We start from the raw sequence: 57,671 nt of genomic DNA on the forward strand, positions 1-57,671 counted from the left end.
CCAGATTGCGTTTGTGTTCTTGACGTGCGTTGTCCGTAATTTGGTTTTGTTCTATAGGTATCACGCTCTCTTCCTGCTTGTCGATCACCTATTAAAGGTGTTCCTTTATCTGTTAAATTATCAACAAAACTACCCAAAGCTAATCCTATAATAGCACCAATCGGACCTCCAAACGACCAACCTAAAGCACCACCAATCCATTTTGCAAAACTCATATATTATTTTTGATTTTCTAAAGCTGTAAATATACTATATGTTAGTTGGATGAAAATGTAATTTGTTACGTTTTGTGCGCAACCATTTGCGTAAAGTGGTATCTTATAGACATAACCAATACCTTAATATTATGAAAATCACTTTTTATATTATAGCTATAATGCTTCTTGCACAAAGTTGTAACGGCGATGACGACGCACAGCAAAACTCAGAACCAACACTTAATACAACATGGTCTTTAATCAATGTTTCTGGTGGTTTTGCAGGTGTTGATGATGATTTTGAATCGGGTATAATTACATGGCATTTTAACAATGAAGCGTCTGAAATTACCGTTATCAATAATGACACAAGTAATGCTATACATAGTGGGTATGCTTCCGGAACTTACACTTATGAAGTCATAACAACTCCTAATGATACCACTTTAGTAATTGGAAATACAGATTTAAAAATTACGACATTAACAAGTTCTCAACTCATTTTAGATGAAGGTATGATTTCTGACGGTTTTCAATATACTTTTAGTAGATAGTCTCAGCTTTTCAACTTTCTTAATACTATTGAAAACCAAAATAGCATCATTTAAACTACGAACTGAAGACTAACGACTGCCTACTATTTTTCATTATCTTTGCAATTCAAAATAAGATTAATTAAAATATAAAAAATATGTATCCAGCAGAATTAGTAAAACCAATGCGTGAGGATTTAACCAAAGTAGGTTTTGAAGAATTACATACATCAGAAGCTGTAGAAAGTGCTATTGCAAAGGAAGGCACAACATTAGTTGTTGTAAATTCTGTTTGTGGTTGTGCTGCAGCAAATGCAAGACCAGGTGCTAGAACAAGTTTAGACAATGCAAAAAAACCAGATCATATCGTTACTGTTTTTGCAGGTGTAGACAAAGAAGCTGTTGATGCAGCGAGAGCACACATGGTTCCTTTTCCTCCAAGCTCGCCATGTATGGCTTTATTTAAAGACGGAGAATTAGTACACATGTTAGAGCGTCACCATATTGAAGGTCGTCCAGCAGAATTAATTGCTGAAAATCTTAAAGATGCTTATAACGAGCATTGCTAAAAGATAAAAAAACGAAGTATTTAAACCACGATTTTTATCGTGGTTTTTTTGTACATAAATTGCATTGATTACCTTTGCCACATGAGAAAACTACTAGCCTATCCGCTTTCGGTTGTATTTTATTTATGCTTTGGGTTAACCTTGGTTGTATTTCATGTAATCCAATGGATTAGCTTTAATGTATTTGGCTATAAAGCACTTAAGATTAGTGTAGATTGGCTACAATTTTTTATTATGCGCTGTCTTAATCTTTTGGGTACCAGAATCTCATTTTACAATCCCTACACTTTAAGTACAGACAGACCCTTAATCATCGTTTCTAATCACCAAAGCATGTACGATATATCACCTATTATGTGGTATCTTCGTAAGCACCATGTAAAGTTTGTTTCTAAGAAAGAATTAGGAAAAGGCATCCCAAGTGTGTCCTACAATTTAAGACATGGCGGATCAGTTTTAATAGACCGAAAAAATCCGAGACAGTCGCTATCTGCAATGATGACCTTTGGAGATTATATTGAAAAAACAAAAAGAGCAGCTGTTATTTTTCCTGAAGGTACGCGAAGTAAGGATGGTATTCCAATACCATTTAAAACCAAAGGTTTAGAAATGCTACTAAAGAAAGTTCCTTCTGCACTTATCGTTCCTGTTACAGTTAATAACTCATGGAAAATGTTACGCTATGGGAATTTCCCAATGGGAATAGGAAATCATATGAAATTTACTGTTCATAAGCCCCTAGAAATTATTAACTTTACAGATAAGGTCGAATTAATTCAGCAAGTTGAACGAACAATTGTTGAAGCTATCGAGAAATAATTATCAAAAACACCATTAAGATGTCGCTAAAAAAATGTAAGATTAGAAGTGATGCAGCATCTCGAAAAAGATGTACAATCGCTGATTGAAAAATATTTAATTCCTGTTGAAAAAATCTGGCAACCTACAGATTTCTTACCAGACCCTACAAAGGATTCATTTTATGAAGAGGTTAGAGAAATTAGAGAATTATCTAAAGAACTACCTTATGATTTTTGGGTCGTTTTAGTTGGTGATATGATTACAGAAGAAGCCTTACCAAGTTACGAATCTTGGCTTATGGATGTTGAAGGTGTCGGCCAAATTGAACGTAACGGCTGGTCTACCTGGTTAAGACATTGGACAGGTGAAGAAAACAGACATGGTGATGTTTTAAATAAATACTTGTACTTATCTGGTCGTGTAAATATGCGCGAGATTGAAAAAACTACGCAGTATTTAATAAGCGATGGTTTTGATATTGGTACAGGCAGAGATCCTTATAAAAACTTTGTATACACAAGCTTTCAAGAGTTAGCGACTTATATTTCTCATAATCGTGTGGCTAAAATAGCCAAACAAAAAGGTAATAAGCAATTGGCTAAAATGTGTAAAATCATTTCAGGAGACGAAATGCGTCACCACCATGCGTATTCTGAGTTTGTTGAGCGCATTTTTGCTGTAGATCCTAATCAGATGATGATGGCTTTTCACGATATGATGAAACGTAAAATTGCGATGCCAGCACATTTCTTAAGAGAATCTGGTGAGAGTATTGGTACGGCTTTTGAAGAATTTTCTAACACCGCACAACGTCTTGGTGTTTATACGTCTAACGATTATGTAGATATCTTACAGAAACTAATTGACCGTTGGGAAATAGGAAAAATGACCGGACTGAATGAGGAAGCCGAAAAAGCAAGAGATTACTTAATGAAACTACCTCCAAGAATGTACCGTTTGTCTGAACGCATGAAGATTCCTGAGAATTCATATCAATTTAAATGGGTAGATCCTGCGTAATAATTTCGTATGACAATTTCTGATGCGCAACTCATTGAAGCTACTATTGATTTCGTTAAAACCGAACTCAAGAATGCTGAAGGTGGCCACGACTGGTTTCATATTGAACGTGTTTACAAAAATAGCTTACTCATTGCGAAGCAAGAAAATGTAGATATCACAATCGTTTCATTAGCAGCTTTACTTCATGATATTGCGGATCCTAAATTTCATAATGGAGATGAAGCTTTAGGCTCTAGAATAGCCAGTACATTTTTATTAAAACACAATGTAGATAGCGAAATTATTGAGCATGTTACTCAGATTATTGATAACATGTCATTTAAAAACTCATTTGATTTAAATACGTCGTTCACCTCTAAAGAAATGGAAGTCGTCCAAGATGCAGATCGTATAGATGCTATTGGAGCTATTGGTATTGCGCGCTGTTTTAATTATGGTGGCTTTAAAGATAGAGCTCTTTATGATCCTGAAATAAAGCCTAATCTTAACATGACTAAGGCAGACTATAAGAACTCAGAAGCACCAACAATTAATCATTTCTACGAAAAACTGTTATTGCTAAAAGATCAGCTAAACACTAAAACAGGACAACGCATTGCTTTAGAACGCCACAAGTATATGGAAGGTTTTCTGAACCAATTTTTTGCCGAATGGGAAGGTGAAAAGTAAAATTTATTAGTTTTCTTTAGCCACCTCTAAAGCAGTTAACTTATATTCAATTTCTGCCATCTCTTGTCCGTAATGAATAATTTCATCTGCAGATAAATTGTTATTAGAGTTTACAGCATCTAAAATATCTTGGCCTTTTTTAGAATAATATACTATTGCAATCTCGATTTTATCATCCATAACTATCACAATTAAATTATTGAACCATTAATTTTAACTGGCCTCTATACTTAGAAGCACTTTTACCTGTAAACTCTTTAAATAGCTTATTAAAGTGCGAAAAGTTATTAAATCCACACTCAAAACTAACGTCTGCTATACTCTTTTGACTTTCAGAAAGCAATTTGGTAGCATGCACAATACGATATTCATTAACCAACTTTGTAAATGTCTTACCTGTTACTTTTTTAAAGTAACGACAAAACGCAGGAACCGTCATATTTACCTTATCGGCAATTTCGTCTAAACTGATATGCTCCTGAAAATTTTGATTTATATGTTTAATAACAACATCAATCTTAGCACTATCTTGTGGTTCAGTTTCAAAGGCAAAACCATCTACATTTAATAATGTGTAATCTTCACATTTAGCTAAACCATGCAACACTTCAAGAAATATTAATATTTTTTTGAAGCCTTCTTTTTCGTTTAACTTTTCAATTTTCTTTCCGAATTTTTGCTTTGTTTTAATCCCAAAAAGAATTCCTTTTTTAGAACGCTCAAACATTTTATTGATATCCTCCATTTCTGGAATATCAAAAAAATGCTCACCTAAAAACTCTGGTTTAAACTGTACTACAGTTTCACTTCCATTAATTGTAAGACGATCTGTAAACCCGTTATGAGGCAAATTAGATCCTAAAAGTAATAATTGACTGTTATTAAAATATGATAAATGATTCCCTATATGGCGTTTACCTTGGCCTTTGTTAACATATACGAGTTCCATTTCTGGGTGAAAGTGCCAAAACGGTTTACTCTCTCCTGTATATACATCGTTCTTTTTAACCTTAAGAGAACTACCAAATTCGGGACTTATTTTTTCTAATGTAGGTTTTCTTGTATTCATAATAGATTTATTACTGCAAAGTTAAGTCTATTTAAAATGAAAACCTATATACAATTACCAATAATATATTCTATTTTAACCACATATAGCATTTGAAGCAGTGATAAGGTTAATTTTACACATAAATACACCAAAATGCTTGTTTTATTGAAGGTTAAGACATTATACATTTGTAGTGTTAAATCATTTGAACTGATTATTAAAAAAATGCGAATTTTGGAATGTCAGTTGTAACCCAAAAAAATGAAACGTTATGAAAACATTATTTAAAAACATTTTAGTATTAGCTGTAATGTTAGGAACATACACAAGCTACGCCAATGCAACATTAGAAGTTTTACCTACTTTTAATAAGGTAAAAAAAGGAAGCTCAATTTCTGTAACTGACGCTTTAGGAAAAGTTGTCTTTAGCGGTCTTATTAATTACGATGGTAATATCAGTCGTCTTTACGATTTTTCACAATTAGAAGATGGTATATATATTATTGAAGTTAATAAAGACTTTGAAATCTACATTAATACTGTAGAAGTTAAAAACAACAATGTTAACTTTTTAAACCATAAAAGCGAAAAGATTTTTAAGCCTGTATTTAGAGTTGAAAAAGATAAAGTATTGATTTCAAAATTAGCTTTAGATGCTTCAGATATGAAAATAGAACTCTATTTTGGTAATGAATTAATACACTCTGAAACCGTAAAAGGAAATGGCGTATTAAATAGGACCTATAAACTAGATCATAATATTAGTGGAGAATATACTGCCATTGTTAGATCTAACGACAGAGTATTCATTAAAAACTTTAAAATCTAGAGTATATTTAAATAGATTTATTTTAAAAGTGAACCTTGATTGGTTCACTTTTTTTTGCTCAAAACAATTTCGCTTATCTACATACTATAGTCTTCGTTTTTATCTTTAATCGTTTTAGTGATAAAAGACAAATAGACACCAGTAATCAAACACTTAAGTCTAACACCTTAAATAAACCTATAGAAAATTAACACCAATATATACTATTTTAACCCGAAAAATCAGCAGCTAAACTCCTAAGGTTAATTTTGCATATAAATATGCCAAAATCGTTGTTTTCTAAAGCCTAATGCTACCCTAAATTTGCAGTGTTGAATCGTTTAAAGCTGGAGTCTGAAAAAATTGCTATGACCCAAATTATAAGTCCAGCTTTTAAACGATTAAAATTAAAAATTATGAAAACAGTATTTAAAAAGATTTTAGTATTAGCCTTAGCATTAGGATCACTAACTAGCTATGCAAACGCAAAAATAGATGTAATACCTTCTTCTAAGATGCTTAGCAAAGGAGATCATATTTCTGTATCAGATGCATCAGGAGTAGTACTTTACAGTGGTAGTATTAATTTCAACGGAAACATACAGAATCTTTATGATTTTTCACAATTACAAGATGGTGTTTACACTGTTGAAGTGAATAAAGATTTCGAAATAAATATTAACTCTATAAAAGTAAAAGCGCATAAAGTTACATTTTTGGAAACTACAAATAAGCAGATTTTTAAGCCTGTATTTAGACTTAATAACGCTCAACTTATTATTTCAAAATTAGCTGTAGATAGTAACGAAATGGATGTAGAATTATATTTCAAAAATGAAATCATCTATTCTGAAACTATTAAAGGTAGTGACGTATTAAACCGTGTTTACAAATTAGACCAAAACCTTAAAGGCGAATACACTGCTATAATCAGAGCAAATGGTCGTGTGTTTGTTGAAAACTTCAAAATTTAGATTATTGTTTATTTATTAGTTTATTTAGTTAAAAGTGGGTTGTAGAGAGCCCACTTTTTTTTGTTTAAAACAGTTTCATTTGCCTATTTTTAAAAGGCTCATGAAGCTTTGTATTTAATACAGGCATCACTTTATTATTAAAGTACTTTAACCTCGCCAATTTCACTAAATCATTAATCTGTTGTGCAATTTGTCCTTCCCCTCGCATTCTCACTCCATACCTACTTTCGTTAAGCGTACCGCCATGGCAATCCTCAATTTGTCGTAATACTTTATCAGCCTTGTCTGGCATTGCTTTTTTTATCCAATCGCTAAAAATTTCTCCAATAGCTCCATTTAATCTTACAATAGTGTGCCCAATACTTAAAGCTCCAGCTTCTGAAACTGCCTTTGCCATTGGCAGAATCTCATGACTATTTATTGAAGGAATTATAGGTGCCAGCATAACGTTTACAGGAATACCCTGTTCGCTCAATTCTTTTACAACCTGAAGTCGTCGTTTTATCGTTGCTGTTCTTGGCTCTAATATTCGTCTAGTATCTTCTGATAGCGATGTTATAGAAACATTTACTGATATTAAATTATCCTCTGCCAAGGCCTTTAAAAGATCTAAATCTCTTAATATTAAAGCGTTTTTAGTAATAATTGCTACTGGATGTTTGTATTTTAAAAAGACTTCTAAACATTGCCTAGTAATTTCAAATTGCTTTTCTGCTGGCTGGTAACAATCGGTATTGCCAGACATTACAATAGTTTGTGCTTTCCAATTTTTCTTTTTTAAATGAGATTCTAACAAGCTTGGTGCATCTTTTTTAACCAAAATGCGACGTTCAAAATCTAAGCCAGCACTATAACCCCAAAATTCATGACTATTACGTGCATAGCAATAAATACAACCATGTTCGCAGCCTTGGTACATATTCATGGAATAAGCCATACCAACATCTGGACTCGTTACTTTATTAACTATGGTCCTAGGAAATACGTTAAGATATTGAGTTTTATTATTGTCCGAGAGTTCACCTTCTTTATGGCAAAACTCTAAGAAATCATCTCGCATTTCGTAAGACAACTCAAAAAACCGATTGTGTGTATTTTGTTGTGCGCCTCTGCCTTTTATAGTTGATTTGGGATGTATCATACCCTAAAATTAGTATGAAAGCTGACTGAGCGTGGCTACAGGTTGTAGTTTTAACTTAATTAACTATGATATCCAAAACCGTATTAGTTTTTGCATCTAACTAAATTACTTTGGTGTTTTACTCAAAACTAGAAATAACAGCTTAAATACCAGAATGCGCATTATCTAGAGCACTGAAAAAGGATGCTAATGCAAGACGACCTATTGAGATCTATTGCCTTTTACTAATAATAAAACTCTGAATTTGTACATGGACAAATCCAGAGTTCAGATTTAAAATAATAGAGACTATTTTGAAAATTATAATAGCTCTAAAAGTTTTTATTTTTTGAGGCTTTAATTGCCAATAGAACAACAATGATTGCTCCCATAACTGGGGCGACAATATTAACTTCCCCTGTTACCAACCAGAATATCAAAGACACCACCATAACGGCCAATAAAGCAGCTAGTGAGATATAGATTACACGTTTCATAAGGACTAATGATTAATTTTGAAGAAAAGCATTTACATTAAAGCGAACCCGGTTACAAATCTTACAAGTTGTATTTAAAAATTGCTCCTGCATTTAATACGCCTCCCGGAGAAATACTGCTGTAAGTTGAAACTATTCTAAGGCCATAATGCAGTTTGTTTTTTAAACCAAATAAGACTTGAACACCTAAATCAATCCCTAATCCATTATCGTCTTCAAGATTCAGCTTCTTATCAAAATTAACGTAAGAAAATCCAAAAATAGATTCAAACTTAGAACTTTCAGATTTTCCGAAATCATAATTTACTTGAAATGCATATTTGTCTAGTTTATACTTTAAGTCTAAATCCTTATTTTCCATTGTTGCATTGGACGCACTTAAAACAAGAGTTATATCAGAATTTAAGTTGTAGCCTAACAAACCTTCAATGTTTAGTCCCACATCCTTTTGCATAAACTGCTCACTTAGATCAAAGCCTAATGTAAATTTAGATTGAGCGAATAGGATAGAATTAAAGAGAAAAAATGCAATAATAAATAATCTTGTTTTCATGGTTTTAAGTTTTAATTGTTTATTTGGATTTATATAAATTATGTTGTTAGTTGAAAACCTTATTTCAAGTATTTTACACAAAAACTAAACACTGTATATTCTGGTTTTAGCAAATTTGTGACGGCACTTTACTTATAGCGGCTTTCTCGATTATATTTCAACTATCTGCTTTTATCAAATATGTAACTATACCCTCGTTTTCGTTTAAAAACATATTGGTTACCACCAAAAATATTTATAGTACTTAAGTTGCAACACATTGTAATTGTGAGTTTAATATAAAAAAAAGAGGTGCTGTTACGGTAAAACCATAATCTATGTTAAAGTCAAAAAATGGTTTAGCTAAAGCATGTTATTTAATACCAATAAGATTTTCTATTTTACTTTGAGTATCATCACAATAACCCTGCTGAAAGCCCGACCACTTTTCTATGAGCTTTCCGTTAGGTGAAAACAGATAATACGTCGGTGTGCTATTTACTCTGTATCTAAAATAAGGAAACCCTTCTGTACCTTCTTTAGTCCACATAAAATCCCATGGACTTGTTTCTGGATTAGAAAAATAATTAAAATGTTCTAATTTATCCTCAGTATAGAATGTTACAATATTTAAACTTTCACTATACTTTTCATTAAGATTCTGTAACATAGGAACTGCTTTTACACTATTGGGACAAGTCGGTGTTGAAAAATCTAATAAAACATAATTTTTACCATCAAATTGTTCAGATAATTTTTTAGTTGATCCGTCTTTACTCAAAGCATCAAAATCTACAAATTGGTCTCCTTTTTTTATTTCAGGATGATCTAAAAATGCTTGAATTGCTATTCCGTTTTTGGTATTTTGAAGGGTTTTACTAAATTTAGAAAACACTCTTTTAAGTTCTTTATCTTTATAATCAGCTTTTTTGTAATATAAAATCTGTAGCCCATAAAATGTATCACTATTATCAGCTATAAATTGTTTTTCGTCTGCTGTTTTTTTTGCAACAATTTTCTTTAGAATTCCTTTTTCACCTAAATACTCGCGTTGTAAACTATCGTTCCATTGCTTCTGTTGCTGCATTTCCAAAACTTTAGTTTTGTAGGTGTTCAGTTCTGTGTCATATTCTGCCACTCGTTTATCATACGCAGCTTTAAGATTATGATGCACAGAGCCTTTTACAGTTAAGTTATTAGGAAAATCATCAATACTGCCTTCTACAGTAACATCTTCATCTGCTATAAAAAGGTAGGTGTATTTCATATTGTTTTCCACAGGTATGTACACAACAAAATTTTGAGGTTCACTTGTTGCTTCACCCGAAAATTCAAAACGGTTGGTTTTAACAAACGCTGTATCTAAAACAGTATTGGTTTCAGCGTTTAGCAACATTACTTTAGTATTATCTTCAAAACCAGAAATATCCCCCTTAATACTAAAGTGTCCTTTACTTAGTTCACTAAAAGAAAAAGAGGATAATAATGTAAAAGCAAGAAAACCTAATATGATGTAATATTTTTTCATAGTTATAGTATTTTATTTTTTGATGTTTTAATTGCTAAAATCACGAACGCAATTGCTCCAAATATTGGTGCAACTAAGTTGAGTTCTCCTGTTATTAGCCAAAATATCAATGATACTAATGCAACGGCCAATAAAGCTATCAATAAGATGTAAATAAATCGTTTCATGTTTTTGAGAATATAGTTTTATTAAGTTTTAGATTTTTTATAAAATAGTATTAGTCCTATAATTGCAACTATTTCTATTAATAGTCCAATTGCTAGTATTACATCAGTGTTATCAATACTGTCGCCAATTTTCAGCATTGCCCCAACAATCACCGTAACTATACCTAAAATAAAAAGGATTATATTTTTCTTAAACATAATTTATAATTTAATTTTTTCTATCGACTCACATTAAATGACAATAACATAACAAATGTTAAATAACACTTTTTTCATTTTCAAAAAAAAATTTAAGGTTATACAATACCAAATATGTTGCAACGTATTGACTTTGTAAATGTAACTTGTAAAAAAGAAGTAATGTTACGGTAAAACCGTACTATATGTTAAAGTAGGCCAAGTTTGCGTACTTCTCTTAAAATATCTTCATCGTTACCTTTGGTAATACCTAAGACATCTTTTATAGTAGATTTGCGTTTTTCTATTGCACTTTGAGAAAGTGCCAGATGCGTAGGTAAGTTTTTTGTTTTTATACCTTGCGCTAAGAGTTCAATGATTTTTCTATTAGTCGTATCTAAAAGCTCTTCTTTAGAGATAAGTGTTTTTTTAGCTTTTATTACACTTTCCGAATAATAAGTATTCCCTTTTGTAATTTCAGAGAAAGCGACAAGTAACTCTTCCCCATCAATATCACTTTTAACCAAAAGTCCATGAGGGTTTACTTTTTTAAGAATATTATATAAAACTATAGCTTCTGTATGTGAAGTAATAATAACAATTTTAGTTTCCGGGAAGTACCTTTGCATTAAACGGGCAACATCCTGACCATTAAATAAATTTTGATCCTCATAAGGCGGAATGCTGTAGTCTATTATGGCTAATGCAAAACGATTTTTATTCTGAGATGTTGTTATAATCTTATATGCTTCTTCACAATTATAACATGCCGTAATATTAAGAAACTCATTGAGATCGCTTAAAGACAAAATACTTTTGTAGCCATCTATTTGGATAGGATGGTCGTCAATAATCAATACTTCCATAAAGTAGTTCTAAAAATAGAAAGGTGTAAAACCAAATATAAAAAAATTAATCAATACTTAACTTTAGATTCAACTTAATCCCTTTTTATAAAAAGTATTAAAACGTTTTGAGTATAGAAATTGAAAGCGTAGTGCCCATATTGTGTTGCGATTCTATTTTTAGTTCCGCGTTGATTTTTTCAGCTCTTTCCTTCATGTTTTTTAGACCAATACCTTTTGATTTGGTAGTATTAGAAAAACCTACACCATTATCTATAAGCTCAATAATGATATGTGTTTCGGTTTGCGCCATCTTTACTATAACCGTATTGGCTTTAGCATGCTTTTTAATGTTATGTAGTCCCTCTTGGAGTATACGGTATACTTCAATTTTAGTCGAATTAGATACAACCTTCCAGTCTATAAGTTCATCAAAATATAAATTGAGTTTTAATTTGGAATCACCAGTAATATTTTCAAACAAACCTGAAATCATTTTAGTAAAATTCACTTGATCTGAAAACAAGCCCTCACTCAGATTATGAGAAATAGCACGTATTTCTTTTTCTACGTCTTGTAAACTTTTTATATAGGGCAAACACTTTTCAACGGTTTCAACATCTTTTCTTTTGTTAAGCACAAATAGATTTAAACGAATACCAGAAAGCTTACCTAAAATACCATCATGCAATTCTTGAGACATTCGTTTTTTTTCAAAATGCTTCCCTTGCTCTATTTTAAATTGCTCTTCTAGCATTAGGTTATACAAGCTCTCATTGGCTTCTAATTCCTTTTGAGCTAGAAGTAATTCTTTGTTTTTAATTTTCTGGCTCTATTGATATAGACCATAATTGATATTACTAAAATGAGTACACTTAATAGTGTTGCAACCCAAAATCCTTTATCGGCTTTGTCTCTTTGTTTTTCAGCAGATTGTTTTTCTTTTATTAAGTTTTCAGTATTAAACTCAATTAAAGCAAACTTTTCTTGTTGGTTGCGTTCGTTTAAGGTAATGCTATCTTGTAAGATTAAATAGGTTTCGTACCATTGTCCTGTTTTTGTTAGACTATCGGTTTGTGCCATTAAATGTATAGCTTTAAGCTCCTCTCCTAATTGTCCATTTTTTTTAGTGGTATGGTATGCCTTTTGTGCAAAATAAAAAGCCGAATCCTTATTTTTTATATCCTTATAATAATTAGCTAAAAGCAACTCTCCCGTACTACGCGACGGCGACTCTACACTGTCGTGAACGCGCAGCGCTTTATTAAAAAGCGGCATCACCTTATTTTTGTTTAACTTATGCCTATTATATGCCCAATTCTCTAATAAATAAGCATAATTAAAAGGGTTCTGCTTGGGGAGTACCCCGATGTTATCGGTTTGTTCAAAATAGGTTTCAGCTTCCCTATATAACCCTTGTTCCATTTTTAAAATGGCAATGTTTAATAATGATTGAGCCTTTAATCTTAATTTATAGGTTTTTTGCTTTTCATTAAAATATTCTGTTATATTAAGTGCTTTATTATGGTAATCAAAAGCTAAATCATATTTTTGGGTTTCAGCAAATAATTTACCCAAAGTGTTATAAACCCCATATTTAGATAAATAATCATTATCACTTTCCAATACTTCTAGTGCTTCAATTACATATTTCTCACTTTTCGTATAATCCTTTACTGACCGTAAGATTATAGATAAATTTAAAAGAGTACTCCTCTGCGTTTTAGTATCTTCAGTAATAGAAAATAAAGTTGAAGCCTTATAACTATAGTAAAAAGCACTATCCTTTTTGTTTAGATGCAAAAAATATTTACCGAGATACATATAGCTCCGAGCAGTAATGAAAGTATCTTGTGCTTTTATGGCTAATTCGTTAGCTATTTTAGCACTTTCATAATAAGAATTATAATCATTTATACTAAAATATCTATTAGCAACTTTTAGAAAATTTCTTCTTTTGGTAGAATCGTTTAAACGTTGGGCAAGGTAATCCTCGATGTGGTTAATAGCCTCTCTTCTGTTATAAATAGTCAACGAATTATTATACGCCACAATAAACAAAGAATCCACCTCTTTAGGTAGAGGTGGTTCTTCGTTAGTATATACGTCTTGTTTGCAAGAAACAAAAACGAATATGGTTAATAAGAAAAATAAATACTTTTTCATTCTCTAAAAATAAAGAAATAGAAATAACAGAGAGGCCCATTATGGTAAAACCGTATATTTTGTTAAATTTTAATTTGTTGCAAGAAAAAACCTCTGTCAATTGACGTTAAATAGTAGTCAATCATCAGAGGTATAATAAATTTAGTTAGGTAAAAGAAGTTACTTCCCAGGAAAATCAGCCTTACGCTTCTCCAAAAACGCTGTAGTTCCTTCAACAAAATCTTCTGTTCCAAAGCATTTTCCAAATTGCTTAATTTCTACTTTGTAACCGTCTTTTCCGTCTTTGTAATTCGCGTTAATGGCTTTTATGGCTTTACTAATGGCAACAGAAGAATTTCGCATTATTTTACTAGCTATCTTCTCGGCTAATGGTAGTAATTCTTCTAGCTCAACAACGTGATTTACTAATCCGTAATTTAATGCTTGGTTGGCATCAATCATACCTGCTGTCATTACCATTTCCATAGCTCTGCCTTTACCTACTAATTGCGGTAAACGTTGCGTACCTCCATAACCAGGAATCACTCCTAGAGACGTTTCTGGCAATCCCATTTTTGCGTTGCTACTTGCCACTCTAAAATGACATGCCATAGCTAGTTCTAAGCCTCCACCAAGTGCAAAACCATTGACTGCCGCAATAACAGGAGTGCTTAAACTTTCCACAAAATCAAATAATAACGCTTGTCCTTGTGCGGCTAGTTTTCCACCTTCTTCGACGCTGAAATCTGCAAATTCACTAATATCTGCACCTGCTACAAATGCTTTTTCACCACTACCTGTGATAATAATGACTTTAGTATTTGCATCAGTATCGGCATCCTCAAAAGCATCATGTAATTCTTGAATGGTATCTTTATTTAAGGCATTTAACTTCTTTGGTCTGTTGATTGTGATGGTTGTAATTCCGTTGGAATATTCTGAAAGTATGTTTTCGTAGTTCATTGAAATATGTTTTCATTCCCATGAAAATGGGAATCTTATTGTTATTTTATCTAAGTTTCTTTACAAAGAGATTTCTGCCTGCGCAGGAAATGTGACTTTAAAAACAGTCCCTTTTCCTAATTGCGTGCTAAAGGTAATACTTCCATTATAAGTTTCTACAATGTTCTTTACCATAGCCAAACCTAAGCCCATTCCGCTAGATTTAGTAGTAAATTTCGGCTCGAATATCTTGTCTTTAGTGTCTTCATCTATCCCAGAGCCATTGTCTTCAATCGTAATATTCACATTGTCTCCTTCGCTAAAAACACGTACTACAATTTTAGGCTTTTCAGCGTCATTAGGAATTGCTTGAATACCATTTTTTACTAAATTAGTAACCACTCTTATTAACTGTGTTCTATCAAATTTAGCAATAATTTCTTCAGTTTCAGAATAGAATTCAATGTACTCTTCGTTAAAAATATCGAGAGCCATTTTTACAATATGTACCACGTTGAGGACTTCACTTTTTTGAGCTGGCATCTTCGCAAAATTTGAAAATGCAGAAGCAATAGAACTCATGGTATCGATTTGCTGAATTAACGTATTGCTGTATTCATCTACTTTTTTGTAAATGTTTTCATCCTCTGGATTAAACTTACGCTGGAAACTTTGCACGGTTAATCGCATGGGCGTTAATGGATTTTTAATCTCGTGAGCCACTTGTTTTGCCATTTCGCGCCAGGCTTGCTCGCGCTCATTTGTTGCTAAAACTACAGCACTAGCTTCGAGCTCATCAATCATGCTATTATAAGAATTGATAAGCGTTCCGATTTCATCACTTGAAGAATCTATCTGAATTTTTGTATTTCGTTTTTCTAATCGTGTTTCATTCATCTTATCACTAATAGTCCGAAGTGATTTGGTTATGAATTTAGATATAAAATAGGCAATAATAATAGCGACTAAAATCAATACTAAATATGCATAAGCCAAACGTTTTAAAAACTCCTTTAGCTCTTTATTAAAAAAATCATCATTTTCTAAATAGGGTAAATTTAAAATGGCCAAAGTCTTAAATTTTTCATCCATGATATAAGTGTACGACGACTGAAAAGTTTGTCCGGCAACATTATTCTTCACCACAAAACGATGTTCTAAAGTGTTAGATAAGGTGTTTAATATTTCAACATCTAAACAGAGATCTGAAGAATCTCTTTGAATGGTTCGTTTTGAACTTTTTAGTAATTGCCCTTCTAAATCATAAAGGTTAATTTGTAAATTATGAATGGCATCAATTTCAAAAATTTCATCTTTAAAAATTAACGGAATATTATCTGTTGTAACAGGATATGTGGTTTCACCGATAACGAAATTAATACTTTGCTTAATCGCTTTTTCTTTACGCTCTAAACGTTCGCTATGGTATTCCCTAGCCTCTTCGCTATATTGATAAATAGTTACTGCAGCGATCAAAACCGAGGCTACAAGTACTAAAAGTATCATGGCTATATTTATTCGGGCTCTTAAGGAAAGGCGTTGCATCATTATTGAAGTGCCCAAGAAAATGGACGTATTTTAATTCTGAAATATAAGTTTTAAATATAACAATAATCAATCCAAAGACACTATGTGTAAATTCCAATTTTAAAAAACTCAAATTCCAATGCGTACCATTTGAGATTTGGATTTTAGATTTTGGAATTCGATTCTATGCTTCCGGATTTTTAGAACGTATATTTTTATACAGCTTAAAACCTAACATCAATAAAACCCCTAAAACCACAATACCTAATACTCCAAAAATCCAGTTTATAGAACTTTTTAGAATGACTAGAAAAACAACAGCAAACAGGATAAAGGTGGCTCCTTCGTTCCAAATTCGCATAAAATTAGACGTAACTTTAACCTCATCTTTTTGAAGTTGTTTAAAATACAAATGGGTTTTAAAATGATAGATGAACAATAGAAGCACAAATAGCAATTTTACATGCATCCAACTTTGTTGCAACCAACTTGGCATTAAAATCAGTAGCCAAACCGCAAAGAGTGTCGCTAAAATTGCAGAAGGCCAAGTGATAATAAACCAAAGGCGTTTTGCCATTAATTTTAACTGTTTCCCTAAAATTTCCTTTTCTGGTGATGTTTTATGGAAGGCTTCAATCTGATACACAAATAATCTTGGAATGTAGAACAAGCCAGCAAACCAAGTAATCACAAAAATGAGATGTAATGATTTTATGTAATTATAATATTCCATGCGATTATATTTTATCTACTAATGTTTTATTAATCTCTCTTTTCAAAAAATAACCAGTAACAAGGGTTGATAACACATCAGAAATCGGAAACGCAATCCAAATCCCTAATTCACCAAAATATACTGGTAAGATATACATTAATGGAATAAAGAAAATAGCTTGTCTCGTTAGTGTTAATAACAATGCCGGCAATGCCTTACCAACTGCCTGAAAATAGGCCGCTCCAATAAGTTGCAAAGCTAATATTGGCACCGCAGCAAAAGCCCATCTCATATTATTAGGGGTTATTCTAATAACATCAGGATCTGATGTAAACCATTTTGTAATAATTTCGGGAAAGAACATTAAACCAATAAATACTATGGTTCCTAAAATAGTAGCATATTTTATGGCTGTATAAATAGATTCCTTTACGCGTTCATATTTTTCTGCACCATAATTAAAACCTGCAATAGGAATAAAACCTTGTGTAATTCCGAAAACCGGAAACAATACAAACATCATCATCCTACCAACAATTGCATAGGCTGTCACTGATGTTTCACCACCAAAGTTGAAGAGCGCATTATTAACTAATAAGAAGGTAACACTTACTACAGCTTGTCGCGCTAAGGTTACAAAACCTAATGATGCAATTTCAGATACAATAGCCTTCTGTAATTTAAAATGCGAAAAGTTGATTTTTAATTCGGAATTATCGGATAAGAAATACCAAAAAATGAACAAAAACGCTACAACATAAGAACCTGTTGTCGCCCATGCGGCTCCTGCCATCCCGTAACCTAAAACATTGATAAATATATAATCTAAAACTAAGTTGCCGACGGAAGGAATAAGCATAGCATACATCGCAAATTTAGGTTTCCCTTCTGCTCTAATAACGTTATTCCCCATCATTACAAACCCTAAGATGGGTACACCGTAGAGAATGATTTCATAATATACTTTTGCAGGTTCAAAGATATTGCCTTTCCCACCAAAAGCAGGAATTAATGTATCCACAAAATAAAGTCCAAACACCGCAAACGTCACCGTAAATAATAGCGTTAACGTCAGCTGATTCCCAAAAGTTTTAAGCGCTTTAATTGTATTATTAGCACCTAAAGCTCTAGAAATCATAGAAGATCCTCCAATACCAATAGCCATACCAAGCGCTGCAATAAAAAACGACACTGGCAGCACTACATTAATTGCGGCAATGGCTGTAGAGCCAATCCAATTTCCAACAAAAATAGTATCGACCAAGATGTTAAGCGACATCACCAAAATACCTATAGATGCTGGTACGGCTTGCCTAATTAGTAATTTGCCTATAGGCTCATTACCTAGATCTTGTGACGACACATTTGCCATTATACGGCTTTGGTTTCAGCGGTTGCCCATTCGTCTACCATTTTAGCCACTACTTCAGCAAAATCGTCACGATCGTTGAGGCAAGGGATGACTGTAAATTCTTTCCCACCCATTTCATGAAAGATTTCTTCACCCTCCATCGCAATTTCTTCCAAGGTTTCTAAACAATCGCTTACAAAAGCAGGCGTTACAATAGCCATTTTTTTGGTACCAGCTTTACCCATTCTTTCAATAGTACGGTCTGTATAGGGCTTCAACCATGGATCAAAACCTAGTCTCGATTGAAACGTCGTAGAATACGTACCATTTTTTAATCCTAATTTTTTAGCCACATTTACAGTGGTAATTTCACATTGATGACGGTAACAAAATTCATGTTGTTTACTACCCATTTTAAAACAGCATTTGCCGTTCATTTGGCAGTTACCATTGGTAATATCACTTTTACGAATATGTCTTTCTGGAACTCCGTGATAACTAAAAAGGATATGCTCATAATCCAAATCATTCAACGTTTCACCAATGCTTTTTGAAAGTACATTGATATAATCTTCACGATTGTAAAATGCTGGGGTTCGTGTAATTTTTAGGTCTGGAAAATGTTCTGCAACCAACTCATCTACTTTTACATCAATCGTTTCCGTTGTTGCCATCGCAAATTGTGGGTATAGCGGAATGGTCTTTATTTCGGTACAGCCTTTATCAACTAATTCTTGCAATCCCTTTTTAATCGTCATGCTGCCATAACGCATGGCCAAAGCCACAGGATAATCTACTTTTTGCTGTACTTTTTCTTGAAGTCGCTCTGAAAGTACAATTAACGGAGAGCCCTCGTCCCACCAAATTTTTTGATAGGCTGCAGCCGATGCTTTAGGTCTGGTATTTAAAATAATACCTTTTACCAAAATAGTACGTGCCACTAATGGCACATCAATAACACGTTCGTCCATTAAAAACTCGCCAAGATACTTCTTAACATCTTTAGGACTTGGACTGTCTGGAGAGCCCAAATTAACTAATAAAATTCCTTTTGACATGCTTTACATTTTCAACTGCAAAAATACGATACTAATCGCAATACTTAATAATGGTTTGTATTCGTTTTATTTATCCTACCATCATAAAATATTTTATCTACTTTTAGGTTATAAATACCAAAACAAATAGTTTTATTGCTTGTTTTTAATCGAGTTTAAGTTAAACTATAAGTCTGTTTAAAGGATTTAAATATCTTTACAAGCCTTGATAACATTTTATTATCAACCGAGCATGTTCAAAATTTTATTATTTAAAAAAATAATTAATAGCGAATTGCATGTGACAATTAGAATGTCAATAAACATAAACACATGAAAAAAACCCTATCACTACTTCTCTTTTTATTTACAATAGTTGCCTTTTCACAACAACAATATCAGAGTTTACTTTGGAAAATTACAGGAAACGGACTAAAGAAACCATCCTATCTATATGGTACCATGCACGTTAGTAAAAAGGTAGCGTTTAGGTTAGACGATGTATTTTATAAAGCTTTAGATCAAAGTGATTGTATTGCACTAGAATCTGACCCAACCACTTGGCCAGGTTTTAATTATGAAATGATGCTTGGACAAATGGCTGCGTACACTAATTATAATGATAATTTTTACACCAATCTTTTTAAGTTAACGCATCCGGAAGAAATGGCAATTAGAGGGTCGGTTCGTATGGACAATAATGCGGTTAATGCCTATTTGTACAGAAAAAGTAGCTCTTCAGATAATTTTGAAGAAGAAACGTATTTGGACATGTTTATTTTTCAGGCGGGAAAGAAAACAATAAAAAAATATATGCCTTAGAGGATTTAGAAGAATCTAGATACTTAACCACAAAAGCGGCTTATAATGCCAATAAAAAGAATTAGACCCTTGGTTGCAAAAATTGTATGCTAAAGAGAATGCGTATTTAATTCAAGAAAACTTATACCGCGATAGAAACTTAGATTTACTCGATTCTATTGGAGCTGGTGTCAACACTGAATTCTTCCGCGAAAACATGCTCTATATTCGAAACGAGAATATGGTAATTTCTTTAGAAAAACTTATGCCTACCAAATCTGTATTTGCAGGAGTTGGTGCCGCACATTTACCAGGAGAACACGGTATGATTAACATGTTACGTCAACGCGGTTATATCGTAAAAGCACTAACGTCGGACCAGACAGATTATAGTAAAACAGAAAAAACAAAACTCGATAGCCTTTTTGTAACACCAGAACTAAAAATGCATAGTAGTCCGGATGGATTTTTAAGCATCAATACCTACGATGAGCTTAGAGAGTTTTCTTATGGTGGACAGAAATATTATTTAGATCCAGACATGACCAATGGTGCCTATTTAACCATTAACAGAATTAGTCGTTTTACATATTTACCAAACGAAAAAGAAAATATTAGCCTTAAAGACATTGACCATTTATTGTACGAAGACATTCCTGGAGATATTATTAAGAAGGACGAATTAACCACGCCTTATCCCGGCATAAGTATCGTTAACAAAACCAAAAAAGGTGAGTTTCAGAAGTATCACATCTATGAAACCCCTTTAGAAATTATAATTATAAAATTTGCTGGTCGCAGTGATTTTGTACTCAAACATGAAGATAAGATTTTCAATTCAATAGTATTGAGAACTCCTTCAGACGACACACAACTGTTCACCTCTCCTAAGCGTAAGTTTCAAATAGATTTTCCTGAATATTATATTTCTAGCAACATGGATAACTATGGAAAGAAGCTAGTGGAAGGTCATAAAAATGGTGCTTATTATTTTGTTGAAGAAGCCGTTTTAAACGACTTAACTTATATTGAAGAAGACAGTTTTGAGGCTAAGTATTTTCACCATGCCTTATATAAAAATTACAAATTAGTTGAAGCTGAAGGTGGTTTTAAAGCAGGCGATTACAAAACGTATGAATCTAACGCCATTTTAGATGCTGACACCAACAAAAGATTATATCTAAAAACCATTGTAAAAGATGGTAGTTACTATCTGTTGGGTTATGTTGGCACAAATGAAGCCGATAAAACGGCATTTTTTAAGTCGTTTAAATTCAATAAAACAGATTACAAAGGGTTTGAAAAAGTGATAGACACATCCTTACACTTTTCGGTTAACACAAACGGAAAAGCACCTTTACCTAATCCATACAACTATAATTATAACGGAGGTAAAAAAGCTAAAGATTATGAGCAGACCATAAGCGAAGCGGTTTATTCTACTTATGCCAACGAGCAAATCTCAATATCTAGGACTAAGTTTCACGATTTACAAATGTTTCATAATGTAGATAGTCTTTGGAAAGATTTAGAAGAGAAAGTAAATTACAGAGCACGTTATTATAAAGCCGAAAAAGCATTTCATATCGCCAATCGCAAGTCGTCTAAAACCGATGATAATATTTACACTAACAGTTTTAGCTACACAGATTCTGCAAGCTCAAAACAAGTGCTCGTCAAAAATATTTTGAAAGAAGGAGTCCTTTTCGAATTAAAAACATTGGTAGATTCCATAAGCGGTCCTTCAAAATTTGTAACAGAATTTTACGAGTCATTTACACCAAAAGACACCCTTTTAGGGAAAAATGTGTTGACCGATAAAACCAAACAATTTTTTGAAGCCTTACGAGCAAAAGACAGTATTGTTTTAGAATCTTACGGTCTTATTAAATTCAAGAAACACAACAGTAAAGACATTGCTTCTATTCTGAAGGATTTTGAATTCGATAAAGAACGCTTAGAGATAAAATCGTACCTCGTAGAACAACTCATTGAAATTGACTTAAAAAACAATCTGCCTTTTATAAAGCAACTCTATCACGATAGTTATTCTGATCCACAAACTCAAACCTCTATTTTAGAAGGCTTATTAGATTCTAACACCAAAGAATCTTATAACATTGCTTTAGAATTAATGGAGCGCGATTTACCCTTAGGAAGTGTTGGTAGTATGTTTTATAATTACAAAGGCAAAGACTCTTTAGAGTTGAAAGCCTCATTGTTTCCAAAAATACTAGAGTACAGCACCATACAAGAGTACAAACAACCACTTTACACTTTACTAGCTAAGGTAAAAGACAGCGGATTAGTAAAACAAAAGACCTATAAAAAATATAAAAATCAGTTGATAAATGACGCTAAAATGGAAATAAAGCGGAATTTAGGAAGCTATAATAATTACGGTTACAATTCGTATTCTCATAATTTGGCAACCTATGTTCGACTCATTTTTCCTTATAGAAATGAACGTACAGCTAAAGATTTCTTTTCAAAATTACTTAATGTAGATGATATAAATGCCTTGGTAAAATATTATGTATTATTAACGAAGGCCAAAGAAACAATTCCGGCTCAACTTACAGAAAAGCTTATTAATGATGAAGAAAACCAATATTTACTTTTAGAAGAATTAGATGCTTCTAAATTATTAGGTAAACTAAAATCTATTGGTATTAATCAACAACAATTTGCCAAATCGAAACTTTTATCGGACGCTAATTATGAAAAAGAAAAAGATTCTATTGCCTTTCTTTTTAAGCGCGATTTTGTGACCGACAAAGGTAAAAATGCCGTAATGTATTTCTTCAAAATAGATAAGGATGATGAGTATTCTGGCAAGGTAGAAGCCTTACATTACATTTCATTTATTAAGCCAAAAGACCCAAAGCAATTGGTCGTAGATTACTATTCTGTATCTGAAAGTTATGGTACTATGGTTGATAAAACGAAAGAACTCGAAGAGCAATATACCGAAATTCTTAACCTAGCGATTTATAAAGATAGACAACGGGTTACGCCTACTGGTGGTGATGGGTATTATGATTATTAAACTCTTTTTCGTATTTTCGACTATAACAATTTAAATTTTAATCTAATGATTTCCCCATTTCAAATTATCGTCCTTTTATTAATATTTGCTTCATTAATTATTACAAGCTTAGTTTTGGCATCAAAAAACGAGATTAGATTTAATTTTTTAGTTTGGTCACTTATAATTCTGTTTGTACCTTTTCTTGGTAGCATTAGTTATTTAATTAAACATTACACTTCATCTAAGACCAATACGAATAATCTAGCAAGTTAATTAACTAGAACCCATTATATACTTCTTAGGCGTCGTCCCAAATTTCTTTTTAAAAGCGGCTATAAAATGGCTTCCTGTGCTGTAACCAACTTTTAGTCCAACTTCGTTTACATTATAATCACCAGATTCTAAAAGTTTACGAGCGACTTCCATTTTATAATCGAATAGAAAACTAAAAACCGAATCGCCATAAATCTGTTTAAAACCTTCTTTTAATTTTTTGAGGCTTAAACCTATTTCGTCAGCTAATTCTTGCAACGTTGGCGGTTCTGCCATATTGGCGATAATAATGTCTTTTGCTTTTTTTAATTTGGCCACATTGACCTCATCCACTAAAAACGGACATTGTTCAATATCGGCATCTTCACTTCGGTTAAAAAACAGACTCAATAATTCATAAGCTTTACCTTTAAAGTATAAGGGTTTAATAGAATTATTCAGGTTAAAACTGATGAGCTGATTCAAAACCACAGCCATGGATGGCGAAATTTTTCCATCCTTATAATATTTTTTATCTCTATTATCGTCCGTTAAAAACGTAACATAATTAGCATCCTCTGAAAACAAACCATGAAATTTCTTAATAGAAATCACTAAAGACACCAACCAAGAATGTGGCTGAATTTCTAAATGAATCGGCAAATCACGCTCTGGATTATAAAGCAATAAGGACGTTTCTTCATCAATATTCAAGGTATAATTGCCCTGATTAAACTTAAAAGCAGCTTTTCCTTTAGTGCAAAAATGAAACTGAATGTAGCTACTATCAATCTCACGCTCAAGAATTTCGAGGCTGTCATTTTCATTTTTATGGGTTAACACAAAAAAGCCATCTTCAATACGCGTTTCCTCAAAAGTACTTATAGCGATACTTTCTGAGTTAGTTTTTTCTAAATCCATTTCGTTATTATTTAGATTCATTCTAAACAAAAGCCTAAAAAGCCCTTGATTTTACTACAAAAGTATGATATTTATCATGTTTTAGTGAAAAACAATCCTAAAAAACCAGAAACGATACTTTAAGTTCTTCTAGCGTTGTTTTTATTTGAATATCAAAATTACATTTGCGCTGTTACTTTCCAAAGTCAGGTAAAAGAGCAAAGCAACACATGCCAAATAGAAGCAAATATTTTTACGCCATAGGTCTCAGCTATCAAAAAGCAGATGCAGAAGTGCGCGGTCATTTTAGTTTAAGTGACACGGCTAAACACAATGTATTGTCGCAAGCTAAGCAAAACGGCATCGAAAGTCTTTTAGTAGTTTCTACTTGTAACCGAACTGAACTTTACGGTTTTGCCGAGCATCCTTTTCAACTGATTCAATTATTATGTGATAACACAAAAGGTACCGTTGAGGAATTTCAAGAGGTTGCTTATGTTCATAAAAACAAAGATGCTATCAACCATATGTTCCGTGTAGGTTCTGGTTTAGATAGTCAGATTCTTGGAGATTTCGAAATTATATTTCAGCTTAAAGCTGGTGCACGAATCTCGAAAAAAGTAGGTTTATTAAATTCATTTACGGAACGTTTAGTGAATTCTGTGATTCAAGCAAGCAAACGTATTAAAAACGAAACGCAGTTATCTTCTGGTGCCACATCGGTTTCTTTTGCTTCTGTTCAGTACATTATGAATACCGTTGAGCAGATTTCTAAAAAGAATATTCTACTCTTCGGAACAGGAAAAATCGGAAGAAATACTTGTGAAAACTTAGTAAAACACACTAAGAATTCTCATATCACATTAATTAACAGAACTAAGGATAAAGCGGAAGAAGTTGCCGGTAAGTTTAACCTTGTTGTAAAAGATTACGAGAATTTAGAAGACGAAATTAACGCTTCTGATATTGTCATTGTAGCAACAGGAGCTCAAAATCCAACGGTTTACAAATCTTTAATTTCAACCGATAAGCCATTATTGGTTTTAGACTTATCGATTCCAAAGAACGTTAATGAAGACATTAGAGAACATTCTAATATCACTTTAGTGCATTTAGATGATTTAGCAAAAATCACAGATGATACTTTAGAAAAGCGAAAAGCATACATTCCACATGCTGAAGCGATTATTATAGAAATTTCAGCTGAATTTAATGCATGGTTAAATACGTTAAAATTCGTACCTACCATTCAGGCTATAAAACATAAATTAACAGATTTTAAAAATTCTGAATTCAATACACAACGCAAAAAGATGTCTGACTTTAACGAGGTTCAGGCGGAGTTGATTACCAATAATTTGATTCAGAAAATAACAAATCAATTTGCGCATCACTTAAGAGAAGATGGCAATACTTCAGATGAAAGCATAGAGCTCATCAAAAAAATATTTCAGTTAGAAACTACCGATAATGTCTAAAATAATTCGCATTGGCACACGCGACAGCCAGCTCGCTATGTGGCAAGCAAAAACCGTTCAATCTCAACTTGAACATTTAGGTCACAAAACCGTCCTTGTTCCGATAAAATCAACAGGAGATTTAGTTCTCGATAAACCGTTGCACGAACTCGGTATTACCGGAGTTTTCACTAAAACTTTAGATATCGCCATGCTTAAGGGCATTATTGATATTGCGGTTCATTCTTTAAAGGATGTACCAACCGTTTTACCTAAAGGCATTATACAAGCGGCAGTTTTAAAACGTGGAAATATTAATGACACCTTAGTTTTTAAAGACAATGAAGAGTTTTTATCAGCTAAAGACGCCATTATAGCGACAGGAAGTTTAAGACGACGTGCACAATGGTTAAACCGTTATCCAACACATACCATTGTTGGTTTGCGTGGAAACGTAAATTCAAGATTAGAAAAATTAGAAAAAAATGAAGATTGGGATGCTGCTATTTTTGCAGGCGCTGGTTTAGGACGCTTAAATATCACACCCGAAAACTCAATTAACCTACACTGGATGGTTCCTGCGCCAGCACAAGGAGCCATTATGATTACGGCTTTAGAATCTGCAGAGGAAACAAGAGAAATTCTTAAAGAAATAAATCACGAAGAAACCGAAATTTGTACGTCTATTGAGCGCGAATTTTTAAATCGTTTAGAAGGTGGTTGTACAGCACCTATTGGCGCTATTGCTTATATTAACAAAGAAGAAGAACTCAATTTTAAAGGGATTCTTTTAAGTACAGATGGTTCTAAAAAAATAGAAGTGGTTAAAGTGGTTCCACTTGGAAATCATCATAACGTAGCAGAATTCTGTGCTGATTATATCATTGGAAAAGGTGGTAAAGTCTTAATAGATCAGTTAGGCCAAGGTGACAAAATCACTAATATTTATTCTACAAAACAATTAACTAACGATCAGAAAGCAATGCTTCATGATGATGTTGTCGCTGAAAGTAACGATGATATTAAAATTAATCCTAATAGGCTTAGTAAGAGTGTTGTTCGTAACGAAATTGAGAACGTTATTATTACAAGTCAGAATACAGTAGAATCGCTACTTACAAATTTTTCGGCAGTAGAATTGCAATTCAAAAATATTTATTGTGTTGGTCGAAAAACCAAACGCATGGTAGAAAAACGTATTGGAAAAGTTAAGCATTACGAGCAATACGCTAAAGATTTAGCCGACCACATAGTTGAATTTATGGATGGTACAGAAGTGACTTATTTCTGTAGTAATTTAAGATTAGATACCATACCCGATATTTTATCTGAAAACAACATCAAAGTCAACGAAGTTGAAGCATACGAAACTAAGCTTGATGCTAAGAAAGTAGAAGGCGATTTAGATGGTGTAATGTTTTATAGTCCATCTACAGTGCAAAGTTTTTTACAACAAAATGAAGCCAAAGGTATTGCTTTTTGTATAGGTGATACAACGGCTACTGAAGCTAAAAAGTACTTTAAAGAGGTGAGAGTTGCTAAAGTTCCTTTGGTTGAGAGTGTTGTTGAGTTGGTCAACGCGTTCTATGAATAGAGCTGTTGGCTTTTGGCCTTTAGCTGTTAGCCCTCACTGTTATGAAAAGCTAAGCGCAAAATGGCTAATATCTGAAAGCTAAAAAAATGAGAAATTATAAAAACCTAAAGATTTGGGAGCAAGGGATTGAACTGGTAAAACAAATTTATGTTTTAGTAGAACAACTACCTTCATCTGAAAAATTTGGTTTAAAATCTCAGATTACTAGAGCTGCAGTTTCTATTCCTTCAAATATTGCTGAAGGTTGCGCAAGAAATAGTGAAGTAGAATTCAAACGCTTTCTAGAAATTGCTATGGGTTCACTCTTTGAAGTTCATACCCAATTAATTATTATACAAGAATTAAAATTTATCAATCCTGAAGATTTAGCAGACATTTTTGAGCTAATTGAAACTGAAGGTAGAATGATAAATGGATTAATAAATACAATCAAAAATAGCTAGAGTAAGTGGCCAACAGCCAACAGCTAAAAGCTAAAAGCCAATTATGATAAAGAACGATTTATTTTTAAGAGCATTAAAAGGTGAAATAGTAGAACGTCCACCAGTTTGGATGATGCGTCAAGCAGGACGTTATTTACCCGAGTTTATGGAAATCAAAGCGAAATATGATTTCTTTACACGTTGTCAAACACCAGAATTAGCAAGTGAAATTACAGTACAACCGATTCGTCGTTATGGAATGGATGCTGCTATTTTGTTTTCAGATATTTTAGTGATTCCTCAAGCGATGAATATTGAGGTACAAATGAAGCCTAATTTCGGTCCTTATTTACCAAATCCTATTCGTTCTCAAAAAGATGTCGATAATGTAATTGTTCCTGATGTAAAAGAAGCTCTAAACTATGTTTACGAAGCTATAAAAGCGACCAAAGAAAAACTGAATGATGAGATTCCATTAATTGGTTTTGCTGGTTCACCTTGGACTATTCTTTGCTATTGTGTGCAAGGTCAAGGTTCTAAAAACTTTGATAAAGCTAAAGAGTTCTGTTTTACCAATCCGATTGCTGCACACCAATTATTACAAAAAATTACAGATACAACCATTGCATATCTTAAAGAAAAAGTAAAAGCCGGTTGTAATGCCGTACAAGTTTTCGATTCTTGGGGAGGCATGTTGTCTCCTGTAGATTATCAAGAATTTTCTTGGCAATATATGCAACAAATTATTGATGCTTTAAAAGATGAAGCACCAGTTATCGCCTTCGGAAAAGGGTGTTGGTTTGCTTTAGATTCAATGGCAAAATCAGGAGCTTCTGCTTTAGGTATCGATTGGACCTGTTCTGCAAAAAATGCACGTTACCTTACAGGAGGAAATATCACTTTACAAGGTAATTTTGACCCAACACGTTTATTTTCGCCACCTGCTGAAATCAAGAAGATGGTGACTCAAATGATTAATGAGTTTGGGAAAGATAAATACATCGTTAATTTAGGACATGGAATTTTACCAAACATCCCTTTAGAAAACGCCAAAGCATTTATTGACGCCGTTAAGGAATACAAAGCAGACTAAGTTTAATTCTATATTATTGTAACTTAGAACACCTTTTAACGTCTTTTAAGTGTCGTCAACTAAAAACAATAATATGATCAATAACATATTAAAAGGGATCCAAGCTTATGCAGGCTCCTTCGCTTTAATTTCAAAATTAAAACTTTGGAAATACTTCGCCATTCCTATACTTATTAGTGTTGTAACCGCGGTAATGATTGGATTATCCGCTTATGGATTATCAGATAATATCGGTCGTTTTATTGCCAGTATTTGGCCTTGGGATTGGGGAAAAGAAACCTTTACTGCCATCTCAACATTTATTGGAGGCATCATCGTAATTGCCATAGGCTTAATTTTGTACAAACACATTATAATGGCATTATCTGCGCCATTTATGAGTCCGGTTTCAGAAAAAATTGAAGCGCATTTAACAGGAGTAGAACAACACAATCACAGAAACACATCGTTTAAAGACCAGCTGTGGAGAGGCATAAGAATTAATATCCGGAATTTAGCCAAAGAACTGTTAGTTACAATTCCTATTTTGCTTTTAAATTTTATCCCATTAATTGGTAATATCGCTTCGTCTGTCTTATTATTTTTAGTCCAATCCTATTATGCTGGTTTCGGTAATATGGATTATACTTTAGAACGTCATTTTAAGTATCGTGAGAGTATTCAATTTGTAAGAAAATATAGAGGTGTTGCTATAGGAAACGGTATTGTTTTTATGCTCTTTTTATTGATTCCGGTTGTCGGGGTTATTCTTGTTTTACCACTGAGTGTTACAGCGTCTTCTGTGAATACTGTAAAGCTCTTAGAAAAGGAAAAAGCTCTCAACCAAAATAGCCTCACAGTATAATGGTTGCAAAATTCGATACATTTGAAATCAATCCGATACACGAAGGAGACGCCTGGAAAATTTGTGATTTGTGTGTCCCCAATGAAGATCGACTAAAACGCTACTTCCCAAAAACTTTAGAACAGAATTTAAACCCAACCTTATCTCAACTATTTGTTGAAAAGATGGTAAAGCAGTTTGAAGAAAAAGAAACGTTTTTATTCACTTTAAAACATTCCGAAACAAGAGAACTCGCAGGACTTATTTACATCAAAGAACTCGATTGGACCATAAAACAAGGTGAATTCGCTTATTGTATTGGTTATCCTTTTGAAGGACAAGGACTGACTTCTAAAGCTATTGATAAGCTATCACAACATGCATTTAGTCATTTAGGTCTAGAAACACTTCAAATTATTGCACATAAAGACAATTTACCGAGCGTAAAAGTGGCTTTAAACAATGATTTTAAATGGGTTAAAACTTTGGCTAATGAGTTTACACCGATTGGCGAAGCGCCTTTGGATATGGAATTGTATGAACTAGTTTCTGATTCCTGTAAGGTTTCAAAAACCTGACAGGTATTTATAAAAAAGACAAAAGCTTATAATCCTGCAAGGTTTCAAAAACCTTGTAGGTATAGAAACAAAAACTTAATATGAAGTTAGAAACACTAGAAAAAGATCACTATTACCATATATACAATCGTGGTATTAATGGTTGTAACATCTACAATTCAGATGAGAACAAACGTTATTTTCTTGAGTTAACAGGAAAGTATCTAGATAAAAAAGCTAGTATTTCTGCTTATTGTCTTTTGGATAATCATTACCATCTTCTAATTTGCGTTAATTGCAGTACAAAGGAAATAACTCAAGCTTTTTCTAATCTTTTTAACGCTTATTCTAAAGCTTTTAATAAGCAAAACAATAGAACAGGAAGTCTTTTTGAAAAACACTTCAAGCGAAAGAAAATAAGATCAGAAGAATATTTTAAAACAGTTATTTGTTACATTCATCGAAATCCTTTTAATGACTGGGAAAATTATAAGTTTTCATCTTATCATTATTATTTAAAGGAAAAATCACCTCCACAACTTAAGATTGACAAAACCTATAGTTTACAATTATTTGATTATTTAAATAATTTTAAATTTGTCCATAAAGGATACAAAAATGAAGACCTACAAGGTTTTCAAAACCTTGCAGGTCTGGAAACTAACAACCTGAAAGGTCTCAAAGACTCTGTGAGTTTTAAAGAAAACAATAACATGAAAGACAAATTCTTCAAATACATTCACCAATTACAAGACACTATCACTTCTAAACTTGAAGAAGTCGACGGCAAAGCCAAATTCCAAGAAGATAATTGGGACCGACCAGAAGGTGGTGGTGGAAGAACACGCGTTATAGAAAATGGTGCTGTCTTTGAAAAAGGCGGTGTAAATATTTCTGGTGTTCACGGTAAGTTACCAGACAGCATGCAAAAATATTTTGGTGTAGAAGACGCTGATTTCTTTGCTTGTGGATTAAGCTTGGTATTGCATCCTACAAATCCAATGGTGCCAACAGTTCATGCTAACTGGAGATACTTTGAAATGTATGATAAAGAAGGTAACATCGTTGACCAATGGTTTGGTGGTGGACAAGATTTAACGCCATACTACTTATTTGAAGACGACGCCAAACACTTCCATCAAACCTGCAAAACGGCTTGCGACAAACACAACCCAGAGTTTTATCCAAAATATAAGTCGCGTTGTGATGACTACTTTTACAACGCTCACAGAAATGAAGGTCGTGGTATTGGCGGTTTATTCTTTGATTATTGCAAAGCCACAGACGAGATGAGTATGCAAAATTGGTACGATTTTGTAACTGAAGTTGGAGATAGTTTCCTGGAAGCTTATGTACCAATTGTTGAAAAACGAAAAACATTAGAATACACGAAACCTCAGCGCGATTGGCAAGAAATTAGAAGAGGACGTTATGTGGAATTCAATTTAGTGCATGATAAAGGCACTTTGTTTGGACTAAAAACTAATGGACGCATAGAAAGTATTCTAATGAGTTTACCACCACATGTACAATGGGTATACGACCACCAACCAGAAGCTGGAAGTGAGGAAGAAAAACTAATAAACGTTTTACAAAATCCAGTAGATTGGATTTAATTTAAATGGAATAGACCTGTCAGGTTTACTGTTTGACCTAGCAGGTTTTTCAAACCTAGCAGGTCTCTAAAAAATAGCAACAATGAATTGCCATTGCGGAAATACCAAAACCTACCAAGAATGCTGCGAAATATTCCATCGCAACAACGGAAAAACAGAAACCGCAGAACAGCTCATGCGCTCGCGCTATAGTGCTTTTGTTTTAGCGGATGGCGATTATTTAATGGCAACACATCACAGCTCTACACGACCAACAAAAGAGAAAAAAGCGATTGTAAAATGGGCAAAATCTGTTCAGTGGATACGACTCGAGGTTCTAGAAACCACAAAAGGAACTGAGAACGATACAGAAGGCACGGTAACCTTTAATGCTTACTTTTTTGAAAATGGAAACGTAGATGTCATCCATGAAAAATCAGCTTTTGTAAAAGAGAATGAGCAATGGTTTTATTTTGGCTTAAGTAATTAAAAACTAAACAAGGACTTATAGACCTACAAGGTTTTGGAAACCTTGCAGGTATAATTAATCACTTCCAAACCATAACCTCTTTGGTTACTTCCTTAAACGCATTATACACATGAAACAATCGTGCCTTTAATAGCAGCTTTCTTCCTTCAACGCTTCGTGTAAATAAAAGTTTGCTTTTCCCTAAATATGATTTCCAGTGTTTTTGAAACACTATCGCATTTTCCTTTTTATCACCAAATAATTCTGGGATAGGATAAAAATTTTCTACATCTAAACGTTTTCTGAAAAGATTCGTTTTTATAATTAAATATCTTGGTGATTCTATAGGTTCTAAAAGCTCACTCAAGGCTTTGGCGAATAAAGAATTTTCTAGCGCATTAGCACCAACCAAATTACAAACCACATCACCTTTACCTAATACATAAGAATTCACACTAATATTAGCTCTACCTGAGGTGATATAACCCAATTCATCCAAAGTATCGAGAATGGCTAATCCCATTTTTCCAATCTTTTTATAGAGATAACCATGACGTATAAATAGTTTTAAAGCTTTCAACAGTTTATAGCCAAATACACCAACAAAGGCTGCTAAAAGCGCATATATAAAATAAAAAACACCACGTTGTAAGATGAGGTGAAAACTTTGGGCAACAAACTCAACATAAAATAGCATCATGGTAAAAAACAATTCCACCACAAAAAAGCGAAGCGCATCAAAATAATAGACTTGTTTTTGAGCTTTAAAAGGTCGTTTTCCTGAATGTAAAATTTTGACCTCTTTGGTTAGTTTAGTTCCTTTTCCGATGGCATTATTCCATTTTTCAGTAATTAAAATACGTTTTGTCGCTCGTTTTATCGTAGAAGCATTTAACGTTTCTATGGATTCTGTTGGAATTTCATCTGGAATATTTAACCGCTCAAAACCATTCGAAATAAATGGAATTGTACTATTAGTAACACCTACAAACGCTTCAAAGCGTCGCTTTAAAGTATCAACCTCTTTTCCACCATCTAAAGCGGTTGGATCTACACAAGCCAAATGCCAAATGTTTCCGGTTTTGTTAGGCGCCTTTACATCTTTCCGGATTGCTCTGCCACGCATTTGATTGGACGACACAAACGAACCGATAAAAGAGGCCAGAATTAAACTGTTTATAGATGGCGCATCCCAACCTTCGCCAAGCAAGGATTTTGTACCAATGAGCACTTTAATGTTTCCTGCTTCAAAAAGTTGCGTAATGACACTTACAATCGAATTTTTAGATATTCCTTTTGGTGTTACCAATAAAAATGATGCATCAATTTGTAATGGCGAAAACGAAAAACCATCTAAAGATTCAATCGTTTCAAAAGCACTTAAAATAGATTGATGAAGGATAACAATGCTACCAGAAAGCACCGCTAATTCTTCAGGCTTATCACAAAAATGTCTTATATATTGAAAAATAGGAAGCACACCAATTTTATCGATGTCTTCTATTTCTTCAACTTTAATATTTAAAAATTCCTTTCGGATATAATCTGTTAGAATCACACATCTTAAATCGGCTTTTAGACTTTTACGTTCGGCATTAACAATACTGACAATACTTTTTAATTTACTAGGACTGTTTGAGAGTGACTTATATAGTCGCTGTTCGCCAATAAAATCGACTGTATTCCGTTCAAAAACATGAAGTCGTCTTAGTCGTTTTTCTAAAGTTGAAACGTACTTTTCTTGCTCAATTAATTGTTCTCTGTCTGAAACTAAGATGTTCTGAAACAAAATACCAAGCCAATGCAAATCGAGTTCAGGAAACTGAATCATTTCTTGTTTATCAAACCCTAAAACTTCTAGTTTTTGATGATCTATTTCAAAGCCACAGGCATACAAAAAGATGAGAATCGCAGAAAAATATTCGGTATTTGAATAGAGTTCATCCAAATGCCAATTCGGGTTTTTATAAAAACGATGTTCAATTAGAAAGTTAATGAAGGTTTGGTCTTTTAATAATTCGTCTTTAAAATCGGCAATATTCCGTCTATAATCGACGATAAAATTTATCTCTAAATCTTCAGGTTTTGAGAAATAGACAAAATCTTGATGTGGACTCAAATCTTTTTCGCGCACCAAATCTGGCACTGCAATTTCATCATCGACTTCGCCACAAAGGGTAAAATATTTAGACACCTCTGCTCTACTGCTATCGTAAGGTGGTGTTGCGGTTAATGACACTATGTAAAACTGAGAATTCCGTTTTAAATCCATTAAGCAATTCCACCACGCATTTTTTAAATGATGGGCTTCGTCTAAAACTAAAGTTTCAATATTATGGCTTTTGAAGAATTGGTAATAGTCATTTTTATCTTCAAAAGTTTTATAAAATGCATGAAGCGATTGATAGGTAGAAAACGTGATATCGCTTGGGGATTTAATATCGAATGAATAGGGTTTAAAATCACAATTTTCAGTAAAAAAGGATTGTAATCGGTCTTCCCACTGATTTCTTATGGTCAACGTTGGCGCAAGAACTAATGTTTTCTTTCCTAATTTTCTAACGATTTCTAATCCTAAGATGGTTTTCCCTGAACCTGGAGGCGCAATAACATGAAAATGATGGTCTTCAATATGACTATTAAAATGCTTTAAAAGTTCAGCCTGATAACTTCTCCAAGGAAAAATAAATTGTAAAAGTCTTAGGCTTTCTAGCAATATAAAATGGGTTATAATGAGTAACTTTGTAGGCATTAAAAGTAATCAATATTAATCTTATTTTAGTCCATTATTATGTATCCTATAAAAAGAAACAGACGTTTAAGAACAAACGAAGCTATACGCTCTTTGGTTCGTGAAACTATTATTTCACCAAACGATTTTTTAGTACCACTTTTCGTGGTTGAGGGGAAAGGTGTTAAGGATGAAATTCCTTCTATGCCAAATTACTATAGGTTAAGTATAGACACACTTCAAAAAGAAGTAAAAGAACTATGGTCTTTAGGTTTAAAATCCGTTTTACTTTTTGTTAAAGTTGACGACAAATTAAAAGATAATAAAGGTACAGAAGCTTTAAATCCAAATGGATTAATGCAACGTTCCATAAAAGCAGTTAAAGACGCATGTCCAGGGATGTTAGTTATGACAGATGTAGCTTTAGATCCATTTTCTTGTTATGGTCACGATGGAATTGTTGAAAATGGTATTATTTTAAATGATGAATCTTCAGAAGTATTAGCAAAAATGGCATTAAGCCATGCAAAAGCTGGAGCCGACTTTATTGCACCTAGCGATATGAATGATGGAAGAACTTTACAAATTCGTCAATTACTAGAACAAGAGGGTTTTAAAAACACAGGTATTATGGCTTATACAGCAAAATATGCCTCATCGTTTTATGGTCCTTTTCGCGATGCTCTCGATTCTGCTCCAGTTGATTTAGTTGACGTGCCAAAGGACAAAAAAACGTACCAAATGGATTATGGTAATAGAATAGAAGCTGTCAGAGAAACCTTAATAGATATTGAAGAAGGCGCAGATATAGTTATGGTAAAACCAGGGCTATGCTATTTAGATATTGTACGCGATATTAAAAACAAAGTCGATGTGCCTATTGCTGTATACCAAGTTTCTGGAGAGTATTCCATGTTAAAAGCTGCAGCAGAAAAAGGATGGTTAGACCATGATGCTGTCATGATGGAACAAGTGACTGCTATTAAGCGTGCAGGTGCCGATATTATTGCGAGTTATTTTGCTAAGGATGTGGTTAAAATTATAAATGGATAACAAAAAAATTTGTGATTGTATTACAGGAGAAGATAGCTTGAGTATTTTAGGCTATTTTAAAGATAATAAAACCTTGATTACATTTATAGAACGCATTTCTCAATACGGCGTTCCTAGTACTAATATTATATTAGAAAGTTAGGTAACCTATGAAATACAATTGGAAAATACAGATAGCATTTATAATCTTGGCTTTGTTTTTTAGTTGCAAAGACCAGAATCAATCAAAAATTAAAGAATCATCCGTTTTTGAAATTCACTCTAATGAAGATTCTTTAAACAGTAGAGATAATGAATTTGCGGATTATCCTATCAACGAAATTCATTCAAACTTTAGAACGTCTTATAAAGACTCTTTAGATTTACTTCGTTTTTGGAGAAAATCAGCCTTTTCAACATTAGATACCATAAATGCTGACTTTTCAAATTTAAAAATCAAAAAATTATTATCCGATTATTCTGACGGAGATAAAGGTATCACTGTAGGTAGAGTTTATACCTCGCCAGATAAACTGTTTAAAATAGTTGTTGGACGTGGAGAATCTTGTGGTGCATACTGTAATCCTTATTGGGTTTCAGAAATTGTATTAGCAAATGGACATATCTTTAATAACTTAAATTTTACAGATATTGAAAATATTTATCTAATGCCTGATGGAAAATATCTAATAAAGGAAAAAAGCTATGGCAGACCAGCAGCTGTTTATTCCGAAACAACAACATCGGCGACTCTAATATCATTTGAAGGTAATAAAATAAATTATCACCGATTTGATTATAATTACCCTAAATACAACGAGATTCAAAACGACAGTATTTATAATCCAAGCGGGAAACTTTCCTTGTCTCAAGAACATTTTATTGAAACAGCGCAATATCTAACTTTTAACAACAGCTCAAAAAAACTGTCATATGGTTATGCCACAGATTTTTCTTATTGCTGTCAAATTGATTCAATATATGCTTACAAAGGAGAATTTGAATATAAAAACGGGAAATTTGTGCATTTAACTGAACAAAAAAATCATATAGAAGTAGATTAAAATCTTCTCAAAACCTATAATCTATACTCGCAAAAAAACACCCTCATATTATATATAAGGGTGTTTTTTTAAACATTACCTGTAAGGCTTATAGAATTTTAAAGACAACTACTCTATAAATCTATTATCTATGATTAAAAAGTACGCGTTTTGGTTTGTTTCAATATTCATTTTACAAACAAGTTGTATAGGAGAAGATGTTATTACTGATTTTATAGAACCCCAGTTGAGAATTCTCAATCCAATAAGTTCATTACCTGCTTCCGAAACCTATCAATTTAACACGGCGTATTTTAATAATATTGGCATTGAAGAAGAAACTACAGTAATATGGAGTAGTTCTGATGAAACCATTGCTACTATTAATTCTACAGGATTACTGACCGCAATATCTGAAGGAGTCTCAACCATTTCGGCGAGCATTCAAGATGATGACATTTTTTTAGAAGAAAACTTTCCAGTCACTATTACTGAAGACGGGACGGTTGTCATCATAGAACCTGTTGTAAAATCTGGAACCATAATTACCACTAGCAGTTATTTACTCACAGGCACATTCACGCTAAAAGAACAAGAAAACTCAAATAGTTTACTACTCTCCGTAAATAGCGATTACCAAGCAACAACAAGCTTACCTGGACTTTATTTATACCTAACCAATAATCCGAATTCAATTTCCGGTGCTTATAGCCTAGGCCCCGTAAGTGTCTTCAATGGCGCACATACATATACTATCCCTGAAACTAATATTAACGATTATGCCTATTTACTTTATTGGTGTCAACCTTTTGGCGTAAAAGTAGGAACAGGCGAAATAGTAGATTAATTCATCATCTTTAGACCATTACAATGACCATAAAAAAATTAGTCGCTACACTAGCAATCATTCTCTTCTGTTTTCAATTTTCTTTTTCGCAATGGACAAAAGATAAAGGCAAAGGTTATTACAAAGTCTCTGCTTGGTATTTAGAGTCAGACGAACACTATACAGATACAGGAGATAAAGATCCTAACGCAACGCGAACAGATTTCAATTTCAACTTTTATGGTCAATACGGACTGACTAAAAAATGGGATTTAATTGCGTATGTTCCGTTTTTCGCAAGAACCACTCAAAATGATGTTGTGTCTGGTACAACAGGAGATGTTCTTACAGAAGGAGAAGCCGTTAATTCTATTGGTGACATTGATTTAGGAGTCAGCTATGGTATTTTAAATAAGAATTCTTGGGCCTTATCTGCTACATTTACATTAGGACTTCCAACAGGTAAAAGTGAAGGAGGCTCTGACGGTAGTTTTCAAACAGGTGATGGAGAATTTAATCAACTATTACAACTTAACTTAGGTAAATCATTCAGCGTTTATAACCAATCGTTTTATGGTAAAGCGTATTTAGGTTTTAACAATAGAACGAATGATTTTTCAGATCAAATTACAACAGGAATAGAGTTTGGAACACAACTAATTAAAAATAAATTTTGGTTAATTGGAAGGTTAAACACAATTCAATCCCTGCATAACGGAAGTCTAAATGCACAGAATTCTCAGGGCAGTATATTCGCCAATAATATTGAATATGTAGGTATTGGAGGGGAAGCCTCTTATTATATAACTAAAAAATTAGGAGTCTCATTAAATTATAGTTCACTTTTAAGTGGAAAAATTATTGCCGCAAATCCATCATTTAGAGCTGGCGTATTTTTAGACATCAAATAGAAAACACGTCAAACTAACATTAGAGTATCCCTTTTAATTATGCCAAAAGTGTCGTTATTATTTTGAATACATAAAGCTAGTAATAAATGCTATTTTTGAAAAACATACTATAAACCCCTTCATCAAATCTTGATTTTTGATTAATAATCAAATTAATTTTACTATATTTAGTTTCGAATCAATCGAATAACCAATAAATTGATTTCGAAACTAGAAATGGACACTATTGACGAAAAAATCATAAAAATGCTTAGTGCAAACGCACGAGAGTCATTTGCAACCATCGGGAAATCGGTAGATTTATCTGCTCCTGCTGTTGGGAAACGTGTCAAACAATTGGAAGATAAAGGATTTATTTTAGGCTATTCACTTCGCCTTAATCATGAAAAACTAGGAGTCAATGTTAAGGCTTATATCAATTTAAAAATCCATCAATCGAGTACGTTAAGAACAGCATACAATCAAATTAAATACTTAGACGAAGTGCAGCGTTGCGATCGCATTACAGGGGAAGACAGTTTGTGTATTTTAGCTTATTTTAAAAGCAACAAAGAATTAGTAATCTTATTAGAACGCATCTCCCAATATGGAGTTCCAAATACAAGTATTATTTTAGAAAGTTAGTGATTTCTAAAAACCAGTAAGTTTATATTCACATACTTTAGTTATCCCCAAAAGGGTTACCACTAGATTTTATATACTCTTCTTGTGTTAGTAATTCTCCTTCAATGGGTTCTATTATATCATCAGCTTCAGGATTATCAATATCAATTTTTGTTACGGTCCATAGCAATACAACATCTTCAATTTTCATAATTAAACCGGGTAAACCGTTAAAACCTCTTGGACCATGTTTTACATGGATTTCTGGTGTAAACCACGCTTTTACTTTCTTATCGTTGCGTTTATCTATAGTTGCTAAATAGCACGTATAGCCATCTATAACTTTAGATTCTTCCGTAATGGTCCATTCTTTTGGTTTTTGTATAACTCTTTTGGTAGGTCCCGATACAGAATTTTGAGTAATACTATAATCCCGACTCCAATCATTGTAATAGGTTGTACTTCCTCCAGCCATTATCCATGACAAATTAATATTACTTCGCGTAATTATAAGTCCGTCACTGCCATTATTCCATCCAGGAATATCAATTTTAGGCTCTACATTATAAATTGCAATACTATCATTAAATATCAAATAGCCTTCAACGGGTTGCGATTCGTGCATCAATGCAAATACTTCATTTTGAGCATCTGTGTTTTCCTTATTTTCAAAAGGTTGCTCTATACTGTCCTTAATTGTTTCGAGACGATATGTTATCTTTCCCTTAATTTGTGCAGATAAACTATATGACCCTAGTAAAACGACTATTAAAATTGTATTTCTCATAACTCTAAATTTACAATTTTTTCTTAACTTGTTCTTTTTGATTATTAACTATAACTTAGTAATAACTAAAAAAATAGCTAGCTTTAAATTCGTATTCATTTCGTAACTTTGTACATCTAAAAACTTCAAAACATTAATGGGCTTACTCATTTTTTACGCTGTCATATCTATCTTCTTTTCATTTTTGTGTTCTATTTTAGAGGCTGTACTTTTAAGCTTAACACCAACATTTCTTAATATTAAAAAGAAAGAAGGTAAAGCTTATGCTCTTGAATTAGAAGAACTAAAAAAGGATGTCGATCGTCCATTAATTGCTATTCTAACATTAAATACTATTGCACATACTGTTGGTGCCATCTTAGTTGGTGTACAGGCAAAAGTTGCTTATGTAGAAATTTATGGTACTACAAAACGCTCTATTTTAGGTTTTGAGTTTACAGAAGATATCATGGTTGCTGTTGTGTCTACGGTTATGACGATTCTAATATTAGTAGCTTCAGAAATTATACCTAAAACTATAGGAGCTACCTATTGGAGACAATTATCTAATTTTACGGCAAAAGCTTTAAATATTTTAATATTTCCACTAAAATGGACTGGTATTTTGTGGGTACTTCAACTCACCACAAAACTAATTGGCGGTAAAGGTCATGGTAGTATTTTAAGTCGAGAAAGTTTTGCTGCTATGGCAGAGATTGCTCACGAAGAAGGTGTTTTTGAAGAAAACGAAAGTAAAGTCATTAAAAACTTACTAAACTTTAAAGAAGTACAAGCCAAAGATGTGATGACACCGCGTACAGTTATGAAAACTGAAGACGAAAGTTTGACGATTGAAACATTTTTTAAAGCCAATTCTAATATTCGATTTTCTAGGATTCCTGTTTTTACTGATGAATCTGATAATATAACAGGTTTGGTTTTAAAAGCTGAAGTCTTTAAAGAAATGGCGCTTGGTAATGGTTCTAAATTATTGGCTGATATTAAACGAAGCATCATTATTGTGAATCGTAGTTTACCAATTCCAAAATTATTTGAACAATTGGTAGAAAGCAGAAATCATTTGGCTTTGGTTGTAGATGAATACGGTACCGTAAGTGGTTTAGTAACTATGGAAGATGTTATAGAAACACTCCTTGGACTTGAAATTATGGACGAAAGCGATAATGTATCTGACTTACAGCTTTTGGCAAGACGAAGCTGGGAATCTAGAGCAAAACGTTTGGGTATCATTGAGAATGATAATCCAGAAAACTAAACTTTTTATTGGAACAGTTACCTCTACAAATCTGCTATATTGAAACTCCACTTGGACATGCAAAAATTAGTGGTAATGAAGATGGTATTTCCTCGGTTTCAATTGTAAATACACAAGAAGAATTATCAGAAAGTATTCCAGAAGCCTTATTAGATTGTGTGATTCAGCTTAAAGAATACTTCAACACTACTAGAAAAAATTTCGACTTAAAATTACATCCTGAAGGCACTGATTTTCAGAAAAAAGTATGGAAGCAATTGGAAACTATTCCATTTGGTAAATCCATATCCTATTTACAATTATCCAAACAATTAGGTGATGTAAAAGCCATACGAGCTGCTGCAAGTGCCAATGGAAAAAATCCGCTTTGGATTATTATACCTTGCCACCGTGTGATTGGTAGTGGTGGAAGTCTCACAGGTTATGCTGGTGGATTATATAGAAAACAATGGTTACTAAATCATGAAAGCGAACATAAACAACAGTCACTTTTTTAGTCAGAATTTTACTATATTTAGTTTTTAAATTGCTCCTACAAAACTAGCGTTTCGCAAACGTCTCAGATAAACAAGTCATATTTAGCAAATAGCCTATGACAATTAAAAACCAATACGTATAAACACATGAAATTCATCAAAAAATTACTAAAATGGCTCATCGGAATTATTGTCGCATTAGTTATTGCTGCTTATATTTTTGATTATGATTACATCTTAAAAGGTGTCCGTGTTGTTTATTTCACAGGCCATTCTACAGCCTTTATTGACGATTACCCTTATTTTGAAAATGATACGATTAAAAAAGGGACAACAACGGATGACTGGCCATTACACAAAAATTACAATTCGGTAACTGCTACAGATGCATTAAAAGCAATAAATGATCAGTATGGTACAATTGCGTATTTGATTATAAAAAATGATAGTATTTTCTATGAAAATTATGCTGAAGATTACAGTAAAGATTCTAAAACCAATTCATTTTCAATGGCTAAAAGTATCACCTCAGCTTTACTTGGTAAGGCGATTATGGATGGCTATATAAAGAATTTAGATCAACCCATTAGTGATTTTTACCCGCAATTTAAAGGTACAAAAACAACAGTTGGCGACTTATCGTCTATGTCTTCTGGCTTAGATTGGGTAGAATCTTATACAAGCCCATTTTCTATTACGGCAAGAGCGAATTATGATGATGATTTAGCTGAAACAATTTTAAATCAGAAAGTCGTAAAAACACCTGGTAAAGAATTTGAATACTTAAGTGGCAGTACACAATTGTTAGGTATGGTCATCAAAGAAGCCACCGGAAAACAACTAGCAACATATCTTTCTGAAAGTTTTTGGCAACCTTTAGGAGCAGAAAACGATGCCTTATGGCAATTAGATGATGATAAAAATAAATTAGCAAAAGCCTTTTGCTGTATTTCTAGTAATGCTCGCGATTTTGCGCGCTTTGGTAAGCTCTACAAAGACCATGGAAAATGGAATGGCAAACAACTACTAGATTCTACTTTTGTAGCCACCTCAACCCAATCTAGATTTAAAGGTCAGCCCTATGGTTATGGTTTTTGGATAAGTGATTATAACAATAAACACACCTTTGCAATGATTGGTATTTTAGGGCAATATGTAATTACAATTCCTGAAGATAACATCATCATTATCAGACTAGGACATCATAGAAGTCCTGAGAAAGTTAATTTTTTCCCTTCGGATTTTTATGTTTATATTGATGAAGCTTATGCGATGATGAAGAAATAGACTTATTTAGAATTAAAATCTCTAAGGCTTTTTAAACTTTTGAGGTTTAAAAATTGACACCTATGATTTCAAAACTCAACCTAGAACATATTCTATTCTTAGACATAGAAACTGTTCCTGAAACGGAAAATTTCACTGATTTAGACAAAACAAAACAAGATCTTTGGGATGCTAAATCGCGCTATCAACGCAAAGAAGAATTTACAGCCGAAGAATTTTACGACAGAGCAGGCATTTGGGCTGAGTTTGGAAAAATTGTATGCATTTCCGTTGGGTATTTTAATATAGAAGGTGAATCACGAACCTTTAGAGTCACGTCGTTTTATGGAGATGAAATTAAAATATTAAAGGACTTTAAAAATTTACTGATTTCACATTTTAGCTCTAATAAGCATTTATTATGTGCCCATAATGGTAAGGAATTCGACTTTCCATACATTGCCAGACGCATGATTATCCACAACATAGAATTACCTCACAAACTAAATCTCTTCGGCAAAAAACCATGGGAAGTACCTCATCTCGATACTTTAGAGTTATGGAAATTTGGAGATTACAAAACATACACTTCTTTAAAATTATTGACGAACGTTTTAGGCATTCCTTCACCTAAAGATGATATTGATGGCAGTGAAGTTTACCGCGTTTATTACAAAGAAAAAGAAGTTGATCGTATTGTTGTCTATTGTGAAAAAGATACGATTGCTGTAGCTCAAATATTCTTAAGATTAAGAGGAGATGAATTACTTCACGACAATGAAATAAAGCATGTGTAAAAAAAGTCCAGATTTAAAATCTGGACTTTTCATTTTCAACTAGTTCATTAAGATCTTATTCCTTAATAAATCGCTTTACTTTAGTTTTCTCACCAATGTTTACTTGTAACATATAAACACCACTATCAAATTTAGAGACATCAATTGCCGAGGTGTAACGTCCTTTTGCTACCGTCTGTCCTAACATATTTGTAATTTGAAATGTTTGTGCTTCAAAACCAACTAAATCAATATTAAGCGTCTGCTTAACAGGATTTGGATGTACTTTAAAATATTGGTTTGGATTATCTGAGATTGTACCAGGATTCGTATCTAAGGTTGAACTCCCCACATTGCCTAAACAGAAATTAGTCGTTTGAGAGCTTGTAAATGATGAACCAGATACTAAAATTACTCCCGAATCTGAATTTGTTAGAGAATAAGAACCATTCCCATAAGAACAGCAAATACCATCTCCATAAACATCAGTAATTATAAAATCGTAGCAACCATCTTCTAAACAGCCTACATCAACAGTTAAAGTAGAACCATCTGCCTGAGAGCCATAAGTTCCTCCAGAAGCCACTGTACTGCCAGATGCATCTCTTATACTCCAAGCCGTTTCTTCAGGATAATTATCAAATGTAATTGAAAGTGACACATCAGAACATGAACTAGAACCTCCACTTGTAGTAAGATTAACAGCATCAATAGCCATATCACCTTGCCAAGTTGTTCCTGTAATTCCATTAAAACGTAATTGAATTGAACTACCAACATAAGCAGCTAAATTCACACTACCTGTTAACCATGAATTTCCCTGATTACCAGACTCACTCCAAATACTTGTCCAAGATGATCCATTATCACCACTTACTTCTAAAGCTAAACTTCCCATTGCAGTCGTACCATACATATGATATTTAAAAGTAAAAGTCGCTTGTGATGCACTTCCTAAATCAAAACAAGGAGAGTTTAGAATTGCTCTTTTTGTAGAATAATTAGGTGAAGACGATTCCATAAACACATAATAAGAACCAGTATCGGCACTTGAAGGACCTGTATTGCTAGATGGTGTACTTCCACTTCTATTGGTCCAATTAAAATCATCGCTAGAACTTTGAGACCAAGATCCTAAAGTGTTTTCAAAACTTTCAGAATAAGGAAACATAGAAATACCACCTGAACAATCACCAGTAGAAGGTTGCGTTACCACAATAGACCTAGTGCGTTGCGTTGCTGAGTTTCCAGCGGCATCACTTACATTATAATATTTAGTATAGGTTCCTGCTGAATTTGTATTTACCGTTCCTGTGATTACGATACTCGACGTTAAGTTGCCATCAATATTATCTGTTGCAGTTGCCCCCAACTCATTATAAGTATCTCCAACTTCTAAGTTAATTGTTGACGCTCCTGTTAAAGTAATTACTGGTGCAGTGGTGTCTGCAGGCTGTGTTACAACAATCGACCTTGTGCGTTGCGTTGCTGTATTTCCTGCTGCATCACTTACGTTATAATATTTGATATAAGTTCCTGCTGAATTGGTATTTACCGTTCCTGTGATGACGATACTCGATGTTAAATTACCATCACTATTATCTGTTGCAGTTGCCCCTAACTCACTGTAAGTATCTCCAACTTCTAAGTTAATGGTCGCTGCTCCATTTAGCGTAATAACTGGCGCTGTTGTATCTGCAGTGCCTGCAATTAAGTTAACGGTGTAATCTTCAACTTCACCATAAGTAAATGATTGACACGCTGTAGGAATCGCATTATAACTCATAGACACACGCATTCTTGTAGCTCCAGAATAGGTTCCTGCTGGTATTGTAAAGCTTGCACTAACAGGTGACGTTTGTGTTGCTGCTTGTGATAAAACTTGTTCTCCCGAATCTGAGAAATCACCATCATGGTTATAATCAATCCATACGGAATACCCTTCATTATATTGAGTCCCCGTCCAAGTTGGAGTTACACTTACCGTATAACTTTGGCCTTGAGTTAAATTGGTTGACATATTTGTAAAATCCGAATAAAACTGTGCTCCAGAGGAATTATTAATAGTTCCTAATTGCACTCTACTAATGTACTCATCATTAACATTACTACTTGTTGACGTGCAATAGTTTAATTGCACTTCTGTTGTCGTAAAATTCACAGAACTTGTATAACTTGATGTTGAACTATCTGCACATTGACTTCTTACCTGCACTTCATAAGACGTTTCTGAAGATAAACCAGACAGAGATGTTGATGTTCCTGAAACTGCAGATGTTGTCCATGTCGATGTTCCGACTTGACGGTATCTAAAATCGTAAGACGCACCAGTTACAGCATCCCAAGATATAGTTGCTGTAGAAGACCCAAACCCATCAATAGATAAACCTGTTGGTGTCGTTGCACTGCAAACTATTGGCGTTCCAGATAAGCCTGTAACAATTAATGAATAGTTTTGACTTCCACCTGTTAATGAGCCTTTATGCGTAATTGTAATCGTATACGTTCCGGAAGCATTTGCGACATCGACACGTTCGTAAGGATCTTTAGTATTGTCTCCTTTTCCATTTGTTGTAACTCCTGTTAATCTCCAAGGAGTATAACTTGTACCTCCTTTAGTCACTCTAATATCTAAATCATTAACTAAATTAGATGCAGTAGAATTTACAGCTGTAGACGCTGTCCCTGCTCTATCCGTCCAAGAAACTGAAGCATATAAATCATTTATGCCGTCAGAGTCTACAGTAATTTGATAAGACTGTCCATTAGATAGTGTTAACTCTTCAATTTTAGATTCATTTCCATTGCTTGTAATTGCTTCAGCAGCACGCTTGGTATTCATTAAACCCCAACCAAAGACAGCATCTGGTCCGCTAGTACCGGCATCATCTGCAGTATGAAGTGCCAATCCTTTTAAAGTAGCAGCTTTCATATAACTCCCGTTTACATTGTTAGCATGTTGTTGTAGTAATAATAAAGAACCTGCAACATTTGGTGATGCCATAGACGTACCCGTGATACTAGCATATGCTGTATTACTAGACTCATATGTAGAATATACAGCTGTCCCATTACCTGTAATGTCCGGCTTAATTCTATAATCATCGGTAGGTCCTTCGCTACTACTACTGTTTATCGTTACACTTACAAGGTTTCCGCTAGCATCAATATTAGCATCATTAGCATTGGCTACAACCATATTGTTTTTAGCCGTTGCATGACCAGAAAGTTTATCATAGGAAGAATTTCCAGCTAAAGGTGAACTATTTGCTGAATTATCAGAACCATCATTACCTGCGGCAACAACCATTAAATAATTTGGTGCATTAAACATAATGTCATCCCAATCTCTAGAATCCGTAATATAACCTCCAAAATAATAACTAGGCAATTGAGCTTGTCCAGCTGAATTTCTAGCCGCATACCCATAAGAATGATTTGAAATTAACATTCCGTTTCCTGCAGCTGTTGCGGCCTCAGACGTATCGTTATTCCATTCATAACCCACAGCACTTGCCTGAGGAGCCATTCCTTTTGCATTAGCAACAACACCAGATGCAATAATAGTTCCTGTAACATGTGCAGAATGGTAATTTAAGGTTGTGGTGCCATCTCCTATCGAAAATCTGTTATTACCACCAGGTCCATCATATTCTTGGTGAGATGCACGCGCTAAACCCCCATCCCAAACATGGGCTATCATATTTTGACCATCGAGGCTCAATCCTAAAGAACCACCAGAATTTAAATGATTTGCTCTTGTAGACTTTGCTGCAGCGACATTAAATGTGCTGTAATAAATAGGTTTTCCTTCTGAAGAGATTTTTTGAAGTTCCATATAAGAATCTTCAGTTTTAATAATAAGTGGCCAACCATTAACTAATGCCATCTGTGTAGCAAAATCTTTTTCGGCTTTAGCTAGTTTATTAAAATTTTCACTTAATTCTTTAATCGCTAGTTTATCATAGCGACTTGTGATCTGTTCTTTTTGAGAATCGGTTTGTGCATATGCTGATAGAACAGACAGCATTAATATGATTACACAAACACCATTAAAATACTTTTTTTTCATACTAAATAGGGATTATTTATGATTATTTATTTGTTAATTTTCTTGAAAGTATTAAAATTTTGTTAAAATCACAATTTAACGAAAACGTTTTCGTTGAAACATACGTGTCTTTTTTAAGGTTACGGTTTTACCACAGCACTATTGAAGAAAATAACTACATTTACATATGGCAAATGAGAAATTAATAGAAGTTAAGGGACTACAAATTTCCTTTTATAAGGATAAAATTGAAAAGGAAATTATTAAAAATGTTTCCTTTCATATTAATCCAAATGAAATTGTAGCTGTTGTTGGTGAATCTGGTTCTGGAAAATCTATTTCATCATTAGCTTTAATGGGTTTATTACCTAAGCAGATTTCTAAAATTACTTCTGGTTCTATCTTATTTAAAAATGAAAATTTAGTTGGTTTGTCTGAAAAAGAATTTCAAGCCAAAAGAGGAAAAGACATTGCGATGATTTTTCAAGAACCTATGAGTTCTTTAAATCCCTCGATGCGATGTGGTAGACAGGTTGAAGAAATCTTAGAACAACATTTCAAATTATCTAATTCAGAACTAAAGACCGAAGTATTAAATTTATTTGAAAAAGTAAAGCTTCCCAATCCAGAACGGATCTACAAAGCTTATCCTCATGAAATTTCAGGTGGACAAAAACAGCGCGTCATGATTGCCATGGCCATTGCCTGCAAACCACAACTATTAATTGCGGATGAGCCAACAACAGCTCTAGATGTTACGGTTCAAAAAGAGATTTTAGAGTTGTTGAAAACCATTCAGACCGAAACAAAAATGAGTGTATTGTTTATTTCGCACGACTTATCCTTGGTTTCCGAACTCGCAGATCGTGTCCTCGTAATGTATAGAGGAGAAATTGTAGAACAAGGCACTACGGACACCATATTTAATTATCCGGAACATAATTATACGAAAGCATTAATCGGAGCACGACCTTCAACTGAATTTAGATTAAAACAATTACCGACAATTTCAGATTTTATGACTGATAAGGTGAGTACAGCAATTGTTTCAGATTTAGAAAGAGCAGAAAATCACGAAAAACTATATGCACAGAAACCGTTATTAGAAGTTATAGATGTTGAAAAAACATATTTCTCAAAAACAGGATGGTTCACAAAAGACCAACCCTTTAATGCTGTTGATGGTGTAAGCTTTAAAGTGTACCCTGGTGAAACTATAGGTTTGGTAGGTGAATCTGGTTGTGGTAAATCTACTCTAGGTAATGCGATTTTACAACTAGACAAAGCCACATCTGGACGTATTTTATATAAAGGAAAAGACATTATCAATTTAAGTCGTTCTGAAATGCGGACGCTGCGAAAAGATATTCAGATTATTTTTCAGGATCCCTTCGCTTCTTTAAATCCTCGGTTAACCGTTGGCAATGCTATTATGGAACCGATGATTGTTCATAATATCGAAACGTCTAACAAAGCACGAAAAGAAAAAGTAATAGATATTTTAGAAAAAGTTGGTTTAGATGCTTCAGCTTTTGATCGTTATCCTCATGAATTTTCTGGAGGTCAACGTCAACGTGTGGGTATCGCAAGGACAATTGCTTTAGAACCGCAACTTATAGTTTGTGACGAATCGGTTTCGGCTTTAGACATTTCTGTACAAGCACAAGTTTTAAATTTATTGAATGATCTAAAAGCCCAATTTGGGTTTACCTATATATTTATTTCACACGATTTGGCTGTTGTAAAATATATGGCAGATCAGTTATTAGTAATGAATCAAGGAAAAATTGAAGAAATTGGAGATGCTGATCTTATTTATGCGTCTCCAAAGCAAGCATACACAAAAAAGCTAATTCATGCTATTCCGAAAGGATTATAGCATGAATACTCTTTTTGCTAATTTTAAAACATTTGAGACTAACTCTAAAGTGTCTTCTAATGCTGAAAATTGGTAATCTTCATTTAAAGTAGGTTCTGGTAGATTTGATTGAGTTTTCATAAGCAGGAATTTATGATCGATTTGGGGCAAAAAGGTAAATTGCGGTTTATGTTAAATCAGTTAATAATAGGTTAATTTGGGGACTGCAATATGGAATATATTTTCAATATATCTGCCTAAATACATTATAAATCGATGAAATGCAATTATTTTTAACATTAAGAGCCCTAAATGAGGAATTTACTCACAAAAAAGCCGTTATAAAATAACGGCTCTAGTTTTATATTATAGAATTATTTATAATGGCATTTCAGGTATATCTCCTTCAATAATCAGCTCTCCCTCTGTTGCATTTTTTGATGTCTTCTATAGAGACTCCAGGTGCGCGTTCTAAAAGTTTAAACCCTTTTGGTGTTACTTCTATAACCGCCATATTTGTTACTATTTTCTTCACACAACCAACTCCTGTTAACGGTAAAGAACAATTTTTGAGCAACTTAGACTCACCTGCTCTATTGGTATGCATCATAGCTACAATTATATTCTCTGCACTAGCCACTAAATCCATAGCGCCTCCCATCCCTTTAACCATTTTACCTGGAATTTTCCAATTGGCTATATCACCATTTTCTGACACTTCCATTGCTCCAAGTATCGTTAAATCAACGTGTTGACCTCTAATCATAGCAAAACTCATTGCTGAATCAAAAAATGAAGCTCCTGGCAATGTTGTTATGGTCTGTTTTCCTGCATTAATAATATCTGCATCCTCCTCTCCTTCAAAAGGAAATGGCCCCATTCCCAAAACACCATTCTCACTCTGAAATTCTACTTCAATATCATCCCTTACATAATTAGCAACTAACGTAGGTATACCAATACCTAAGTTTACGTAATATCCATCTTGTACTTCCTTTGCAATTCGTTTTGCTATTCCGTTTTTATCTAACATATCTACTGTCATTCCTGCGAAAGCAGGAATCTATTTAATTAAAACTTTATCTCTACTAGTGGATTCCTGCCTTCGCAGGAATGACAAACTTTATATACTATTTAACTCTTTTGTCTTACCGTTAGTTGCTCAATTCTCTTTTCGTATGTTTCTCCTTTAAAAATACGTTGCACAAAAATACCTGGTACATGAATTTGATTAGGATCTAACTCTCCGACTGGTACTAATTCTTCAACCTCAGCAACTGTTATTTTTGCTGCTCCGCACATTACAGGATTAAAATTACGAGCCGTTCCTTTAAATATTAAGTTGCCGGCAGCATCACCTTTCCATGCTTTTACAAAAGCAAAGTCAGCTTTAAAGGCATGCTCTAAGACATACATTTTTCCATCAAATTCTCGGGTTTCTTTACCTTCTGCAACTTCTGTTCCATAGCCCGCAGGTGTGTATATGGCAGGAAATCCTGCTTGTGCAGCTCTACAACGTTCTGCTAAGGTACCTTGAGGAATTAACTCAACGTCTAATTCACCTGAAAGCATTTGTCGTTCAAACTCATCGTTTTCACCAACATAAGATGAGACCATCTTTTTAATTTGCTTTTGATGTAGTAATAAGCCTAAGCCAAAATCATCGACTCCGGCATTATTAGATATACAAGTCAGTCCTTTTATATTACGTTTTACGAGGTCGGCAATGGCATTTTCTGGTATTCCAGATAAGCCAAAACCACCGAACATAAAGGTCATATTATCACTGACGCCTTTTAGAGCTTCAGAAATATTGTCCACTTTTTTATTAATCATATTTAGAAAAATTTTGCTTCTGAAAAATACAAAACTAAGTCCTAAATTTATAATTAATAGTCATAAAAGAAGAGTGTGATTATTCCGGGTAACTAGAAATCTAACTGAATATTATCGACACCATCAGACTCATCAAGAATATCGCCTTCGTCTTTAGCTGTACAGTCAATATCAATTTTTAAATTTGAAGGTTTTTCAAATTGTCCTTTAGACACTTCTAAGGTTTCATCTGCATAACAAGCGTTCATGTATAATCCCCAAATTGGCAATGCCATTGAAGCACCTTGACCATAAGTAATGGTTCTAAAATGCGCTGCTCTATCTTCTGCACCAACCCAAACACCAGTAACTAAATTTGGCACCATACCCATAAACCAACCGTCACTCTGGTTTTGCGTAGTACCTGTTTTACCTGCAATTGGATTTTGTAAATCATAAGGATAACCCGTCATGACTTCTCTATACATTTGATTGTACTTATCAACTCCTTTAGATCTTAAACGTCCTCCGGAACCCGCTTTTGTAACACCTTCCATAAGATTTACAGTTACATAAGCAACTTCTTCACTTAACACATCTTTACTCTCAGGAACAAATTGATATAGAATCGTACCATTTTTATCTTCAATACGCGTCACCATTACGGGTTTGTTGTAAACCCCTTTATTCGCAAACGTAGAATAGGCTGCAACCATTTCATAAACACTGATATCTGCTGTTCCTAAAGCAATAGCCGGAACTGGTAGAATCTCTGATGTAATCCCCAGTTTTCTAGCCATTTCAACAACAGGTTGTGGTCCAACTTCATTCATTAAACGTGCTGTAATTGTATTTGTTGAACTCGCTAAGGCATCTTTTAGCGTTTGCTCACCTGAATAGTTACCATCCGAATTTTTAGTTGTCCAAGGTTCTGGATTTCCAAATTTATTGGCTTCAATTGTAATTGGTGCTCTTGGAAATATATCACAAGGAGACAACTGTAATTGATCGATTGCTGTAGCATAAACAAAAGGCTTAAACGTAGAACCGACTTGACGCGCTCCCTGATTTACCATATCGTATTGGAAGTGTCTATAATTCATACCTCCAACCCAAGCTTTTACATGACCCGTTTGTGGGTCCATAGACATCATTCCTGTGCGTAAAAACGATTTATAATAACGCATAGAATCTATAGGTTTCATAATGGTATCTATCTCACTAGCATCACCATCTATCCATTTAAAAACCCTCATTTCCGTTGGTTTCTGAAACGACGCTTCAATTTCCTTATCTGACTTTCCTTGCTTTTTAAGAATTCTCCAACGCTCACCACGTCTCATTCCATCACTCATCAATTTATTAACCTCAGCAGTACTAAGATCTAAGAAAGGTGCTGTTTTATTGCGCTCTGGCGTATTCTGATTATCAAATTCAGCTTGTAACCTTGGCATGTGTTGATTTACGGCGTTTTCAGCATATTGCTGCATACGCGAATCTATAGTTGTAAAAATTTTAAGCCCATCAGTATACAAGTCGTACTTATCACCATCTGGTTTTCTATTCTTATCATCCTTTGCCCAATCTTTCATAAAACCCCTTAGGTATTCTCTAAAATATGTCGCAATCCCTTCTCTATGCGATTCAGGTGAATAATTTAAATCTAATTCTGTTTTTTGAAGCGAATCTTTTTCTGTTTCTGTGATGTAATCGTATTTAGCCATTTGAGCTAAGACAACATTTCGTCTATTTCTAACACCTACAGGATTCTTATGTGGTCTTGGGTTGTATAAGGAAGAATTCTTAAACATACCAACTAACATTGCTGATTCTTTGACATCTAAGTCTCTTGGTTCTTTTCCGAAATAGATACGAGATGCAGAACGTATACCATCACCATTATTACCAAAATCATAGATATTGAAATACATGGCAATAATTTCTTCCTTTGTGTACTGGCGTTCTAAACGAATGGCTATGACCCATTCTTGTATTTTTTGAATTATAGCATTTGTTGTATTGTCTTTATCCCTAACACCAATAAATAATTGTCTAGCTAACTGTTGCGATATGGTACTTGCTCCACCTTTACTTCCTAAAAAGACAAAAGCTCTTAGAGTTCCTCTGCCATCAATACCAGAATGATCATAATGACGTACATCTTCTGTAGCAATTAAGGCATCTACTAAATTTTTTGGTAAATCTTCATAACCAATTGGAGTTCTGTTATCATCAAAATAAAACTTACCTAATGTTTGATCATCTGAAGATATTATTTCTGAAGCCAAATTGGTTTCAGGATTTTCTAATCTTGTATAGTCTGGCATTTCACCTAAAACTCCCCAAGATGCCAATAGAAATACTAATACTACAGCTAAGATACCACCTAAAAATACTATCCAAAACCAACGTACATATTTTGAAAAATCTAACGTTTCTGATTTAGATTTCGTTGTCTTCTTTTTTGCCATATTCACTACTTTTGAGCTTGTTCTACTCTAAAACCAATATCTGTTATTCCTTGTAAATTCTCGACACCATTAACAACACCATTATTTCGCATAGCGTGTTGAATGTTGACCGTATATTCACCTTCTTCATTAAATTTAAAAGGCTGATCGAAACCTCTAAACCATAATTTATTTTCTTTTAAATCTGAAAAGCCAGTACCTAAAAGTTCACCATTTGGTGCTGCCATTTTATATTCCAAAGTATCTTTTACAACCTTTCCGTTGGGATAGTCAATATCTACAATAAGAAATAAGTTGCTAAATTTATAAGCATTAGTATTCCTTAAATTAACAAATAAGTTATAATTTTTTAATGTGTCTGGTGCTTTAAATTTAAAACTCGCTACCGAATCTTTATGCCATTGGTTTGGCACGGATTTGTAGGTATCAAATACAGCATCCGAGTCGCAACTTGTGAATAAAAAACAACTGATAATTACAAGAAATAACCCATTAACTTTTCTTAGCATTTGGCTTTGGCTTTGCATTAGAACTTTGATTGCGGTTTCGATTTCGAGTTTTGTTTTTGTTGTTATTTTGGGTGTTCTTATTGTTTTTACGTTTCTTATTCGATTTTGGATTATCGAAACGTGTTAAACTATCTTGCCCTACAACGTTTTCAAACTCGTTTTTAGTGTCTTGAATATGCTCAACAGCATATTCTTCTAAACTTGCTACTATTTCTTTATTCTTATTCTTTTTAATAATTTCATTAGCTTGATCTGTAGTGATAATGTGCCAATTCATCCATTCACCTTCATAAGCATACCACATTAAACCTTTAAAAATATCTGTTTTCTGACAAACGGCATTTCCTTTTTCAGTATATAATTTTGTATCCGCTTTAGGGAACGCTTTTAATGCATCTAAATAAGAATCTAACTCGTAATTAAGACAACATTTTAATTTTCCACATTGTCCTGCGAGTTTTAAAGGGTTTAAAGATAATTGCTGATAGCGTGCCGCTGAAGTGCTCACAGATCTAAAATCCGTTAACCATGTAGAACAACACAATTCTCTACCACAAGAGCCAATACCACCAAGCCTTGCTGCTTCTTGTCTAAAGCCGACTTGCTTCATCTCAATACGTGTTCTAAACTCACGTGCAAAGACTTTAATTAACTCTCTAAAATCTACACGTTCTTCTGCAGTGTAGTAGAATGTAGCTTTGCTGCCATCTCCTTGAAATTCTATATCTGAAATTTTCATTTTCAGCTTCAAATCTATAGCAAATTGACGTGCTTTAACCTTCATTGGTTCTTCCTTATCTCTAGCGGCAGACCAAATGTCGATGTCTTTTTGCGATGCTTTTCGGTATATTTTTAAAACATTTTCAGCGTCATCAAGTCTTACTTTTTTGCGCTTCATTTGTATACTTACCAATTCACCTGTCAGTGTAACCATACCAATATCGTGACCAGATTTTGCCTGAGTCGCCACAATATCTCCTATGCTTAGCGTAAGTTTTTCGGTGTTTTTATAATAGTGTTTTCTACCATTTTTAAAACGCACTTCAACACCAATAAAGGGTTCTTGTCCGTTTGGTAGTGACATATTAGCTAACCAGTCAAAAACAGTAAGTTTATTGCAGCTATCTGTACCACAAGTTCCATTGCTTTTGCATCCTTTTGGTTGGCCATCTTCTCCAGTTGAGCAACTGTTACAAGCCATAAAATTTTATATATTAAATCTAGACCATTAAAAGCCTAGATATAGGATTCGTAAATAATTAATGAGTAAAGATAAAACTATTTATGGACTTCTTACGGCATTGTCATTTTAGAAACAAATATAACAGAGTAAGGCGTGATTTATTTGGGCTCAAAGCTTTCAAAGATATTACGCAAATCCTTTTTAAAAGGTAAATGATCTGCACGTCCTTTTTTGAAAATATCGTTACTATTACCTTGTCCTTTTCGCAGTGCTTTCTGTTCTTCGAATGGCAATTGGTTTATCTCCATACAATTTGAAGAACAACAGTTTTCCATTTTTTCTTTACACTCATCACATTGAATAAATAATAAATGACACGCTTCATTAGCACAATTGGTATGCAAATCTGCAGGATTTCCACATTGGTGACAATTCGCAATGACATCATCAGAAATACGTTCAGATCGTCTTTCATCGAATACGAAGTTTTTACCTAAAAATTTATTTTCTAAACCTTCAGCTTCAATTTGCCTAACGTAGTTGATGATACCACCTTCTAATTGAAATACGTTTTTAAAGCCTTTATGCTTGTAATAGGCACTTGCTTTTTCGCATCGGATTCCTCCAGTACAATACATTACAAGTTTCTTATCTTCTTTGTGTTCTCTTAAATCTTCTTCAATTAAATCTAAAGATTCACGAAACGTATCTACATCTGGTGTTACGGCATTTTTAAAATGACCGATTTCACTTTCGTAATGGTTTCGCATATCTACCAAAACGGTGTTTGGATCTTCAATAAGCTCATTAAACTTTTCAGCATTAACATGAACTCCTTTGTTAGTCACATCAAAAGATGCATCGTTTAAACCGTCTGCGACTATTTTGTTACGCACTTTAACTTTCAATTTTAAAAATGCAAAATTATCGTGCTCAACGGCAATATTTAATCTTACATTTTCTAAAAATGAAATGGTGTCTAAATGGTTTTTGAATGGCTCAAAATTTTCTGCAGGTACAGAAAGTTGGGCATTAATACCTTCGTTTGCCACATAAATTCTTCCAAGAACCTCTAATTGGTCCCAAGCAAGAAATAGGTGATTTCTAAAAATTTCGGTATTGTTGATTTTGGCGTACTTGTAGAAAGAGACTGTTAAGCGTTCTTTTCCCGCTTGTTCAATAAGTTCTGCTCTCTCCTTAGCACTTAAGTTATTGTACAGTTGCATGCTATACTAATTTTTAAGGTTAAAGAATTACATAAAAAACATAAGACCGCTTCGCTTTAAGAGCAAAAAAACAAGACTAGACCGTAATTAAATTACAATCATTCTTAAGTTAAAAGCATCATTCTAAAAACGAGCAACTTCTATCTTAATCTTATATTCCATTAATACAAAGGTATCGTTTTTACTGAAAACGCTTCAAAATAAGCATAAAAAAAAGCACCTTGAATATTTCAAAGTGCTTTACTAGATTAACTTATCAACTTAAAACAAATTAAAAAGTTAATCTACATCGGCTTAACAGTTATTGAGGGTTAACAAACGATAACTGAAACACCTAATGCTTTACTAGCTTATATTAAAAAGAAGAAAAATAGCTCTACTTTTTAAGGGCAATCATAGCAATCATTTCCTTTTTCATTTAGTAGATGCAAAAAGTGTAAAATGGTTGCGTCAAAATAATAAAAAATATGATGTCTTTTTAAAGACGAATAACTTAGACATGCTTTTATTGCATAGACTTCCATAGAACTAGTAAATCAATTACCTACAAACTAATAGAAAATGAATCTTACTTTATGATTGTATATACGCATACCCCTCGCTAAAAATAAATTAAAATAATCGCTATTTTTATTTGGAATAAATATAAA

Annotated in this window: 55 protein-coding genes and 1 pseudogene (1 of these 56 only partly in view); 28 read left to right on the forward strand and 28 right to left on the reverse strand. The window is 33.5% G+C overall.

Going from position 1 to position 57,671, the window contains the following annotated elements; translation table 11 throughout:
* Positions 1–215, reverse strand: partial view of a TerB family tellurite resistance protein gene (locus ADIWIN_RS12995; protein ID WP_020895092.1) — the beginning only. The gene continues 574 nt to the left of window position 1, outside the view; the window shows 215 of its 789 coding nt (coding positions 1–215); the start codon lies at positions 213–215; the stop codon falls past the left edge of the window.
* Between the two features lie 131 nt (positions 216–346).
* On the opposite strand from ADIWIN_RS12995, the gene ADIWIN_RS13000 reads away from it, so the two are divergent.
* From ADIWIN_RS13000 to ADIWIN_RS13020, 5 genes are all read left to right on the forward strand, one after another.
* Positions 347–751, forward strand: coding sequence for a hypothetical protein (locus tag ADIWIN_RS13000; protein WP_152487262.1), 405 nt, complete (start codon positions 347–349; stop codon positions 749–751).
* A gap of 137 nt (positions 752–888) precedes the next feature.
* A complete protein-coding gene (locus ADIWIN_RS13005; protein ID WP_020895094.1) occupies positions 889–1,299 on the forward strand; it encodes a BrxA/BrxB family bacilliredoxin in 411 nt (136 codons plus the stop codon).
* A gap of 81 nt (positions 1,300–1,380) precedes the next feature.
* Positions 1,381–2,118 carry a lysophospholipid acyltransferase family protein gene (locus ADIWIN_RS13010; protein WP_040757322.1) on the forward strand — a complete coding sequence of 246 codons (738 nt, stop codon included), beginning with the start codon at positions 1,381–1,383 and terminating at the stop codon, positions 2,116–2,118.
* 51 nt (positions 2,119–2,169) lie between these two features.
* A complete protein-coding gene (locus tag ADIWIN_RS13015; RefSeq protein WP_020895096.1) occupies positions 2,170–3,120 on the forward strand; it encodes an acyl-ACP desaturase in 951 nt (316 codons plus the stop codon).
* Positions 3,121–3,135: 15 nt separating this feature from the next.
* Positions 3,136–3,792, forward strand: a complete 657-nt coding sequence (locus ADIWIN_RS13020) for an HD domain-containing protein (RefSeq protein WP_040757337.1) — start codon at positions 3,136–3,138, stop codon at positions 3,790–3,792.
* A 6-nt stretch (positions 3,793–3,798) separates the two neighbouring features.
* On the opposite strand, the gene ADIWIN_RS20900 is transcribed toward ADIWIN_RS13020, so the two are convergent.
* Entirely contained in the window at positions 3,799–3,972 is a 174-nt protein-coding gene (locus tag ADIWIN_RS20900; RefSeq protein WP_020895098.1) for a hypothetical protein, read from the reverse strand.
* 16 nt (positions 3,973–3,988) lie between these two features.
* The gene (locus ADIWIN_RS13025; protein WP_020895099.1) at positions 3,989–4,861 is read right to left on the reverse strand and encodes an AraC family transcriptional regulator; all 873 of its coding nucleotides are present in this window, start codon (positions 4,859–4,861) and stop codon (positions 3,989–3,991) included.
* Positions 4,862–5,114: 253 nt separating this feature from the next.
* Here ADIWIN_RS13025 and ADIWIN_RS13030 point away from each other — a divergent pair, with 253 nt between their 5' ends.
* Together ADIWIN_RS13030 and ADIWIN_RS13035 are read left to right on the forward strand one after the other, a co-directional pair.
* A complete protein-coding gene (locus ADIWIN_RS13030) occupies positions 5,115–5,672 on the forward strand; it encodes a T9SS type A sorting domain-containing protein (RefSeq protein WP_020895100.1) in 558 nt (185 codons plus the stop codon).
* Positions 5,673–6,067: 395 nt separating this feature from the next.
* A complete protein-coding gene (locus ADIWIN_RS13035) occupies positions 6,068–6,625 on the forward strand; it encodes a T9SS type A sorting domain-containing protein (RefSeq protein WP_020895102.1) in 558 nt (185 codons plus the stop codon).
* A 64-nt stretch (positions 6,626–6,689) separates the two neighbouring features.
* On the opposite strand, the gene ADIWIN_RS13040 is transcribed toward ADIWIN_RS13035, so the two are convergent.
* From ADIWIN_RS13040 to hemH, 14 genes are all read right to left on the reverse strand, one after another.
* Entirely contained in the window at positions 6,690–7,766 is a 1,077-nt protein-coding gene (locus ADIWIN_RS13040) for a PA0069 family radical SAM protein (RefSeq protein ID WP_020895103.1), read from the reverse strand.
* A 311-nt stretch (positions 7,767–8,077) separates the two neighbouring features.
* Complete coding sequence (locus ADIWIN_RS20560) at positions 8,078–8,242, reverse strand: hypothetical protein (RefSeq protein WP_020895104.1); 165 nt, start codon at positions 8,240–8,242, stop codon at positions 8,078–8,080.
* A 61-nt stretch (positions 8,243–8,303) separates the two neighbouring features.
* The gene (locus ADIWIN_RS13045) at positions 8,304–8,795 is read right to left on the reverse strand and encodes a hypothetical protein (protein WP_020895105.1); all 492 of its coding nucleotides are present in this window, start codon (positions 8,793–8,795) and stop codon (positions 8,304–8,306) included.
* A 352-nt stretch (positions 8,796–9,147) separates the two neighbouring features.
* The gene (locus ADIWIN_RS13050) at positions 9,148–10,302 is read right to left on the reverse strand and encodes a DUF4369 domain-containing protein (RefSeq protein WP_020895106.1); all 1,155 of its coding nucleotides are present in this window, start codon (positions 10,300–10,302) and stop codon (positions 9,148–9,150) included.
* A gap of 2 nt (positions 10,303–10,304) precedes the next feature.
* A complete protein-coding gene (locus ADIWIN_RS20565) occupies positions 10,305–10,469 on the reverse strand; it encodes a hypothetical protein (RefSeq protein WP_161624675.1) in 165 nt (54 codons plus the stop codon).
* 21 nt (positions 10,470–10,490) lie between these two features.
* The gene (locus ADIWIN_RS20570) at positions 10,491–10,667 is read right to left on the reverse strand and encodes a hypothetical protein (protein ID WP_020895107.1); all 177 of its coding nucleotides are present in this window, start codon (positions 10,665–10,667) and stop codon (positions 10,491–10,493) included.
* Between the two features lie 188 nt (positions 10,668–10,855).
* A complete protein-coding gene (locus ADIWIN_RS13055; RefSeq protein ID WP_020895108.1) occupies positions 10,856–11,512 on the reverse strand; it encodes a response regulator in 657 nt (218 codons plus the stop codon).
* Between the two features lie 97 nt (positions 11,513–11,609).
* Positions 11,610–12,248 carry a sensor histidine kinase gene (locus ADIWIN_RS13060; protein ID WP_020895109.1) on the reverse strand — a complete coding sequence of 213 codons (639 nt, stop codon included), beginning with the start codon at positions 12,246–12,248 and terminating at the stop codon, positions 11,610–11,612.
* Positions 12,249–12,289: 41 nt separating this feature from the next.
* On the reverse strand, positions 12,290–13,657 hold the full coding sequence (locus ADIWIN_RS13065; protein ID WP_020895110.1) for a tetratricopeptide repeat protein: 1,368 nt from the start codon (positions 13,655–13,657) through the stop codon (positions 12,290–12,292).
* A gap of 159 nt (positions 13,658–13,816) precedes the next feature.
* Positions 13,817–14,599 carry an enoyl-CoA hydratase/isomerase family protein gene (locus ADIWIN_RS13070; RefSeq protein ID WP_020895111.1) on the reverse strand — a complete coding sequence of 261 codons (783 nt, stop codon included), beginning with the start codon at positions 14,597–14,599 and terminating at the stop codon, positions 13,817–13,819.
* A 60-nt stretch (positions 14,600–14,659) separates the two neighbouring features.
* Complete coding sequence (locus tag ADIWIN_RS13075; protein ID WP_020895112.1) at positions 14,660–16,084, reverse strand: sensor histidine kinase; 1,425 nt, start codon at positions 16,082–16,084, stop codon at positions 14,660–14,662.
* A gap of 205 nt (positions 16,085–16,289) precedes the next feature.
* A complete protein-coding gene (locus ADIWIN_RS13080; protein ID WP_020895113.1) occupies positions 16,290–16,838 on the reverse strand; it encodes a CopD family protein in 549 nt (182 codons plus the stop codon).
* 4 nt (positions 16,839–16,842) lie between these two features.
* Positions 16,843–18,192: an MATE family efflux transporter gene (locus tag ADIWIN_RS13085; protein WP_020895114.1), complete on the reverse strand. Its 1,350-nt coding sequence runs from the start codon at positions 18,190–18,192 to the stop codon at positions 16,843–16,845.
* The gene (gene hemH / locus ADIWIN_RS13090) at positions 18,192–19,229 is read right to left on the reverse strand and encodes a ferrochelatase (RefSeq protein WP_020895115.1); all 1,038 of its coding nucleotides are present in this window, start codon (positions 19,227–19,229) and stop codon (positions 18,192–18,194) included. Before hemH ends, ADIWIN_RS13085 begins: the two co-directional genes overlap by 1 nt.
* 312 nt (positions 19,230–19,541) lie before the next feature.
* Between hemH and ADIWIN_RS21440 the strand changes: the two genes are divergently transcribed.
* Both ADIWIN_RS21440 and ADIWIN_RS13095 read left to right on the forward strand, forming a co-directional pair.
* Positions 19,542–20,030, forward strand: coding sequence for a TraB/GumN family protein (locus tag ADIWIN_RS21440; RefSeq protein WP_020895116.1), 489 nt, complete (start codon positions 19,542–19,544; stop codon positions 20,028–20,030).
* 82 nt (positions 20,031–20,112) lie between these two features.
* Complete coding sequence (locus tag ADIWIN_RS13095; protein WP_051155466.1) at positions 20,113–23,058, forward strand: TraB/GumN family protein; 2,946 nt, start codon at positions 20,113–20,115, stop codon at positions 23,056–23,058.
* Between the two features lie 255 nt (positions 23,059–23,313).
* On the opposite strand, the gene ADIWIN_RS13100 is transcribed toward ADIWIN_RS13095, so the two are convergent.
* Positions 23,314–24,213 (reverse strand): AraC family transcriptional regulator, encoded by a 900-nt coding sequence (locus ADIWIN_RS13100; protein WP_040757339.1) that lies wholly within the window; start codon positions 24,211–24,213, stop codon positions 23,314–23,316.
* Between the two features lie 209 nt (positions 24,214–24,422).
* Between ADIWIN_RS13100 and hemA the strand changes: the two genes are divergently transcribed.
* From hemA to ADIWIN_RS13140, 8 genes are all read left to right on the forward strand, one after another.
* The gene (hemA, locus tag ADIWIN_RS13105; RefSeq protein WP_020895119.1) at positions 24,423–25,670 is read left to right on the forward strand and encodes a glutamyl-tRNA reductase; all 1,248 of its coding nucleotides are present in this window, start codon (positions 24,423–24,425) and stop codon (positions 25,668–25,670) included.
* Positions 25,663–27,243 (forward strand): hydroxymethylbilane synthase, encoded by a 1,581-nt coding sequence (gene hemC, locus ADIWIN_RS13110; protein ID WP_020895120.1) that lies wholly within the window; start codon positions 25,663–25,665, stop codon positions 27,241–27,243. The genes hemA and hemC overlap by 8 nt, the downstream gene beginning before the upstream one ends.
* An 86-nt stretch (positions 27,244–27,329) precedes the next feature.
* On the forward strand, positions 27,330–27,686 hold the full coding sequence (locus ADIWIN_RS13115) for a four helix bundle protein (protein WP_020895122.1): 357 nt from the start codon (positions 27,330–27,332) through the stop codon (positions 27,684–27,686).
* A 43-nt stretch (positions 27,687–27,729) separates the two neighbouring features.
* Positions 27,730–28,758: a uroporphyrinogen decarboxylase gene (hemE, locus tag ADIWIN_RS13120; RefSeq protein WP_020895123.1), complete on the forward strand. Its 1,029-nt coding sequence runs from the start codon at positions 27,730–27,732 to the stop codon at positions 28,756–28,758.
* Positions 28,759–28,831: 73 nt separating this feature from the next.
* On the forward strand, positions 28,832–29,602 hold the full coding sequence (locus ADIWIN_RS13125; RefSeq protein ID WP_020895124.1) for an EI24 domain-containing protein: 771 nt from the start codon (positions 28,832–28,834) through the stop codon (positions 29,600–29,602).
* Positions 29,602–30,159: a GNAT family N-acetyltransferase gene (locus tag ADIWIN_RS13130; protein WP_020895125.1), complete on the forward strand. Its 558-nt coding sequence runs from the start codon at positions 29,602–29,604 to the stop codon at positions 30,157–30,159. The genes ADIWIN_RS13125 and ADIWIN_RS13130 overlap by 1 nt, the downstream gene beginning before the upstream one ends.
* 692 nt (positions 30,160–30,851) lie before the next feature.
* Positions 30,852–31,754: an oxygen-dependent coproporphyrinogen oxidase gene (gene hemF, locus ADIWIN_RS21445; RefSeq protein WP_040757341.1), complete on the forward strand. Its 903-nt coding sequence runs from the start codon at positions 30,852–30,854 to the stop codon at positions 31,752–31,754.
* Positions 31,755–31,836: 82 nt separating this feature from the next.
* Positions 31,837–32,223, forward strand: a complete 387-nt coding sequence (locus ADIWIN_RS13140) for a YchJ family protein (protein WP_020895127.1) — start codon at positions 31,837–31,839, stop codon at positions 32,221–32,223.
* Positions 32,224–32,281: 58 nt separating this feature from the next.
* On the opposite strand, the gene ADIWIN_RS13145 is transcribed toward ADIWIN_RS13140, so the two are convergent.
* Complete coding sequence (locus ADIWIN_RS13145) at positions 32,282–34,918, reverse strand: DEAD/DEAH box helicase family protein (protein WP_020895128.1); 2,637 nt, start codon at positions 34,916–34,918, stop codon at positions 32,282–32,284.
* A gap of 75 nt (positions 34,919–34,993) precedes the next feature.
* On the opposite strand from ADIWIN_RS13145, the gene hemB reads away from it, so the two are divergent.
* From hemB to ADIWIN_RS13170, 6 genes are all read left to right on the forward strand, one after another.
* Positions 34,994–35,986 carry a porphobilinogen synthase gene (gene hemB, locus ADIWIN_RS13150; RefSeq protein WP_020895129.1) on the forward strand — a complete coding sequence of 331 codons (993 nt, stop codon included), beginning with the start codon at positions 34,994–34,996 and terminating at the stop codon, positions 35,984–35,986.
* Positions 35,979–36,128 carry a hypothetical protein gene (locus tag ADIWIN_RS20575; protein ID WP_020895130.1) on the forward strand — a complete coding sequence of 50 codons (150 nt, stop codon included), beginning with the start codon at positions 35,979–35,981 and terminating at the stop codon, positions 36,126–36,128. Before hemB ends, ADIWIN_RS20575 begins: the two co-directional genes overlap by 8 nt.
* 7 nt (positions 36,129–36,135) lie before the next feature.
* On the forward strand, positions 36,136–37,029 hold the full coding sequence (locus tag ADIWIN_RS13155) for a hypothetical protein (protein WP_020895131.1): 894 nt from the start codon (positions 36,136–36,138) through the stop codon (positions 37,027–37,029).
* Positions 37,030–37,159: 130 nt separating this feature from the next.
* Entirely contained in the window at positions 37,160–37,855 is a 696-nt protein-coding gene (locus tag ADIWIN_RS13160) for an Ig-like domain-containing protein (protein ID WP_020895132.1), read from the forward strand.
* Positions 37,856–37,878: 23 nt separating this feature from the next.
* The gene (locus ADIWIN_RS13165; protein WP_020895133.1) at positions 37,879–38,745 is read left to right on the forward strand and encodes a hypothetical protein; all 867 of its coding nucleotides are present in this window, start codon (positions 37,879–37,881) and stop codon (positions 38,743–38,745) included.
* 198 nt (positions 38,746–38,943) lie between these two features.
* A complete protein-coding gene (locus ADIWIN_RS13170) occupies positions 38,944–39,369 on the forward strand; it encodes an Lrp/AsnC family transcriptional regulator (protein ID WP_051155467.1) in 426 nt (141 codons plus the stop codon).
* Positions 39,370–39,406: 37 nt separating this feature from the next.
* Here ADIWIN_RS13170 and ADIWIN_RS19685 read toward each other — a convergent pair whose 3' ends face one another.
* Entirely contained in the window at positions 39,407–40,135 is a 729-nt protein-coding gene (locus ADIWIN_RS19685; protein ID WP_020895135.1) for a GLPGLI family protein, read from the reverse strand.
* Between the two features lie 136 nt (positions 40,136–40,271).
* Between ADIWIN_RS19685 and ADIWIN_RS13180 the strand changes: the two genes are divergently transcribed.
* The 4 genes from ADIWIN_RS13180 (at position 40,272) to ADIWIN_RS13195 (ending at position 43,929) form a co-directional block, all read left to right on the forward strand.
* Positions 40,272–41,390, forward strand: coding sequence for a CNNM domain-containing protein (locus ADIWIN_RS13180; protein WP_020895136.1), 1,119 nt, complete (start codon positions 40,272–40,274; stop codon positions 41,388–41,390).
* An 8-nt stretch (positions 41,391–41,398) separates the two neighbouring features.
* Positions 41,399–41,887 carry a methylated-DNA--[protein]-cysteine S-methyltransferase gene (locus tag ADIWIN_RS13185; protein WP_020895137.1) on the forward strand — a complete coding sequence of 163 codons (489 nt, stop codon included), beginning with the start codon at positions 41,399–41,401 and terminating at the stop codon, positions 41,885–41,887.
* A gap of 126 nt (positions 41,888–42,013) precedes the next feature.
* Positions 42,014–43,153 (forward strand): serine hydrolase domain-containing protein, encoded by a 1,140-nt coding sequence (locus ADIWIN_RS13190; RefSeq protein WP_020895138.1) that lies wholly within the window; start codon positions 42,014–42,016, stop codon positions 43,151–43,153.
* A 62-nt stretch (positions 43,154–43,215) separates the two neighbouring features.
* Entirely contained in the window at positions 43,216–43,929 is a 714-nt protein-coding gene (locus ADIWIN_RS13195) for a 3'-5' exonuclease (RefSeq protein ID WP_020895139.1), read from the forward strand.
* A 55-nt stretch (positions 43,930–43,984) separates the two neighbouring features.
* Here ADIWIN_RS13195 and ADIWIN_RS13200 read toward each other — a convergent pair whose 3' ends face one another.
* A complete protein-coding gene (locus ADIWIN_RS13200; protein WP_040757327.1) occupies positions 43,985–47,980 on the reverse strand; it encodes an immunoglobulin-like domain-containing protein in 3,996 nt (1,331 codons plus the stop codon).
* A 166-nt stretch (positions 47,981–48,146) separates the two neighbouring features.
* Between ADIWIN_RS13200 and ADIWIN_RS13205 the strand changes: the two genes are divergently transcribed.
* A complete protein-coding gene (locus ADIWIN_RS13205; protein ID WP_020895141.1) occupies positions 48,147–49,838 on the forward strand; it encodes an ABC transporter ATP-binding protein in 1,692 nt (563 codons plus the stop codon).
* Here the strand turns inward: ADIWIN_RS13205 and ADIWIN_RS21665 are convergent.
* The 7 genes and pseudogenes from ADIWIN_RS21665 to trhO all read right to left on the reverse strand — a co-directional run bounded on the left by ADIWIN_RS21665 (position 49,833) and on the right by trhO (position 57,021).
* Positions 49,833–49,958 (reverse strand): hypothetical protein, encoded by a 126-nt coding sequence (locus tag ADIWIN_RS21665; RefSeq protein WP_020895142.1) that lies wholly within the window; start codon positions 49,956–49,958, stop codon positions 49,833–49,835. The two genes, ADIWIN_RS13205 and ADIWIN_RS21665, sit on opposite strands and share 6 nt — an antisense overlap.
* Positions 49,959–50,195: 237 nt before the next feature.
* Positions 50,196–50,850, reverse strand: a pseudogene (locus ADIWIN_RS13210) (CoA transferase subunit B).
* 101 nt (positions 50,851–50,951) lie between these two features.
* Positions 50,952–51,653: a CoA transferase subunit A gene (locus ADIWIN_RS13215; RefSeq protein ID WP_020895144.1), complete on the reverse strand. Its 702-nt coding sequence runs from the start codon at positions 51,651–51,653 to the stop codon at positions 50,952–50,954.
* Positions 51,654–51,745: 92 nt separating this feature from the next.
* The gene (locus ADIWIN_RS13220; RefSeq protein WP_020895145.1) at positions 51,746–54,103 is read right to left on the reverse strand and encodes a penicillin-binding protein 1A; all 2,358 of its coding nucleotides are present in this window, start codon (positions 54,101–54,103) and stop codon (positions 51,746–51,748) included.
* 5 nt (positions 54,104–54,108) lie between these two features.
* Positions 54,109–54,612: a gliding motility lipoprotein GldH gene (locus ADIWIN_RS13225; protein ID WP_040757328.1), complete on the reverse strand. Its 504-nt coding sequence runs from the start codon at positions 54,610–54,612 to the stop codon at positions 54,109–54,111.
* The gene (locus ADIWIN_RS13230) at positions 54,596–55,813 is read right to left on the reverse strand and encodes a PSP1 domain-containing protein (RefSeq protein WP_020895147.1); all 1,218 of its coding nucleotides are present in this window, start codon (positions 55,811–55,813) and stop codon (positions 54,596–54,598) included. The genes ADIWIN_RS13225 and ADIWIN_RS13230 overlap by 17 nt, the downstream gene beginning before the upstream one ends.
* 140 nt (positions 55,814–55,953) lie before the next feature.
* Complete coding sequence (trhO, locus tag ADIWIN_RS13235; RefSeq protein ID WP_020895148.1) at positions 55,954–57,021, reverse strand: oxygen-dependent tRNA uridine(34) hydroxylase TrhO; 1,068 nt, start codon at positions 57,019–57,021, stop codon at positions 55,954–55,956.
* Positions 57,022–57,671 lie beyond the last annotated feature (650 nt).

It is taken from the genome of Winogradskyella psychrotolerans RS-3 (genome assembly GCF_000427335.1).
GTDB classification, from domain to species: Bacteria; Bacteroidota; Bacteroidia; order Flavobacteriales; family Flavobacteriaceae; genus Winogradskyella; species Winogradskyella psychrotolerans.

Bases quoted from the DNA above. Each gene is read 5' to 3' on its own strand.
- ADIWIN_RS13000 (WP_152487262.1), top strand. From the start codon at position 347: ATGAAAATCACTTTTTATATTATAGCTATAATGCTTCTTGCACAAAGT.
- ADIWIN_RS13005 (WP_020895094.1), top strand. From the start codon at position 889: ATGTATCCAGCAGAATTAGTAAAACCAATGCGTGAGGATTTAACCAAA.
- ADIWIN_RS13010 (WP_040757322.1), top strand. From the start codon at position 1,381: ATGAGAAAACTACTAGCCTATCCGCTTTCGGTTGTATTTTATTTATGC.
- ADIWIN_RS13015 (WP_020895096.1), top strand. From the start codon at position 2,170: ATGCAGCATCTCGAAAAAGATGTACAATCGCTGATTGAAAAATATTTA.
- ADIWIN_RS20900 (WP_020895098.1), bottom strand. From the start codon at position 3,972: ATGGATGATAAAATCGAGATTGCAATAGTATATTATTCTAAAAAAGGC.
- ADIWIN_RS13025 (WP_020895099.1), bottom strand. From the start codon at position 4,861: ATGAATACAAGAAAACCTACATTAGAAAAAATAAGTCCCGAATTTGGT.
- ADIWIN_RS13030 (WP_020895100.1), top strand. From the start codon at position 5,115: ATGAAAACATTATTTAAAAACATTTTAGTATTAGCTGTAATGTTAGGA.
- ADIWIN_RS13035 (WP_020895102.1), top strand. From the start codon at position 6,068: ATGAAAACAGTATTTAAAAAGATTTTAGTATTAGCCTTAGCATTAGGA.
- ADIWIN_RS13040 (WP_020895103.1), bottom strand. From the start codon at position 7,766: ATGATACATCCCAAATCAACTATAAAAGGCAGAGGCGCACAACAAAAT.
- ADIWIN_RS20560 (WP_020895104.1), bottom strand. From the start codon at position 8,242: ATGAAACGTGTAATCTATATCTCACTAGCTGCTTTATTGGCCGTTATG.
- ADIWIN_RS13045 (WP_020895105.1), bottom strand. From the start codon at position 8,795: ATGAAAACAAGATTATTTATTATTGCATTTTTTCTCTTTAATTCTATC.
- ADIWIN_RS13050 (WP_020895106.1), bottom strand. From the start codon at position 10,302: ATGAAAAAATATTACATCATATTAGGTTTTCTTGCTTTTACATTATTA.
- ADIWIN_RS20565 (WP_161624675.1), bottom strand. From the start codon at position 10,469: ATGAAACGATTTATTTACATCTTATTGATAGCTTTATTGGCCGTTGCA.
- ADIWIN_RS20570 (WP_020895107.1), bottom strand. From the start codon at position 10,667: ATGTTTAAGAAAAATATAATCCTTTTTATTTTAGGTATAGTTACGGTG.
- ADIWIN_RS13055 (WP_020895108.1), bottom strand. From the start codon at position 11,512: ATGGAAGTATTGATTATTGACGACCATCCTATCCAAATAGATGGCTAC.
- ADIWIN_RS13060 (WP_020895109.1), bottom strand. From the start codon at position 12,248: ATGCTAGAAGAGCAATTTAAAATAGAGCAAGGGAAGCATTTTGAAAAA.
- ADIWIN_RS13065 (WP_020895110.1), bottom strand. From the start codon at position 13,657: ATGAAAAAGTATTTATTTTTCTTATTAACCATATTCGTTTTTGTTTCT.
- ADIWIN_RS13070 (WP_020895111.1), bottom strand. From the start codon at position 14,599: ATGAACTACGAAAACATACTTTCAGAATATTCCAACGGAATTACAACC.
- ADIWIN_RS13075 (WP_020895112.1), bottom strand. From the start codon at position 16,084: ATGATACTTTTAGTACTTGTAGCCTCGGTTTTGATCGCTGCAGTAACT.
- ADIWIN_RS13080 (WP_020895113.1), bottom strand. From the start codon at position 16,838: ATGGAATATTATAATTACATAAAATCATTACATCTCATTTTTGTGATT.
- ADIWIN_RS13085 (WP_020895114.1), bottom strand. From the start codon at position 18,192: ATGGCAAATGTGTCGTCACAAGATCTAGGTAATGAGCCTATAGGCAAA.
- hemH (WP_020895115.1), bottom strand. From the start codon at position 19,229: ATGTCAAAAGGAATTTTATTAGTTAATTTGGGCTCTCCAGACAGTCCA.
- ADIWIN_RS21440 (WP_020895116.1), top strand. From the start codon at position 19,542: ATGAAAAAAACCCTATCACTACTTCTCTTTTTATTTACAATAGTTGCC.
- ADIWIN_RS13100 (WP_040757339.1), bottom strand. From the start codon at position 24,213: ATGGATTTAGAAAAAACTAACTCAGAAAGTATCGCTATAAGTACTTTT.
- hemA (WP_020895119.1), top strand. From the start codon at position 24,423: ATGCCAAATAGAAGCAAATATTTTTACGCCATAGGTCTCAGCTATCAA.
- hemC (WP_020895120.1), top strand. From the start codon at position 25,663: ATGTCTAAAATAATTCGCATTGGCACACGCGACAGCCAGCTCGCTATG.
- ADIWIN_RS13115 (WP_020895122.1), top strand. From the start codon at position 27,330: ATGAGAAATTATAAAAACCTAAAGATTTGGGAGCAAGGGATTGAACTG.
- hemE (WP_020895123.1), top strand. From the start codon at position 27,730: ATGATAAAGAACGATTTATTTTTAAGAGCATTAAAAGGTGAAATAGTA.
- ADIWIN_RS13125 (WP_020895124.1), top strand. From the start codon at position 28,832: ATGATCAATAACATATTAAAAGGGATCCAAGCTTATGCAGGCTCCTTC.
- ADIWIN_RS13130 (WP_020895125.1), top strand. From the start codon at position 29,602: ATGGTTGCAAAATTCGATACATTTGAAATCAATCCGATACACGAAGGA.
- hemF (WP_040757341.1), top strand. From the start codon at position 30,852: ATGAAAGACAAATTCTTCAAATACATTCACCAATTACAAGACACTATC.
- ADIWIN_RS13140 (WP_020895127.1), top strand. From the start codon at position 31,837: ATGAATTGCCATTGCGGAAATACCAAAACCTACCAAGAATGCTGCGAA.
- hemB (WP_020895129.1), top strand. From the start codon at position 34,994: ATGTATCCTATAAAAAGAAACAGACGTTTAAGAACAAACGAAGCTATA.
- ADIWIN_RS20575 (WP_020895130.1), top strand. From the start codon at position 35,979: ATGGATAACAAAAAAATTTGTGATTGTATTACAGGAGAAGATAGCTTG.
- ADIWIN_RS13155 (WP_020895131.1), top strand. From the start codon at position 36,136: ATGAAATACAATTGGAAAATACAGATAGCATTTATAATCTTGGCTTTG.
- ADIWIN_RS13160 (WP_020895132.1), top strand. From the start codon at position 37,160: ATGATTAAAAAGTACGCGTTTTGGTTTGTTTCAATATTCATTTTACAA.
- ADIWIN_RS13165 (WP_020895133.1), top strand. From the start codon at position 37,879: ATGACCATAAAAAAATTAGTCGCTACACTAGCAATCATTCTCTTCTGT.
- ADIWIN_RS19685 (WP_020895135.1), bottom strand. From the start codon at position 40,135: ATGAGAAATACAATTTTAATAGTCGTTTTACTAGGGTCATATAGTTTA.
- ADIWIN_RS13180 (WP_020895136.1), top strand. From the start codon at position 40,272: ATGGGCTTACTCATTTTTTACGCTGTCATATCTATCTTCTTTTCATTT.
- ADIWIN_RS13190 (WP_020895138.1), top strand. From the start codon at position 42,014: ATGAAATTCATCAAAAAATTACTAAAATGGCTCATCGGAATTATTGTC.
- ADIWIN_RS13195 (WP_020895139.1), top strand. From the start codon at position 43,216: ATGATTTCAAAACTCAACCTAGAACATATTCTATTCTTAGACATAGAA.
- ADIWIN_RS13200 (WP_040757327.1), bottom strand. From the start codon at position 47,980: ATGAAAAAAAAGTATTTTAATGGTGTTTGTGTAATCATATTAATGCTG.
- ADIWIN_RS13205 (WP_020895141.1), top strand. From the start codon at position 48,147: ATGGCAAATGAGAAATTAATAGAAGTTAAGGGACTACAAATTTCCTTT.
- ADIWIN_RS21665 (WP_020895142.1), bottom strand. From the start codon at position 49,958: ATGAAAACTCAATCAAATCTACCAGAACCTACTTTAAATGAAGATTAC.
- ADIWIN_RS13215 (WP_020895144.1), bottom strand. From the start codon at position 51,653: ATGATTAATAAAAAAGTGGACAATATTTCTGAAGCTCTAAAAGGCGTC.
- ADIWIN_RS13220 (WP_020895145.1), bottom strand. From the start codon at position 54,103: ATGGCAAAAAAGAAGACAACGAAATCTAAATCAGAAACGTTAGATTTT.
- ADIWIN_RS13225 (WP_040757328.1), bottom strand. From the start codon at position 54,612: ATGCTAAGAAAAGTTAATGGGTTATTTCTTGTAATTATCAGTTGTTTT.
- ADIWIN_RS13230 (WP_020895147.1), bottom strand. From the start codon at position 55,813: ATGGCTTGTAACAGTTGCTCAACTGGAGAAGATGGCCAACCAAAAGGA.
- trhO (WP_020895148.1), bottom strand. From the start codon at position 57,021: ATGCAACTGTACAATAACTTAAGTGCTAAGGAGAGAGCAGAACTTATT.